This is a genomic window from Maribacter confluentis, assembly GCF_030505015.1.
Classification (GTDB): domain Bacteria; phylum Bacteroidota; class Bacteroidia; order Flavobacteriales; family Flavobacteriaceae; genus Maribacter; species Maribacter sedimenticola.
Map to the genome: position 1 here is coordinate 2,306,861 of NZ_JAUKUC010000001.1, position 57,671 is coordinate 2,364,531.

54 protein-coding genes (2 of these 54 running past the window's edge) are annotated in these 57,671 nt (G+C 37.9%); 21 read left to right on the plus strand and 33 right to left on the minus strand.

Annotated features, from left to right (window positions below; translation table 11 throughout):
* The 12 genes from Q2T41_RS10100 to Q2T41_RS10155 form a co-directional block, all read right to left on the minus strand.
* On the minus strand, window positions 1-926 hold the 5' portion of the coding sequence (locus Q2T41_RS10100; RefSeq protein WP_304435977.1) for a methionine aminotransferase. Its footprint begins 235 nt before the window's first position; the window shows 926 of its 1,161 coding nt (coding positions 1-926); its start codon is at window positions 924-926; its stop codon lies beyond the left edge, outside the window.
* Between the two features lie 83 nt (window positions 927-1,009).
* Window positions 1,010-1,555 carry a type 1 glutamine amidotransferase domain-containing protein gene (locus Q2T41_RS10105; protein WP_304435978.1) on the minus strand — a complete coding sequence of 182 codons (546 nt, stop codon included), beginning with the start codon at window positions 1,553-1,555 and terminating at the stop codon, window positions 1,010-1,012.
* A 133-nt stretch (window positions 1,556-1,688) separates the two neighbouring features.
* Window positions 1,689-2,171, minus strand: coding sequence for a very short patch repair endonuclease (locus Q2T41_RS10110; protein WP_304435979.1), 483 nt, complete (start codon window positions 2,169-2,171; stop codon window positions 1,689-1,691).
* A gap of 63 nt (window positions 2,172-2,234) precedes the next feature.
* Window positions 2,235-2,981 carry a succinate dehydrogenase/fumarate reductase iron-sulfur subunit gene (locus tag Q2T41_RS10115; protein ID WP_089258500.1) on the minus strand — a complete coding sequence of 249 codons (747 nt, stop codon included), beginning with the start codon at window positions 2,979-2,981 and terminating at the stop codon, window positions 2,235-2,237.
* A 65-nt stretch (window positions 2,982-3,046) separates the two neighbouring features.
* On the minus strand, window positions 3,047-5,062 hold the full coding sequence (locus Q2T41_RS10120; RefSeq protein ID WP_304435980.1) for a fumarate reductase/succinate dehydrogenase flavoprotein subunit: 2,016 nt from the start codon (window positions 5,060-5,062) through the stop codon (window positions 3,047-3,049).
* 12 nt (window positions 5,063-5,074) lie between these two features.
* Complete coding sequence (locus Q2T41_RS10125; protein WP_304435981.1) at window positions 5,075-5,752, minus strand: succinate dehydrogenase cytochrome b subunit; 678 nt, start codon at window positions 5,750-5,752, stop codon at window positions 5,075-5,077.
* A 165-nt stretch (window positions 5,753-5,917) separates the two neighbouring features.
* Window positions 5,918-6,352: a hypothetical protein gene (locus Q2T41_RS10130; protein ID WP_304435982.1), complete on the minus strand. Its 435-nt coding sequence runs from the start codon at window positions 6,350-6,352 to the stop codon at window positions 5,918-5,920.
* Window positions 6,353-6,439: 87 nt separating this feature from the next.
* Window positions 6,440-6,829: a DUF2721 domain-containing protein gene (locus tag Q2T41_RS10135; protein ID WP_304435983.1), complete on the minus strand. Its 390-nt coding sequence runs from the start codon at window positions 6,827-6,829 to the stop codon at window positions 6,440-6,442.
* A gap of 15 nt (window positions 6,830-6,844) precedes the next feature.
* On the minus strand, window positions 6,845-7,183 hold the full coding sequence (locus Q2T41_RS10140; RefSeq protein ID WP_089258510.1) for a cupin domain-containing protein: 339 nt from the start codon (window positions 7,181-7,183) through the stop codon (window positions 6,845-6,847).
* Between the two features lie 4 nt (window positions 7,184-7,187).
* Complete coding sequence (locus Q2T41_RS10145) at window positions 7,188-10,034, minus strand: VPS10 domain-containing protein (protein WP_304435984.1); 2,847 nt, start codon at window positions 10,032-10,034, stop codon at window positions 7,188-7,190.
* A gap of 79 nt (window positions 10,035-10,113) precedes the next feature.
* Window positions 10,114-11,856 (minus strand): M28 family peptidase, encoded by a 1,743-nt coding sequence (locus Q2T41_RS10150; protein WP_304435985.1) that lies wholly within the window; start codon window positions 11,854-11,856, stop codon window positions 10,114-10,116.
* The gene (locus Q2T41_RS10155; protein WP_304435986.1) at window positions 11,844-13,295 is read right to left on the minus strand and encodes a M20/M25/M40 family metallo-hydrolase; all 1,452 of its coding nucleotides are present in this window, start codon (window positions 13,293-13,295) and stop codon (window positions 11,844-11,846) included. Before Q2T41_RS10155 ends, Q2T41_RS10150 begins: the two co-directional genes overlap by 13 nt.
* Window positions 13,296-13,442: 147 nt before the next feature.
* On the opposite strand from Q2T41_RS10155, the gene Q2T41_RS10160 reads away from it, so the two are divergent.
* Window positions 13,443-14,735: an aminopeptidase P family protein gene (locus tag Q2T41_RS10160; protein ID WP_304435987.1), complete on the plus strand. Its 1,293-nt coding sequence runs from the start codon at window positions 13,443-13,445 to the stop codon at window positions 14,733-14,735.
* Window positions 14,736-14,744: 9 nt separating this feature from the next.
* On the plus strand, window positions 14,745-15,515 hold the full coding sequence (locus tag Q2T41_RS10165; RefSeq protein WP_304435988.1) for an exodeoxyribonuclease III: 771 nt from the start codon (window positions 14,745-14,747) through the stop codon (window positions 15,513-15,515).
* A gap of 9 nt (window positions 15,516-15,524) precedes the next feature.
* Here the strand turns inward: Q2T41_RS10165 and Q2T41_RS10170 are convergent, their stop codons facing one another.
* Window positions 15,525-16,802 (minus strand): branched-chain amino acid transport system II carrier protein, encoded by a 1,278-nt coding sequence (locus Q2T41_RS10170; RefSeq protein ID WP_304435989.1) that lies wholly within the window; start codon window positions 16,800-16,802, stop codon window positions 15,525-15,527.
* A gap of 251 nt (window positions 16,803-17,053) precedes the next feature.
* On the opposite strand from Q2T41_RS10170, the gene Q2T41_RS10175 reads away from it, so the two are divergent.
* Entirely contained in the window at window positions 17,054-17,272 is a 219-nt protein-coding gene (locus tag Q2T41_RS10175) for a DUF1660 family phage protein (RefSeq protein ID WP_089258524.1), read from the plus strand.
* A gap of 7 nt (window positions 17,273-17,279) precedes the next feature.
* Here Q2T41_RS10175 and thiL read toward each other — a convergent pair whose 3' ends face one another.
* Both thiL and Q2T41_RS10185 read right to left on the minus strand, forming a co-directional pair.
* On the minus strand, window positions 17,280-18,323 hold the full coding sequence (gene thiL / locus Q2T41_RS10180) for a thiamine-phosphate kinase (RefSeq protein ID WP_304435990.1): 1,044 nt from the start codon (window positions 18,321-18,323) through the stop codon (window positions 17,280-17,282).
* Window positions 18,324-18,423: 100 nt separating this feature from the next.
* Window positions 18,424-19,881: a Gfo/Idh/MocA family protein gene (locus Q2T41_RS10185; RefSeq protein ID WP_304435991.1), complete on the minus strand. Its 1,458-nt coding sequence runs from the start codon at window positions 19,879-19,881 to the stop codon at window positions 18,424-18,426.
* A gap of 139 nt (window positions 19,882-20,020) precedes the next feature.
* On the opposite strand from Q2T41_RS10185, the gene Q2T41_RS10190 reads away from it, so the two are divergent.
* The 13 genes from Q2T41_RS10190 (at window position 20,021) to Q2T41_RS10250 (ending at window position 32,294) form a co-directional block, all read left to right on the plus strand.
* Complete coding sequence (locus tag Q2T41_RS10190; RefSeq protein ID WP_304435992.1) at window positions 20,021-21,241, plus strand: choice-of-anchor B family protein; 1,221 nt, start codon at window positions 20,021-20,023, stop codon at window positions 21,239-21,241.
* 2 nt (window positions 21,242-21,243) lie between these two features.
* Window positions 21,244-22,587: a hypothetical protein gene (locus tag Q2T41_RS10195; protein WP_304435993.1), complete on the plus strand. Its 1,344-nt coding sequence runs from the start codon at window positions 21,244-21,246 to the stop codon at window positions 22,585-22,587.
* A gap of 124 nt (window positions 22,588-22,711) precedes the next feature.
* Window positions 22,712-23,041 carry a HesB/IscA family protein gene (locus tag Q2T41_RS10200; protein WP_089258534.1) on the plus strand — a complete coding sequence of 110 codons (330 nt, stop codon included), beginning with the start codon at window positions 22,712-22,714 and terminating at the stop codon, window positions 23,039-23,041.
* Window positions 23,042-23,375: 334 nt separating this feature from the next.
* The gene (gene sufB / locus Q2T41_RS10205; RefSeq protein ID WP_304435994.1) at window positions 23,376-24,821 is read left to right on the plus strand and encodes a Fe-S cluster assembly protein SufB; all 1,446 of its coding nucleotides are present in this window, start codon (window positions 23,376-23,378) and stop codon (window positions 24,819-24,821) included.
* Window positions 24,822-24,834: 13 nt separating this feature from the next.
* Window positions 24,835-25,707 (plus strand): N-acyl homoserine lactonase family protein, encoded by an 873-nt coding sequence (locus Q2T41_RS10210; protein WP_304435995.1) that lies wholly within the window; start codon window positions 24,835-24,837, stop codon window positions 25,705-25,707.
* Between the two features lie 6 nt (window positions 25,708-25,713).
* The gene (sufC, locus tag Q2T41_RS10215) at window positions 25,714-26,466 is read left to right on the plus strand and encodes a Fe-S cluster assembly ATPase SufC (RefSeq protein ID WP_304435996.1); all 753 of its coding nucleotides are present in this window, start codon (window positions 25,714-25,716) and stop codon (window positions 26,464-26,466) included.
* A gap of 76 nt (window positions 26,467-26,542) precedes the next feature.
* The gene (gene sufD, locus Q2T41_RS10220; RefSeq protein WP_304435997.1) at window positions 26,543-27,859 is read left to right on the plus strand and encodes a Fe-S cluster assembly protein SufD; all 1,317 of its coding nucleotides are present in this window, start codon (window positions 26,543-26,545) and stop codon (window positions 27,857-27,859) included.
* A gap of 121 nt (window positions 27,860-27,980) precedes the next feature.
* Window positions 27,981-28,601: an outer membrane beta-barrel protein gene (locus tag Q2T41_RS10225; protein ID WP_304435998.1), complete on the plus strand. Its 621-nt coding sequence runs from the start codon at window positions 27,981-27,983 to the stop codon at window positions 28,599-28,601.
* 91 nt (window positions 28,602-28,692) lie between these two features.
* The gene (locus Q2T41_RS10230) at window positions 28,693-29,907 is read left to right on the plus strand and encodes an aminotransferase class V-fold PLP-dependent enzyme (protein ID WP_304435999.1); all 1,215 of its coding nucleotides are present in this window, start codon (window positions 28,693-28,695) and stop codon (window positions 29,905-29,907) included.
* 73 nt (window positions 29,908-29,980) lie between these two features.
* The gene (locus Q2T41_RS10235; RefSeq protein ID WP_304436000.1) at window positions 29,981-30,406 is read left to right on the plus strand and encodes a SufE family protein; all 426 of its coding nucleotides are present in this window, start codon (window positions 29,981-29,983) and stop codon (window positions 30,404-30,406) included.
* A 5-nt stretch (window positions 30,407-30,411) separates the two neighbouring features.
* Window positions 30,412-30,744, plus strand: coding sequence for an SUF system Fe-S cluster assembly protein (locus tag Q2T41_RS10240; protein ID WP_089258548.1), 333 nt, complete (start codon window positions 30,412-30,414; stop codon window positions 30,742-30,744).
* Window positions 30,745-30,786: 42 nt separating this feature from the next.
* Window positions 30,787-31,293 carry a DUF2480 family protein gene (locus Q2T41_RS10245; protein WP_304436001.1) on the plus strand — a complete coding sequence of 169 codons (507 nt, stop codon included), beginning with the start codon at window positions 30,787-30,789 and terminating at the stop codon, window positions 31,291-31,293.
* A 71-nt stretch (window positions 31,294-31,364) separates the two neighbouring features.
* Window positions 31,365-32,294: a DUF3078 domain-containing protein gene (locus tag Q2T41_RS10250; RefSeq protein ID WP_089258552.1), complete on the plus strand. Its 930-nt coding sequence runs from the start codon at window positions 31,365-31,367 to the stop codon at window positions 32,292-32,294.
* 277 nt (window positions 32,295-32,571) lie between these two features.
* Here the strand turns inward: Q2T41_RS10250 and hflX are convergent, their stop codons facing one another.
* Window positions 32,572-33,783, minus strand: a complete 1,212-nt coding sequence (gene hflX, locus Q2T41_RS10255) for a GTPase HflX (RefSeq protein WP_304437428.1) — start codon at window positions 33,781-33,783, stop codon at window positions 32,572-32,574.
* Window positions 33,784-33,857: 74 nt separating this feature from the next.
* Here hflX and Q2T41_RS10260 point away from each other — a divergent pair, with 74 nt between their 5' ends.
* Together Q2T41_RS10260 and Q2T41_RS10265 are read left to right on the plus strand one after the other, a co-directional pair.
* Window positions 33,858-34,835, plus strand: a complete 978-nt coding sequence (locus Q2T41_RS10260; RefSeq protein ID WP_304436002.1) for an endonuclease/exonuclease/phosphatase family protein — start codon at window positions 33,858-33,860, stop codon at window positions 34,833-34,835.
* 159 nt (window positions 34,836-34,994) lie between these two features.
* Window positions 34,995-37,196, plus strand: a complete 2,202-nt coding sequence (locus Q2T41_RS10265) for a S8 family serine peptidase (RefSeq protein WP_304436003.1) — start codon at window positions 34,995-34,997, stop codon at window positions 37,194-37,196.
* A gap of 1 nt (window position 37,197) precedes the next feature.
* Here Q2T41_RS10265 and Q2T41_RS10270 read toward each other — a convergent pair whose 3' ends face one another.
* The 15 genes from Q2T41_RS10270 to hemA all read right to left on the minus strand — a co-directional run bounded on the left by Q2T41_RS10270 (window position 37,198) and on the right by hemA (window position 52,833).
* Entirely contained in the window at window positions 37,198-37,707 is a 510-nt protein-coding gene (locus Q2T41_RS10270) for a DUF3124 domain-containing protein (protein ID WP_304436004.1), read from the minus strand.
* Window positions 37,708-37,800: 93 nt separating this feature from the next.
* The gene (locus tag Q2T41_RS10275) at window positions 37,801-38,520 is read right to left on the minus strand and encodes a 3'-5' exonuclease (RefSeq protein ID WP_304436005.1); all 720 of its coding nucleotides are present in this window, start codon (window positions 38,518-38,520) and stop codon (window positions 37,801-37,803) included.
* A gap of 454 nt (window positions 38,521-38,974) precedes the next feature.
* The gene (locus Q2T41_RS10280) at window positions 38,975-40,789 is read right to left on the minus strand and encodes an Ig-like domain-containing protein (RefSeq protein ID WP_304436006.1); all 1,815 of its coding nucleotides are present in this window, start codon (window positions 40,787-40,789) and stop codon (window positions 38,975-38,977) included.
* A 375-nt stretch (window positions 40,790-41,164) separates the two neighbouring features.
* The gene (locus Q2T41_RS10285) at window positions 41,165-41,641 is read right to left on the minus strand and encodes a methylated-DNA--[protein]-cysteine S-methyltransferase (RefSeq protein ID WP_304436007.1); all 477 of its coding nucleotides are present in this window, start codon (window positions 41,639-41,641) and stop codon (window positions 41,165-41,167) included.
* Window positions 41,642-41,647: 6 nt separating this feature from the next.
* Window positions 41,648-42,778: a CNNM domain-containing protein gene (locus tag Q2T41_RS10290; protein WP_304436008.1), complete on the minus strand. Its 1,131-nt coding sequence runs from the start codon at window positions 42,776-42,778 to the stop codon at window positions 41,648-41,650.
* Between the two features lie 37 nt (window positions 42,779-42,815).
* Window positions 42,816-44,159, minus strand: a complete 1,344-nt coding sequence (locus Q2T41_RS10295) for a serine hydrolase domain-containing protein (RefSeq protein ID WP_304436009.1) — start codon at window positions 44,157-44,159, stop codon at window positions 42,816-42,818.
* A 15-nt stretch (window positions 44,160-44,174) separates the two neighbouring features.
* Entirely contained in the window at window positions 44,175-45,164 is a 990-nt protein-coding gene (gene hemB, locus Q2T41_RS10300) for a porphobilinogen synthase (protein WP_304436010.1), read from the minus strand.
* Between the two features lie 20 nt (window positions 45,165-45,184).
* Window positions 45,185-45,337 (minus strand): hypothetical protein, encoded by a 153-nt coding sequence (locus tag Q2T41_RS10305; RefSeq protein ID WP_304436011.1) that lies wholly within the window; start codon window positions 45,335-45,337, stop codon window positions 45,185-45,187.
* Between the two features lie 253 nt (window positions 45,338-45,590).
* Window positions 45,591-46,379 (minus strand): PhzF family phenazine biosynthesis protein, encoded by a 789-nt coding sequence (locus Q2T41_RS10310; protein WP_304436012.1) that lies wholly within the window; start codon window positions 46,377-46,379, stop codon window positions 45,591-45,593.
* A 9-nt stretch (window positions 46,380-46,388) separates the two neighbouring features.
* Window positions 46,389-47,333, minus strand: coding sequence for a DUF4421 family protein (locus tag Q2T41_RS10315; protein WP_304436013.1), 945 nt, complete (start codon window positions 47,331-47,333; stop codon window positions 46,389-46,391).
* The gene (hemF, locus tag Q2T41_RS10320; RefSeq protein ID WP_304436014.1) at window positions 47,324-48,226 is read right to left on the minus strand and encodes an oxygen-dependent coproporphyrinogen oxidase; all 903 of its coding nucleotides are present in this window, start codon (window positions 48,224-48,226) and stop codon (window positions 47,324-47,326) included. The genes Q2T41_RS10315 and hemF overlap by 10 nt, the downstream gene beginning before the upstream one ends.
* Window positions 48,216-48,758 (minus strand): GNAT family N-acetyltransferase, encoded by a 543-nt coding sequence (locus Q2T41_RS10325; RefSeq protein ID WP_304436015.1) that lies wholly within the window; start codon window positions 48,756-48,758, stop codon window positions 48,216-48,218. Before Q2T41_RS10325 ends, hemF begins: the two co-directional genes overlap by 11 nt.
* Window positions 48,759-48,800: 42 nt before the next feature.
* Window positions 48,801-49,832, minus strand: a complete 1,032-nt coding sequence (gene hemE / locus Q2T41_RS10330; protein ID WP_058104437.1) for a uroporphyrinogen decarboxylase — start codon at window positions 49,830-49,832, stop codon at window positions 48,801-48,803.
* Window positions 49,833-49,996: 164 nt separating this feature from the next.
* Complete coding sequence (gene hemC / locus Q2T41_RS10335) at window positions 49,997-51,580, minus strand: hydroxymethylbilane synthase (protein ID WP_304436016.1); 1,584 nt, start codon at window positions 51,578-51,580, stop codon at window positions 49,997-49,999.
* Complete coding sequence (gene hemA, locus Q2T41_RS10340; protein ID WP_089258586.1) at window positions 51,577-52,833, minus strand: glutamyl-tRNA reductase; 1,257 nt, start codon at window positions 52,831-52,833, stop codon at window positions 51,577-51,579. The genes hemC and hemA overlap by 4 nt, the downstream gene beginning before the upstream one ends.
* Window positions 52,834-53,025: 192 nt before the next feature.
* Between hemA and Q2T41_RS10345 the strand changes: the two genes are divergently transcribed.
* Window positions 53,026-53,916: a helix-turn-helix domain-containing protein gene (locus tag Q2T41_RS10345; protein ID WP_304436017.1), complete on the plus strand. Its 891-nt coding sequence runs from the start codon at window positions 53,026-53,028 to the stop codon at window positions 53,914-53,916.
* A gap of 7 nt (window positions 53,917-53,923) precedes the next feature.
* On the opposite strand, the gene Q2T41_RS10350 is transcribed toward Q2T41_RS10345, so the two are convergent.
* Together Q2T41_RS10350 and Q2T41_RS10355 are read right to left on the minus strand one after the other, a co-directional pair.
* Window positions 53,924-54,766 (minus strand): N-acetylmuramoyl-L-alanine amidase-like domain-containing protein, encoded by an 843-nt coding sequence (locus tag Q2T41_RS10350; protein ID WP_304436018.1) that lies wholly within the window; start codon window positions 54,764-54,766, stop codon window positions 53,924-53,926.
* Between the two features lie 9 nt (window positions 54,767-54,775).
* On the minus strand, window positions 54,776-55,846 hold the full coding sequence (locus tag Q2T41_RS10355) for a mechanosensitive ion channel family protein (RefSeq protein WP_304436019.1): 1,071 nt from the start codon (window positions 55,844-55,846) through the stop codon (window positions 54,776-54,778).
* Window positions 55,847-56,015: 169 nt separating this feature from the next.
* Between Q2T41_RS10355 and hemH the strand changes: the two genes are divergently transcribed.
* Window positions 56,016-57,059, plus strand: a complete 1,044-nt coding sequence (gene hemH, locus Q2T41_RS10360) for a ferrochelatase (protein WP_304436020.1) — start codon at window positions 56,016-56,018, stop codon at window positions 57,057-57,059.
* Window positions 57,060-57,091: 32 nt separating this feature from the next.
* Window positions 57,092-57,671, plus strand: partial view of a DUF3050 domain-containing protein gene (locus Q2T41_RS10365; RefSeq protein WP_304436021.1) — the 5' portion only. Its footprint extends 194 nt past the window's final position; the window shows 580 of its 774 coding nt (coding positions 1-580); its start codon is at window positions 57,092-57,094; its stop codon lies beyond the right edge, outside the window.

The window sequence follows — 57,671 nt, forward strand, 5'->3', positions numbered from 1 at the left end:
TTAGACGATTTTATCCCATCTAGAAAGAAATCACGTTTTTTCTGGTAAAAATCATTCAATTCTAAATAGTGCGATGCATTTTTTAGATAGGTTGCCATTGCGCGTTGTACTGGATGGTCAACACAAAAAACAGCAAATTGATGTACTTTTCTGAATTCAGCCATAAGGCTTTCCGGCGCAGCACAATACCCCATTTTCCATCCGGTAACATGAAAAGTTTTTCCAAAGGAAGCGCATACAAAGGTTCTATTTGCTAAACCCGGAAATTTTGAAGCACTTTCATGATCTGCCCCATCAAAAATAATATGTTCATAAACTTCATCACTTAATAAAATAACATTGGTCGGCTTTAAAATTGCTTCTAATTGTTCCATATCCATTTTTGACAAAATTGTACCACTGGGATTATGTGGAGTGTTGATGATGACCATTTTGGTCTTATCGGTTAATTGTTGCCGGAAAAGATGCCAATCTATTTTATAATCGGGAGCATTTAATTGAAGATATACGGGTATTCCACCATTTAACCTAATAGCAGGCTCGTAACAATCGTAAGCCGGCTTTATGACAATTACCTCATCACCTTTATGAATAAATGCCGTAATGGCCGTAAAGATAGCTTGAGTGGCCCCCACAGTAATAGTTATCTCACGTTCCGGACTATAGCTATGACCATGCAACTGTGCTATTTTTTCTGAGATCACTTCCCTAAGTCCATAATACCCTTGCATAGGGGCATATTGGTTATGACCATGTTGCATGGCATCATTTACCAAAGACATCAATGTCCGGTCCGCTTCAAAATTGGGAAATCCTTGGGACAGGTCTATTGCATTATACTTTCTGGCTAGATTTCCTACGGTCGTAAAAATTGTGGTTTCTACTTTAGGTAATTTAGGGTTGCCTATATGTGAACTATATTCCATGGTAGTAAATGTAAGAAATTCAAAAATGTACATAAAAAAGGCCCAACCTCAAGGTTGGGCCTTTTTTATTCCAATACCATGAATTATGCATGTTGCATTTCATGTTTTCCTTCTTTTATCTCCTCTATCAATTTAGAATTAAAAGCCGGCAAATCATCTGGATTTCTACTTGTTACAAAACCTTCATCAACAACAACCTTTTGGTCTACCCAATTGGCCCCTGCATTTACCAAGTCATCTTTAATGGAGTTAAAAGAGGTCATTTTGCGCCCTTTAACTACACCAGCACTGATTAAAGTCCATGGAGCATGACAGATTGCTGCTACAGGTTTTTTCAATTTAAAGAAGTCACGTACAAAACTTAAAGCTGTTTCTTCCCTTCTTAGCAAATCTGGATTGATTACTCCACCCGGTAAAACCAAGGCATTATAATCTTCGGCCCTCACTTCATTTAAAATTTTGTCTACGGTATAGCTATTGGACCAATTTCCGTCTGCCCATCCTTTTATCTCCCCTTTTTCCAAACTTACAATGTCTACCATAAAACCTTCATTTTCCATTGCTTCCTTTGGAGATTTTAATTCACTTTCCTCAAAACCATTTGTAGCTAAAATTGCTATCTTCTTCATAATATATATTGTTTTAATAGATTAATAATTTGTTTGATACCAAATTACAAATTATGAATGCCATGGTCCGTTAAGGCCTTATTAAATAAGGGTTGGGAAGGGTTAAACATATATTAAATGAACTTTAAAAAATTCATTTTGTGCTCCTTTGCTTCTCATTTAGATGCTCTATGACAATGGTAAGACACGAATTGAGATTTTTCTTTATCTCGGTTTCCCAAAACCTGAATACCGTAAACCCCAATTGTTTTAATTCTTGGTTTACTTCTTGATCTCGCTGCATATTTCGTTCTATTTTGGCAATCCAAAATTCACGATTGGTTTTAATGTTAGGCTTACGTTTCTCCCAATTCTTTCCATGCCAATATTCGCCATCAATGAAAATGACCGTTTTATATTTAGGCATGGCAATATCTGGTTTGCCAATTAATCTTTTATAGTCAATACGGTATCTGTACCCGGCTGCGTAAAGCGCTTTTCTAAAAGCAAGTTCAGGTAAGGTGTTCTTTCCACGTATTTTGCTCATAATCTTGGAGCGCTGTGGAGTAGTATAAAACCCAGATGCTTCATTGAACCTTGGTACGATAATACGTTTTTCGGGATACTTTTTGGACATTTTTAAAATTAAAAAATCCCGAACCAAAATGGCCGGGATTTATAAAACTTTATGATTACAAGATTAGTCCTTTACATTGGCCATTAAGTACTCACGGTTCATCCTGGCAATATTCTCCAATGAAATTCCTTTTGGGCATTCTATTTCGCAAGCTCCCGTATTGCTACAGTTTCCAAAGCCTTCCAGATCCATTTGTGCCACCATGTTTTTAACACGATCAACTGCCTCTATACGCCCTTGGGGCAATAATGCATATTGGGAAACCTTAGCACCAACAAACAACATTGCCGATGCATTTTTACAACTTGCTACACAAGCCCCACAACCAATACAGGTTGCTGCATCCATTGCTTCATCCGCTGCATGTTTGGATATTGGTATGGCATTTGCATCTTGGGTGTTTCCAGAGGTATTTACTGAAATATAACCTCCTGCATGTTGTATACGGTCAAAAGAGCTTCTATCTACCACCAAATCCTTAATCACCGGGAATGCCTTTGCCCTAAATGGTTCTATTGTAATCGTATCACCATCCTTGAACATACGCATATGTAACTGGCAAGTAGTTACGCCTCTATCCGGGCCATGTGCCTCACCGTTTATGAACATGGAACACATTCCACAGATACCTTCCCTACAATCATGGTCAAAAGCAACAGGCTCTTCACCTTTATTGATAAGTTGTTCATTTAAAACATCCATCATTTCTAGAAACGACATATGTTCTGAAATCTCTGTCACTTTATAATCGACCATTTTACCCTTGGTTTGGGCATTAGGTTGTCTCCAAATTTTTAATGTCAGATTCATATTTTAAGTATTGAGTAATGAGTATTAATCTCTGATGAACATCAGATCTAATAGCTCAATACTATTTATTTATAACTTCTTTGTTTTAATTCAATTTCATTGAATTCCAGTTGCTCCTTATGCAGGACTGCATCAGCAGGTTCCCCTTTATATTCCCAAGCGGAAACGAATGCGAAATCCACATCGTTACGTTTAGCCTCACCTGCTTGTTCGCCACCAATTTCTACGGACTCTTCCCTGAAGTGACCTCCACATGATTCTTCCCTTACCAATGCATCCTTGGCAAATAGCTCACCAAGTTCTAGGAAATCTGCAACACGGCCGGCCTTTTCAAGTTCTGCGTTCAATTCATTTGCATTTCCGGGAACACTCACGTTTTTATAAAAATCCTCACGTAGTGCCTTAATTTCAGCCATGGCTTCTTTTAATCCTTCCGCATTTCTAGACATACCACATTTATCCCACATGATCTTACCTAATTTCTTATGGTAGTAATCTACTGAGTGCAATCCTTTGTTTTTGATAAAGAAGTTTATTTTTTCCTTTACTTCTTTTTCCGCAGCATCAAATTCTGGGCTGTCCGTCGAAATTTTACCAGTTCTTATCTCATGCGATAAATAATCGCCTATTGTGTAGGGCAATACGAAATAACCATCGGCCAAACCTTGCATTAATGCAGAGGCGCCCAGTCTATTTGCTCCATGATCGGAGAAGTTTGCCTCTCCTATGCAATATAAGCCTTCTACTGTAGTCATTAAATTATAGTCTACCCATACACCGCCCATGGTATAATGTACCGCAGGATAAATCATCATTGGTGTCTTGTATGGATCTTGATCTACGATTTTCTCATACATTTGAAAAAGGTTGCCATATTTGGCCTTCACTATAGCAGCACCCAATTCATAGATTTTTTCTGCGGATGCATTTGTAATGTTATGGATTTTTGCCTGCTCTTTACCATAACGCTCGATCGCTGATGCAAAATCCAAATATACCGCCTCTCCTGTAGCATTTACACCATAACCGGCATCACAACGTTCTTTGGCAGCTCTTGAGGCTACATCACGGGGAACTAGGTTACCAAATGCAGGATAACGACGTTCCAAGTAATAATCCCTTTCGTCTTCGGATAAATCCGTTGGTTTTTTCTTGCCCTCGCGTATGGCCTTCACATCGTCCAAACTTTTTGGAACCCAAATACGACCATCGTTACGTAAAGATTCAGACATCAAAGTTAGTTTGGACTGATAATCTCCTGAACGTGGAATACAGGTAGGGTGAATTTGAGTATAGCAAGGGTTAGCGAAAAACGCTCCTTTTTTATGAATTTTCCAAGCAGCCGTAGCGTTTGACCCCATGGCATTGGTCGATAAAAAATAGACATTTCCATATCCACCGGATGCTATAACGACCGCATGTGCGGAATGGCGCTCAATTTCACCGGTAACCAGGTTACGGGCAATAATACCACGAGCCTTGCCGTCTACCTTTACAACATCCAGCATTTCATGACGGTTGAACGGGGTAATTTTACCTCGGGCAATCTGTCTGTTCATTGCAGAATAGGCACCCAATAGTAATTGTTGTCCGGTTTGTCCTTTGGCGTAAAAAGTTCTTGAAACCAATACACCACCAAAAGAGCGGTTATCTAAAAGGCCGCCATAATCACGTGCAAAGGGAACCCCTTGTGCAACACATTGGTCAATAATATTTGCGGAAACCTCGGCCAATCTATAAACATTGGCCTCTCTTGATCGGTAATCTCCACCTTTAACCGTGTCATAAAATAAGCGGTACGTAGAATCACCATCACCTTGATAATTTTTAGCCGCGTTGATTCCACCCTGAGCAGCAATGGAATGTGCTCTTCTAGGAGAATCCTGGTAACAGAATGTTTTTACGTTATACCCTAATTCCGCTAAAGTAGCTGAAGCTGAACCCCCGGCTAATCCTGTACCTACAACAATAACATCAATGTTTCTTTTGTTGGCAGGGTTCACCAAATTTATCTTGTTCTTATAATCGGTCCATTTCGTTTTCAACGGACCTTTAGGTACTTTTGAGTCTAATACAGACATAAGTAATAGGTATTAATGATTAAAATGATGAAAAAGTGCAATGAAAATAAATCCTAACGGAATTAAGATTGCGTAAGCTTTCCCAAACAGTTGTAGTTTTTCTTTTCTCATACTAGTAGCGCCCGCAGATTGAAATGCAGAACTAAAACCGTGCATAAGATGAAGCGAAAGGAAAATAAATGCCACTACATAGGCGCCTACCCTTAGTGGATTGACAAATTTATGCACCAGCTCTTCATAATAGCGAAATCCATCACCATCCCCAAGCAATCCAGACATATCGCCTTGAATATACTTAGTATTGATCTCAGGTATCCAGAAATCAATAAAATGCAATACCAAAAACGCCAATATAGCCAAACCGCTATAGATCATATTTCGGCTCATCCAAGATGAATTGGCCGCACCGTTGTTTTTTGCATATTTTTTTACCCGAGCACCCCTGTTTTTGGCTTCCAGTATAAAACCCATGACGAAGTGATACACAACACCAAAAATCAGAATTGGTTGCAATACATATTGAACGGCCCAAAACGTACCCATGAAATGTGATGCTTCGTTGAAAGCATCTGGACTGAAAACCGATAAAATATTAATTGCAAAATGCTGAAGTAGAAAAAACATTAAAAAGAAAGCAGAAAGTGCCATTGCGTACTTTCTACCAATCGAAGATTTAAAAAATCTGCCCATTAGTTGTTAATTTTATATGCGAATTTACATCACAAGCAAGTTATTAACAAGTTTTCAAAGGGTTTAGTATATCTATTTAGATTGATTTTAAAATCAATTTTATCGATGTTTAAGATTTGAATGTCCCAAGGGTCGTTCATACCAAAAAATGTTGAACAAAAAAGCTCATCCCTTATCTGGCCATAATGCCTTTTCAGAAATATTTTTTGCCCAAGTTGTGGCATGGTCCAAATTTTTAAATTGAACTAATGAATTTTTAAAAAACAGCTTTTCAAGTAAAATACTGGCAAAACTGCCCCTTGTTTGGCCCACTACCCCATAATGGGCCATCTTGGTCCTGTTCCTATAGAACATGACCCAATTAGAAGGTACAACATAATAACTGTTGATACGGTTGGCCACATATATAATAGGAATTTCCAAACCATAAATTTCTTCTGCCGCATGTACTATTTTTAAGGCATCTTTCCATTTAAAAAGTACTCCTTCGTTCATTTCGGAAATAATGATTCCTCCCGTAAAAAAATAGAAAACACCAAAATCAAATTCCCTAATTTCCCGTATGGAATTATATATATTATGCTCTTTTACACGCTTCATAAACAGAGGGCAAAAGGGTTAAATATATTGATATTTTATGATTGGTACATAGTAGTGCCTACAAATACATGAACGCAGTTAATTTTGTTATTTTTCCATATCCTTCAGTTGAATGGACAATGCCTTTGTAGACAATTGTACCTCAACAAAACTTAGTACTAAAGATGCGATCAATGAGAGCAGACTAATTCCAAAGACCACATTTGCCGCGATTTCTATATTGAAAAAAATAAGGGCCATGGTAATAACGGCCAGGAGAAAGCTAAATATTGCCGTGGCCTGCATATTTTTAATGATGGTCAATCTTTTTCGTAATTTTTTGACCTGTAGCCCAACCGATGCAGATGCGGTTTCTTGGTATTTTTTGTGTAATTGTCTTATAAGTGCCGCTATAGCCAAATACCTTGCATTATAGGCCAACATGGTCAATGAGATGGCAGGAAAGAGCAAAGCGGGTATACCTAATGTAAGTTCCATGTGTAAATATTCAAATTAATCCGTTGCTATTCCAAAATATACCCAACTTACATCTTCATTGAACGGATTGTTTTGCCCATGCATTTCACCAGGTTCTATGGTTATGCACATGCCCGGTCCCAATTCATATTCTTTTCCCGAAACGGTAAATATTGCCTTGCCGGATTGAATGTGGAATACCTCATACATAGTGTCGTGTTTATGAAGTTCTACACGTTGGCCAGACTTGAATGTTGCAGTTCCGTACATCATTAATTGTGGAATTTCATCCTTTCCTATCAAGGTGCGTTTTTTAATGTCCGGGTTATGGCTAACACCCAAATCAGGAAGGGTATTCCAATCAACTAATTTCATGTTATTATTCTATATCAAAATTAACCTCACCTGTGCTTGCGTCACCTTTAAGTATAATGGTATAAGTGCCTTTGGGCAAATAAGTTTTGCCATCATCTGCTTGCTTTAGTTCGGTTTTGTGTTTTTTCAAATAATTCAATTTTCCGATCTTGGAAAAGGCCAGATCATAGGACAATACATTTAAACCTTTGTCCGCGACAATTTCCGTTTCGCTAACGGTTACCCCATCGGATGATTTAATTGTTGCGCGATAAACATCATCTGTTCCAGAATAGAAGGTAATGTCCTGACCAGGTGTATTCGGTTTTGACCAAGTGCTCCAAGAATTACCCCATCTTCTAGAATGTTTAATATTTTCGACATTAAAAAGGTGTAATTTTTTGTTTAATACATCCGGGGTCATTTTTTCTATGGACGCAATATCTGCTTTGTAGATACTTCTACCATGGGTGCCCACCAATAAATGTTTCTCCTTGGGTTGAATGACAAGGTCATGTACGGCAACATAGGGCATACCATTATGAAATGAATTCCACGTTGCGCCTTGGTCCAATGAAAGATATAGGCCATTATCTGTGCCTATAAACAATAGGTTTTCGTTCTCGGGATCTTCTACCAATACATTTACGGGGGCGTTGGGAACGCCATTGGCAATGCTTTTCCAAGTGGCTCCCTTGTCTTCACTAACGTAGATATAGGCCGTAAAATCATCTGACCGATATCCGTTCAACGTAGCGTAAACCCTATTTTGATTATGTTTTGATGCTACAACTCTACTAACCCATAAATTTTGAGGCAAAGACTTGGAAACGACCGTCCAACTACCACCACCATTGTCACTTCTTTGAATTAATCCATCATCGCTTCCAGTATATAAAAGCCCAAATTTAAAAGGAGATTCACTAATGGTCGTTAAAGTGCCAAAGGCAACATTACCTTTTTTGCCGCCCTTGGTCAAATCTCCCGAAATGGTTTCCCAATCATCACCTTGGTTTAATGACCTATGTAATTTATTACCGCCCAGATATACTATATCCTGGTTGTGTGCAGAAAGTAGGATAGGGGACTGCCAGTTGAACCTGTAAGGACTTTCCCCCAATTCATGTTTGGGCTGTATATATGTGTTCTTGTTTGTTTCTAGGTTTATTCTAAAATAATTCCCGAATTGATATCCCGTATAAACAATATTGGCATTTCTATTGTCTATTTCTACCTGCATGCCGTCACCGCCCATAATTGATTTCCAGGGGTACTGACCTTCTTGGTGCCATGAAGTGTTTTCCTCGGCATTATGAGGGCCCATCCATACTCCATTATCCTGTAAGCCACCATACACGTTATAAGGTTCTTCTTGGTCTACCGCTATGGCATAAAATTGACCAACGGAGGGCGTATTATTTTTGATCCAATGTGCGCCATCATCATAAGTGGTATTGACCCCACCGTCATTTCCATTGATCAAATGCCCTTTTAATTTAGGATTTATCCATAGTGCATGATGGTCAGAATGAACATTGTCCCCATTTATAGAGGTGTAGGTTTTTCCGCCATCCTTAGATGCAATGATAGGAACTCCGGATAAGTAAATAGCATCTACGTTATTTGGGTCTACTGATATTTGGGCAAAATAATAACCATAACTATAGAAAAGGTCATCTATATAATCCTCGTTCTGTTTTTTCCACGTTTTACCGGCATCATTACTTTTATAAACTTCTGCACCTATAACCGGTGTATCAAAAAGCATTGCATTCGCATCTTCCAGATACAAAGCCAAGTCAGATGGTTTAACGGCGTTGCTGCGTACCATCTGCTTTACGTTGGCCGCCCTATATTTTTCATGAAAGTTGTTCGTTTTTAAAAATTCGTTCAAGTCTTTATCGTTCAAGTTCAAGAATTGATCTTTGGAAAGCGTTTTGAAATCTTCTTTTGTTAATCCTTCCTGCTTTGCTTTTTTCTCTTTGGTACTATTTCTTCTAAATTGATTGTCGTGGACGGCATAAACCGTATTTTCATCATATACGGCCAGTCCTATTCTTCCTACTCCATTACCTGTTGGAAAACCACTATCAGGTGTTGAAACCTTTTTCCAAGTAGCACCGGCATCCGTACTTTTGTAAATACCGGAGCCATCCCCATTTCCTATGAAATCCCATGCTTTTCTATCTTTCTGCCAAGCAGCTGCATATTGAATATTAAAGTTGTTTGGCGCGTAGGCGATATCAATGACACCTGTATCATTATTAATGAATAAGGTTTTTTGCCATGTTTTGCCTCCATCACTTGTTTTATATATTCCACGTTCTTCGTTTGGGGAATAAAGATGCCCGGCAACGCCAACAATAACCTCATTTTCATTATCAGGATTCACCAAAATTCTACCAATATGATGGGAATCTTCCAGACCCATATGCTGCCATGTTTTACCATGGTCCGTAGATTTCAGAATACCAATACCGGCATAAGAAGAACGGGAAGCATTATTTTCTCCTGTTCCCGCATAAATGGTACCACTGGCCCAATGCACGGCAATATCCCCTAAATTTTGGGTTTGCGTGCCGTCCATAACCGGGGTAAACGAAGTACCGTTATTGTTGGTATACCATAAACCACCAGATGCATAGGCTACATAATACTCTGTTGGGTTGTCTTCGTTCACGGCTAAATCTACAACACGGCCGCTCATTATTGTAGGACCTATATTCTTTAGGGAAACGTGTTTCACCAAAGAATTTTCATCCATTATTTTTTTTTGTGAAAGTGCTTCTACAACATTACTGGATGGCGTAGGCTGTATTTGGGCTGTGGCAATGGAAACCCCTGCTAGGAGTAGAAAACAAACTTTTTTCATGTTATAGATGTTCTATTGTGATGGTAAGGTAAGAATTTGTTTATAGCTTGACAATTGGTGTGCAATATGGTTGTTCTGATTACTTTACTAATTGTTTTTTCTTCTCTTCATATTTTTTCTCAATTTTTGCTTTAGCACCGTTAAGTTGTTTTTTAGTCAAGGAAGTATTGCTTAAAACATTTTGGGTAGAAAGCAGGGCCGCTAAATACCAATCTTTCCACGCGGTTAAAATTGATAGTTGTTCGGCAGGGTTTCCCCCTTTTTCAATTGCGGATACACTCAAATCATATTCATTCTGTAAACGTAGAAGGGCTTTTTTTTCTAAAGTAGCAATTTGCTCCAAAGCAAAACCAGATTCAGCATTCACCAATTTTAAACCACTGACCAAGGCTGCCGTACCTACATTTTTTAAGGTTTTTTGGGATACCTTGTCAATACGATCATTGTCCGTATGATAAAATTGATCCGTAAAGTGCCATAGCAATAGCCCAGGAATGTTGGCATTTAAAAATGGTTTATGGTCACTTCCTCCTTCAAAAGGATTGGTTTCTACTACCCAATTTGCAAATTTCCCCTGTTCCTTAAAAGTGGTTATGATAAAGTCATTAAGGTAATGGGGCCGCATTTCCTCCATGCTCAATACTTCGCCGCCCCATTCACTATGTTTATCGTTTCCGCGGGTCCATATTGCACTGGGATCGGGCATTTTTTCAATTAAGAAGGTGCCTCCCGTAACGGTCGTGTTTTCACCAACCATATCCAAGCTTATTCCCCATTTTATGCCTTTTGCTCGATCGGGATTTTCTTCAATATACCTTCGGGTAGAAATAATTTCATCTCCCCATAGGAAGGTCATAGTTCTTTGTAACTCTATTTTGCCTTCGGAAACCAATTTTGCGGCTATCATGGCCATTTCTAATTGGGCGCCAACTCCTGTTGCGTTATCGTTTGCGCCGGGTTCTTGAATATGTGCACTATATACCAAACGTTCGTTGGGCAAAGTACTACCTTTAATATCCGCTACAATGGTTAGTTCTTCGGAAGGGTATTTTTTGGTCTGTATATGTGCTACAACTTTAGCAGTTCCTTTTGTAAGTTTGGCAACCAGTTTCTCTTTTGCTTCATAGGATAAAGCAATGCCCCAAAAATCAGGATCACTTTGAGAAGGTAGACTTCTAAACTGAATGGAAGTAGTGTTTTTCTCTGGTTGTAAATAGCTTGGATTGTCATACGTGAGCATACCCAAGGCGCCTTTTTTTATGGCAGTTTTATACAATTGCCGTCCGTTCATTTCCGCAAAAACCACTTTGTTTTTTAGGGAAACCGATGCTAGGTCGTGCATGGATTTTATCCAGACCACTTCTGCACTTATACCTTCCTTGGGCGTAGAGGCAGAATGTAAATAGGTCATGTTTCGATTTGTATCCGATTGTAACAAGGGTGTATCCTCTCCTACAATGTGTAATGAAGCGCTTATGGGTTCCCAAGTCTGGTGATCCATTGGCCGTCTTTCAATTCTGTACGTTAATCGATCACCTTCTTCAGCATTTTCCTCTAAGACATACCCTGCGGCCTGTAAGCTATCTGCTAACAAATAAATAGTATTGTTGAAGCCGGTGTTTCCTACCACGCGCCAGTAATCTTCTACATAATCCGTTGTGGCAAATGCGGTCTTTCCGGTAAAATGTTGTCTTACCAGACCATAATAATCAATAGATTTTTCTTGAATATCTTGGGCGCATCCGCTTAAAAGGGTACCATAGAGCACCAGCAACAGTAAACCTTGTTTCATGCTAATTTTACGCAATGTTATTCTTCCCATTTCCATTCATTGCCAATGATCAATTTCTCCTTAAGATTATTTTTGATCATAAACTCCTTGGTCGTTTCACTATCCATTTTTGTAGCGGGTAATTGTTCTGCATCTGCAAGTGCGTAAAGCATCATGGTTCCAAAACGGGCGGTATTTTGCATATGGTCCTCATTGACCAAATTAAAATCGTCACAATCAGAATGGTAACAACCATATATGGAACGGTCTAAATTACTATGTACGGATAAAATGGGTACCCCTTCTAACATAAAGGGTTGGTGGTCACTATGAAGACCGGAACGGTTAGAGAATGTGTTCTGATAAATGGTGTCCTGCTGTTGAATGGCTGTTCCCAGATCTTTAAAGAATTGTTTGTTATCCAATTTTCCGCCAGCATTCATACCAATTGGGTTACCGGACATATCCAAGTTCATCATATATTTAATGTTCTCAATGGTGTTGTTTTCAATAGCCTGTTCCACTAAATATTTAGATCCAAGTAGACCCTGCTCTTCTCCCATGAACATTACAAATTTCACGGTTCTTTTAGGATGGAGATCATTAGCCTTGAATGCCCTTGCAATATCCAATACTGCAAATGAACCTATACCATTATCGATGGCGCCAGTAGCCAGATCCCAAGAATCCAAATGACCACCAATTACAATTTCTTCCTGCGGAATTTCTGTACCCGGTAAGGTAGCTACAACATTTCTTGCTTTAATGACATCACTGGTATTGGTCATATCTATTTTAGCGGTCGCTTTTTTGGATTTCAAAGTTTCCTTTAAAGCCATGCCGTCCTCCTTGCCAATACACACTGCAGGAATTGGTATCAATTCTCCAGTAACCGATGCGGTACCGGTCAAAAGAACACCATTATCAACCTGATTAATGATAATTATGCCAATAGCTCCGTATTTTATGGCCAAAGCGGTTTTTTCACTTCGGTGTAAATTGGTCAAACCCTCTTCACTATCCGGTAAAATAGAAATATAGACTAAGGAAATTTTACCTTTCACCGCATCTGGATTTGCGGCGTAATCTGCTTCCAAACCATTGCCCATATCAACAATATCGCCTGTTACATGGGATTCTATAGGAGCATGGCCCAAAGTAACTACCTTAACATCCTCATCATTGATTTGTAAAGAAACCTCTCCTCTTGCCCATGCCTCTACTTCAAAAGTTTGATAAACCACGTCCTCAAAACCGTATTCCTTGAACTTGTTATATGTATATTCTTCTGCCTTGGCACCATTTGTAGAACCTGTTAGGCGATGTCCTATAGTTTCAGAGGCTTCCTTTAAGGTGCTGTAACCTTTTGAGTTTGACTTAATTTCAGCATCTATCCTTGCAAATAATTCTGCTTGGGATTCTTCTTTTTTGGTTTCTGAACACGCTTGTAGACATAGCGCACCAATCAATAGGAAAGCAATTTTTTTCATGAGTTGTTTGTATTTGGTTGAAGTGTACAAGTTAGCCAATTTGTTGCTAAGAAAGTGGGGTTATGATCTTGTTAATTTTATAATTATATGCCCTATTTTCTAAGGAAACACCACATATTGTGTAATTTTATGTCAAAATTTAAATACATGAAATACGATCAAATTCCCAATTCCCTTTTTATAAAGAACCGCAAAAAGTTTATGGACCGTATGCAGCCTAAAAGCATAGCCGTTTTTAATTCCAATGATATTTATCCTATAGGAGCGGATAGCGTTTTACCTTTTGAACAGCATAGGGATATATTTTACCTGTCCGGAGCCGATCAAGAAGAAACCATTCTTGTTTTGTTCCCGGATGCCATCAACAAAAAGCATCGGGAAATACTTTTTGTTCGTGAAACCAATGAACATATTGCTATTTGGGAAGGTGCAAAATTGACCAAGGAAAAGGCGACCGAGGTATCAGGCATAGAAACCATATGTTGGTTGCAAGAGTTTGACAAGATATTCTTTGACCTAATGACCGAGGCGGAAACAATATATTTTAATACGAATGAACATTACAGACAAGCGGTAGAAACACAAACGCGTGAGGACCGCTTTATAGAAAAATGTAAGCAAGAATACCCTGCGCACAAAGTTGCAAAGAGTAATCCTATCCTTCAGGAAATAAGAGGAATAAAAGAACCTGAAGAATTAGAACTTATGCAAACCGCCTGTAACATTACAGAAAAAGGTTTCCGTAGATTACTTGGCTTCGTAAAACCAGGGGTCATGGAATATGAAATTGAAGCGGAATTGGTGCATGAATTTATAAGTAACCGCTCTAAAGGTTTTGCCTATCCACCTATTATTGCCTCTGGAAACAATGCTAATGTGCTGCACTATTTGGAGAACAATAAGCCCTGTAAGGACGGTGATTTAATTTTAATGGACGTAGCCGCGGAATATGCCAATTATTCAAGTGACTTAACTAGAACCATACCGGTAAACGGTAAATTTACGAAACGCCAAAAAGAGGTTTATAACGCTGTATTACGAGTTAAAAATGAGGCAACAAAAATGCTGGTTCCCGGGACATTATGGGCAGAATATCATAAGGAATGTGGAAAGATCATGACTTCTGAATTATTAGGTCTAGGTCTTTTGGACAAGGCCGATGTACAAAATGAAAATCCGGAATGGCCTGCATATAAAAAATACTTTATGCATGGTACCAGTCACCATATAGGGTTGAATACACATGATTATGGTGCTTTAAAAACACCCATGAAGGCCAATATGGTATTTACGGTAGAGCCGGGTATTTACATACCTGCGGAAAATATGGGTATACGTTTGGAGGATGATGTGGTTATTCAGGAAAAAGGGGAGCCTTTTAATCTAATGGCGAATATTCCAATTAACGCCGATGAAATTGAGGAGTTGATGAACGCTTAAAACTATACAATGAAATTAGTATCATGGAATGTAAACGGTATTAGAGCTGCCGTTAAAAAGGACTTTGAGAATGTTATAGCAGAATTTGATGCAGATGTTTTCTGTATCCAAGAAACTAAGGCTCAAGATGATCAAGTAGTAGAAGCTTTAAAGAATATTCAGGACTACAAACTTTATACAAACAGTGCAGAAAGAAAAGGATATTCCGGTACCGGTATTTTGACCAAAAGCACACCTGTTTCATTTTCTGGTAAAATGGGAATTGAGGTCCATGATTTGGAAGGGAGAATTTCACATACGGAGTTTGATGAATTTCATTTGGTCAACGTTTATATCCCTAATAGTGGAAACGGCCTAAAAAGATTGGATTACAGGGCAGAGTGGGATAAAGATTTTACCAACTACCTTAAAGGACTTTCATCGACCAAACCTTTAATCATTACAGGAGATTTTAATGTGGCACATACCGCAAACGATTTGGCAAACCCAAAAAGCAATTACAATAAAACATCTGGGTTTACCCAAGTGGAAATAGACGGATTTGACCATATGTTGAAAGAACTCAATCTAGTGGATAGTTTTAGAAAATTGCATCCTACCACGTTTAATAAGTATACCTTTTGGAGTATGCGCGGTGGTGCAAGAGGGAGAAATGTTGGTTGGCGCTTAGACTATTTTTTAGTCAGCGAATCTATTTGGGACAAAGTGAAATCTGCAGAGATACATGATCAGATTTTGGGTAGTGACCATTGTCCTATTAGTTTGGAAATAGAGTTTTAGAAATTCGCTTTAATTTGTATTTGTTCTGGCTAAAATATTGGTCAGGACAAATACCAAAAGTGCTGGCAAAACCCAGCCCAAACTATATTGCTGCAGGGGAATCCATGAAAATGTATCTGCTGCTGGTGCTAATGCACTTATACTACCCAAGAAATCAGGTATACTAAATAGGATAGTGGTAACCGCCACCATTTTGAAGACCAAAGGTGTAGCATATTTATCAGGGAATATATTTAAAAGAATTAGGATTATGGTCAATGGATAAATGAACATTAATGAGGGTACGGCAACCGCAATGATATACCCAACGTTAAACTGACCCATGAGCACCCCCAACACACTACCAATAATTGCCATAAGGATATAAGCCGTTTTAGATTCCTTAAACCTTGATGCTACATAATCTGCCGTGCCGGTCACTATACCTACCGCTGTGGTAAAGCACGCCAAACCAACCAATATACTCAAGAACAAATTGCCAATATTCCCCAAACTCTGTTTTGCAAGGCCAGATAAGATTTCTGTCCTAGTGGTCTCCACGTTAAAAACCGTATGTGACAATGCCCCGGAAAGAATTAAACCCATATAAATCAAGAACAGCGATAAACCGGCAAACCAGGCAGCGTTCATAATCAATGTTTTCTTTTCATCATACCTTGCATCAACATATTTTAGATTGATAGATATGATAATGACCCCACCAACGACTACGGCGCCAATGGCATCAAAGGTTTGGTAGCCTTCCAAAATACCGTTGGTAAAGGGGCTTTCAATTGTTGTGCTTCCAAATTCAAACGGAAATGAAAAAACCGTTATTCCAATGACCAATAGCAAGATAATGATTATTGCAGGGGTTAAAATCTTGCCCAGTATGTTCAAAATTTTGGAACGGTTTAAAGCAAATAGTAAGACCAGGCCAAAATAAATACTACTGGTATACCAAGAAGAAATTTCCCAATAGGGCTGTATAGCCATTTCGTGTGTAACGGAAGCTGTTCTGGGACTAGGGAGGGCTATCGCAATTGCATAAATGAAAAATGCATAGATCAAGCTGAACAAAGGTGACACCTTATTGCCAAAATCTATAAGTGTTCCCTGTAATTTTGCATGTGCCAAAATACCTAATACGGGTATCACTACGGCAGATAATCCAAAACCTATAGTTACTATGAGCCATTGATTTCCAGAATTAAAGCCCAATAATGGGGGTAAAATTAGGTTGCCCGCCCCAAAAAAAAGGGAGAATAGGGCAAAGGCGGTTACAAGGGTTTCCTTCTTTTTAAACATAGATGCAATTTAAGTGAAAGTTTATTAAATAACAGACCTGCCAAGGATTTTGATGATTCAAGACACCAAAAAAAAGAAGGTTGACAACAGGATAGGTCAGACTCACAACAAATAGTGGTACAGTTCTTTAATATACAGTACATTAACATTAAGAAATTAAACTTATGTCAATTTCTTACTAGTAAACCTAATTATAAACCGCATATTTTAGATTACCCAGATTGTAACCTTTGCACCAAAAAACCTACAGCATGAAAAAATTATTCTGCAACATTTTCGGCCATCATTACTCCATTTCTAAAAAAGTAACCTCCCACATTAAAGAGTACAAGTGTATTCATTGCCAAAAACAAGTTACTACAGATGTAAGTGGCAACCTTTCTAGTTTAACTCCAGAATTACAGGATATCAATAGGACATTAGAGCGTATTTACCAAAGAAGGCATACCGCTACACAACAAGTAGCATAGCATTATTTTACGCAAAAGAGTTCCAGCCCTGAGCGGTCAATGGAATTTTTGTATTATTCCTGGAAATTAAGAAAGCACCTTCATTTTCTCCCGTAGTATGCCCCACAACGGTAAAATTAGGATTGCCCTTTATTTTTGGGAATTCTTTTTGGTCTATGGTAAACAGCAATTCATAATCTTCGCCTCCACTTAAGGCTACCAAGGTACTATCCATTTTAAATTCCTCACAGGCAGATATTACAGTTGGGTCAAGTGGAATCTTATCTTCATATAAATCTATACCTAGGCCACTACTTTTGCTTAAATGCAATATTTCAGATGATAGTCCGTCGCTAATATCGATCATGCTGGTAGGATGAACCTTTAATTTTTTAAGGAGATCTGGAATATCTTTTCGTGCTTCAGGCTTTAACTGCCGTTCAACAATATAAGAATAGGGCTCTAGATCGGGTTGGCTATTGGGGTTTACCTTAAATACTTCTTTTTCCCGTTCTAAGACCTGTAGTCCCATATAGGCTGCACCTAAATCTCCCGTTACGACCAAAAGGTCATTAGGTTTGGCACCGGAGCGGTAGGCAAGGCTAGATTCTTCCGCTTCTCCTATGGCCGTTACACTAATGAGCAACCCTGTCTTTGAAGACGTGGTATCCCCGCCCACTAGATCTACATTGTACATTTTACAGGCCGTGGCAATACCGGAATATAATTCTTCCAGGGCTTCTAAAGGAAATCTATTGGACACCGCAATGGATACGGTTATTTGTGTAGCCGTTGCGTTCATTGCATAGATATCGGATAAATTTACCATGACCGCTTTATACCCTAAATGTTTTAATGGCATATAGCTGAGGTCAAAATGCACACCTTCAATTAATAGATCGGTACTGATCACCGTTTTTTTGTCCTTGAAATCTAACACGGTAGCATCATCGCCTATACCCTTAATGGTTGACTTCCGGGAAATCTTGAAATCCTTGGTAAGATGTTCAATTAAGCCAAATTCCCCTAATTTTTCCAGTGATGTTCTTTCTTGGTCTTTGTTTTCTAGCATGCTGCAAATTTAAGAAGTAAATACAAGATAAAAACCAAAAATAACCGGGGCATTTGTGCCCCGGTTCATTATTAAAATCAATTAGATGCAAATTAACGGTCTAGCCTAAGGAGTACCCTTCCCTATAGGTTCTTTTTACATATTTATTGGCCGGTTCAAAATTGGTGATCTTCATATTTGCTGCATCCCACTGTAAGCGTTTTCTGCCATAATATTGCTTGCCTCCGCCCCAAAAGCTTTGGTTTTCCACGGTAGGGTCTACTTCAAAGTATGATTTCAATGCTAAATTACCAATTAAAATACTTTCCGTAAACGGACCGGCATAGTCAAAGGAGGAGCTGGTTTCTGCATTGCCATACCCTGCCATACATGCATTTACCCATTGTAAATAATGGCCTTCCGGTACACGGGCAATGGTTTGCTCTACTTCAAACTGTTCGTTGAGACTTAATGGCAATAACCTTGGGTTGGCACCATAACAATCTGCCATTAGTTTTCCTTTAGTACCTATAAATAGCACGCCGCCATCCCAATTTCCTAAGGCTTCATCATCCCCTAGTTCCTCTGGGCGCTCAGGAAGAAGTCCGCCATCCATCCAAGTAACCTTTATTTTGCCTTTGCCATCGGTTCTTGGATAGCTAAGATGGATTTTACTGGAATTCGGAAAACTTTTTGGATAATCCTTGTATTCAAAATTCCCTTTGAACGAATCCGATACACTGCACTCTACGGTATCCGGATAAAGAATAGGTAAAATTCTATAAACGGGGTCCATGATATGGCATGCCATATCACCTAAGGCACCCGTTCCAAAATCCGACCACCCTCTCCAATCAAACGGTAAATACGCATCATTATAATCGCGCATTGCCGCAGTGCCAAGCCAAAGGTCCCAGTTTAGACCTTTAGGTATCCTATCTTTTTTGGTAGGTGTCTGCAACGCTTGGGGCCAAATTGCCCTATTGGTCCAACATTTTACGGTATGGACATCACCTATAATACCTGTATCGTAAATCTCCTTCATTTTACGGACCCCATCTCCAGAACCGCCCTGGTTTCCCATTTGGGTTACCACTTTGAATTTTTTTGCAGCTTCGGTAAGCATTCTGGCTTCCCAAATATCATGGGTCAACGGTTTTTGAACATATACATGCTTGCCCATTGCCATTGCTTGGTATGCTGCCACCGCATGGTTATGGTCTGGCGTAGAAACGGAAACGGCATCAATATTACTGCTTTCCTTCTCTAACATTTCCCTAAAATCATTATAGTAACTGGCCTTGGGAAAAGCTTCTCTGGATTTAACGGCCTGTCTATCATCTACATCGCATAATGATACAATATTGACATTTGGACTTTCTGCAAACGAAGCAATATCACTTTGTCCTTTGCCACCTGCGCCAATACCGGCTATATTCAGTTTATCACTTGGCGCAATAAACCCCGTTCCGCCCAATACATGTCTAGGGACGATCATAAATCCGGCTGCGGCCATACCGGTGTTTTTCATGAATTTTCTGCGCGAACTTTTTTTAATGTGTGTCTTTTTGTTTGACATAAGGTAAACTTGTTTTATTGATAGTTGATTTGATCATCAAGATAATTTAATTATGGCAATAATATGGACCTCAATTCAGTTTTATGATTTTTCATAAAATGCAATTAGTATCTTTAAGTATTGATTTTAAATTAATTGCATGAAAAAGGTTCTTTATCTTTTAACATTTTTTGGGATTTTTGGGTGCTCTTCTGATAATGATTCTATTCAGAATAATGTACCCGATGTTGTTACTTCTGTATCCATGCCTTGTGAAAACGGTATGGCAGGAATATACCCTTGTAATGGGTATGATTTTTTGGCCAATATTAGCTTGGAAACGATGCAGGCGGCTTCGGGCAATGATATTTGGGGGTGGACAGATATTGAGACAGGAAAGGAATACGCAATTATGGGTTTGGATAATGGTACAGCTTTTATAGATATTACGGATGCCGAAAACCCAACTTTTCTGGGAAAATTGCCCACTGCTACCAGTGCAAGTTCTTGGAGAGATGTAAAGGTTTATGGAGATTATGCCTACATCGTTGCCGAAGCCGATAATCATGGTGTTCAAGTGTTCGACCTTAAAAAACTTAGGGGAGTAAATAATCTTCCCTTAACGTTTATTGCAGATGGTAATTATACCGGTATTGGTAATGCTCATAATATTGTAATCAATCCCTCCTCTGGATTTGCCTATCCTGTGGGTACAGATAGGGACGATGACTACAATGGTGGCGTACATTTTCTTGATCTTCAAAATCCAATTGCCCCTCTGGCGGCCGGTGGGTGGGGTGTTAACGGGTATACTCATGATGCACAGGTCATTACGTACAGTGGTCCAGATACTGACTATCAAGGTGCGGAACTATTTGTTGGGGCTAATGAAGATCAAGTTGTTATAGTAGATATTAGTAATAAAAATTCCCCTTTGACATTGGCTACTTTGCCTTACCCAAATATTGGTTATACCCACCAAGGGTGGTTTACAGATGACCAGCGGTATTTTATTTTAGGAGATGAATTGGATGAAATCCGTCAAGGTTTTAACACCAGAACTTTGATTTTTGATATGGCGGACTTGGAAAATCCTGTTTTGCACCACACCTATTTAGGTCCTACAAGTGCTATAGACCATAATGGATATGTTTTGGGGAACGAATTTTTTCTAGCTAATTACACTGCCGGAGTCCGTGTGTTGAACATAACCAATATAGGGGACAAGGTAATTACTGAAGAGGCTTTTTTTGATACCTACCCGGCAAATGATAACACCCAGTTTTCTGGTGTGTGGAGTGTTTATCCCTATTTTGAAAGTGGAAATGTTATTGTCAGTGATATTGATGGCGGAATATTTATCATTAAAAAATCTGATTGAATATGCGTAAAACGGCACTTATAATCTCTATTATGCTTTATTTTTCTTGCGCAAAGGAAGAAGCGGAAGTAACGTTCAATACTTTGGAATCTTCGTTCAAGGGAGAATTGGAATGGGTTAGAAATTTTGGCGGTAGTAGTGTTGAAAGTGCTCAGGCCATTATAAAGACCAATGATGGCGGCTTTGCAATTATTGGATATACAGGCAGTATAAATGGTGATATTGATACCAAAACCATTGAAGAAAATGATTATTGGCTCTTAAAGTTTGACCGCGATGCAAATTTACAATGGAACAAAACCTATGGGGGCAGCAAAGATGATATTGGGCAAAGTTTGGCACAGACCAGTGATGGCGGGTTTATTTTAACCGGTTATGCAATGAGCAGTGACGGCGACGCCACTAATAATGAAGGATTTCATGACAATTGGATCGTGAAGTTGAATGCACAGGGCAATTTGGAGTGGGAAAGTAGTTACGGCTTTTCTGGACATGACCATTCCTACGATATTCTTGAGGCATCTCAGGGAGGGTATTTTTTCACAGGATTTTTGGATATTACATCGGCACGTGCAGACGGTAATATTGAAAAAGGCAATACCTTAACGAGTCATGGTGTAGGTGAATTTTGGGGCACCAAGATAGATGAAGAGGGCAGTGTGCAATGGCGCGGTTATTTTGGAGGAACCAACAATGATCGTGCGCATAGTGTGGTACAGGCAAATGACGGTGGTTTTGTCATGGCCGGTTTTACCGAAAGTGACGATTATGATATTAGCAGCACCAATGGTAGCTATGATTTTTGGGTCGTAAAGGTAGATGCGTTTGGTAACCTGGTCTGGGAACAATCTTTTGGTGGGGAAGGTATTGAGGTTTCCTATGATATTGCCAAAACTACGGATGGCGGTTTTGTGGTCGTAGGCAATACGTTTAGTACTAATGGCGATATTTTAAATAACCACGGTGAATCTGATATGTGGATGATCAAATTGGATGAAAATGGCAATTTGGAATGGGAGCAGACCTATGGTGGCAGCAAGTTTGATCTGGCACAGGCGGTCGTAGAAAGTATGGATGGCGGATTTTTAATTGCCGGAAACACTAAAAGCAATGATTATGATGCCTCTAACAATATGGGGGAAAATGATATTTGGTTGGTAAAGACCAACCAAACCGGTAATCTTGTTTGGCAGCAATCTTATGGCGGTTCCGGACTTGATTTTGGTTTTGACCTAATGGAAAACCCAGATGGGAGCGTTTTCGTTGTGGGGGAATCATCAAGTGCCGATTTTAACCCCCTTATCCTTAAAGGTAAATCAGACCTGATCCTTTTAAAAATCAAATAAAACACACCAGATATTCTTATAGGATTCTCCTATGTTGATATACGTTATAATAATGTTAGGTTCTATGGAAAAAACCTACTTATGACGTATATTTGTAAACTATTTAGATTAAATCCAGTTAATTATGATTCAGGTATCAGAAACGGCTAAAAGGAAAGTCATCAACCTTATGACAGAGGAAGGTTTTGACGCGACCAAGGATTATGTGCGTGTGGGTGTTAAGAGCGGCGGATGTAGTGGATTGTCTTATGAATTGAATTTTGATAATAAAAAAGATGAAGCTGATAAGGTTTTTGAAGATAACGATGTACGTATCATTGTAGATAAAAAAAGTTTTTTATACTTAGTAGGTACAGTATTGGAATATTCTGGTGGACTTAACGGTAAGGGTTTCGTCTTTAACAATCCCAATGCACAAAGAACATGTGGTTGTGGTGAAAGTTTTTCATTATAGTATAAAGTAAAACGAGAAAAAGGAAATAGGCAAAGGTTGTTATGTATAGTTCTTTTGAAAATTTAGAAGTATACAAATTATCAAAAGCGTTTATAGGGGATATCTTTAAATTGCTTGACAGTCAGCCTTATATGTTGCTTAGGGATTTTCCAACTAGTTGTAGAATCCTTTTTATATAATGGATTAAACAGGATATTTTGAAAAAAGAGAATTAATAGAGTATAGAGAACAAATTGCGATAATTTCAAAGCAGCTAGCAAACTATATTAAATATGTTAAGAAGAGATATGGTTAGTTTTAACTCGTCAACTTTTAACTTATTAACTATGAATATATGGCATATACAGAAGAAGAATTAAAGAAAGAATTGGAAACCAAAGAGTATGAATATGGTTTCTACACCGATATAGAATCTGAAACGTTTCCAAATGGTTTGAGCGAAGAAATCGTTATTGCCATATCCAAGAAAAAGGAGGAGCCGGAATGGATGACGCTTTGGCGTTTAGAGGCTTTTAAATATTGGAAGGAAATGGCTGAGCCAGAATGGGCAAATGTACATTATACAAAACCCGATTTTCAGGCAATTTCATATTATTCCGCCCCTAAAAAGGCAGATCCCAACAAAACTTTGGATGATGTTGATCCGGAATTGTTGGAGATGTACAAGAAACTTGGGATTTCTGTAGACGAACAAAAGAAACTACAGAATGTTGCGGTAGACATTGTTATGGATTCGGTTTCGGTTGCCACCACGTTTAAAAAGACCTTGGCGGAAAAAGGAATTATATTCTGCTCCATATCGGAAGCCATTAAGGAACACCCTGAACTGGTAAAAAAATACATTGGTTCTGTAGTGCCAAAAAGAGATAATTTTTATGCGGCTTTGAACTCCGCTGTTTTTTCTGATGGTAGTTTCTGTTACATTCCTAAAGGCGTTCGCTGTCCAATGGAACTTTCTACCTATTTTAGAATCAACCAAGCAGGTACCGGCCAATTTGAACGTACATTGGTCATTGCAGATGAAGATAGTTATGTAAGTTACTTAGAAGGGTGTACTGCACCATCTAGAGATGAAAACCAACTACATGCCGCCGTGGTAGAATTAATTGCCTTGGACGGTGCGGAAATAAAATATTCTACGGTTCAAAATTGGTTCCCGGGAGGCAAGGACGGTAAAGGAGGGGTCTATAATTTTGTGACCAAAAGAGCATTGTGTGAGAAAAACGCCAAAGTTTCATGGACACAGGTAGAAACAGGATCTGCCGTTACCTGGAAATATCCTTCCTGTATCTTAAAAGGAGATAATTCCATAGGGGAATTTTATTCTATTGCTGTAACCAATAATTACCAACAGGCAGATACAGGTACCAAAATGGTCCATATTGGAAAGAACACCAAAAGTACCATTATCTCTAAAGGTATTTCTGCCGGAAAATCTCAAAACAGTTATCGTGGGTTGGTACAGGTGAATAGCCGAGCGGAAGGTGCGCGTAATTTTTCGCAGTGCGATTCCCTTTTAATGGGCAATGAATGTGGGGCACACACATTCCCTTATATTGAGGCCAAGAATAAATCGGCAATGATAGAGCACGAGGCCACAACCAGTAAGATTGGTGAGGACCAAATATTTTATTGCAACCAAAGAGGTATTGATACGGAAAAAGCAATAGCGTTGATCGTAAATGGGTTCAGTAAAGAAGTGTTGAATAAGTTACCAATGGAATTTGCCGTGGAGGCTCAAAAACTTTTGGAAATTAGTTTAGAAGGATCTGTTGGATAAAGTAAATACACTAATGAGAAATTTTTTAATCATCATAGTTCTGATTTTCGCATTTAGCTGCAAAGAAAATAAGAACGAAACTAAAGCTGAAATCACTTCACAAGAAGTAGTAAAGCCAGAGGTGAAATTGTACACTTTTAATGGTGGTACTGTTATGGTCAATAACCTGGAATTATTTTCTCAGGACACCACCTATCATGGCCAGACCAAGGAATTTGCAGACCCGTTCTATGTTATTAGCCATCCTAAAGGTAATCTCATGTGGGATGCAGGACTTCCTGAAAGTTTAATCGCTATGGACGAACCGTACACGGACCCAAGCGGCGCATTTACGGTAAGTAGAAAAGACTCTATAGTTAATCAACTAAAACGTATTGGCATGGTGCCAACGGATATTGATTTTATAGCCTTGTCCCATACCCATTTTGATCATAGTGGGCATGCCAATGTCCTTAAAGAGGCTACATGGTTGGTGCAACAAAGTGAATATGATTTTATCACAAGTGAGGAAACCCAAAAGAACAATGCAGATATTTATAATGCGATCAAGGATTTGACCAAGACAAAACCGCTTACTGGTGACTATGACGTTTTTGGTGACGGTACCGTTGTCATTAAATCTATGCCAGGACATACCCCGGGACATCAGGTTTTGTATTTGGACCTTCCTGAAAGCGGCCCTTTACTATTAACCGGCGATCTGTATCATTTGTATGAAAATAGAACACATAGAAGAGTACCTATTTTTAATTATGATGTTGAGGAAACATTAAATAGCATGTCCAGTTTTGAAGCTTTGGCAAAGGAGAACAATGCCAAAGTATACATGCAACATTCAAAAGAAGATTTTAATAAAATGCCTAAGGCACCAGAATATTTAAAGTAACATATTATGTTGAAAATTACAAACTTACACGCTAGTGTGGAGGATAAGGAAATACTAAAAGGAATAAACTTGGAAGTTAAGGCGGGTGAGGTACATGCTATTATGGGTCCTAATGGCTCAGGTAAAAGTACCTTGGCATCCGTAATTGCGGGTAAAGAGGATTTTGAGGTAACGGAAGGTGCCATAGAATTAAATGGAGAGGACTTGGAAGACGTGTCGCCAGAAGAAAGAGCCCATAAAGGTGTTTTTCTTTCTTTTCAATATCCGGTAGAAATTCCTGGAGTATCCGTAACCAATTTCATGAAAACGGCCATTAACGAATCCCGTAAGGCTAGAGGTCTTGAAGATATGCCTGCAAAGGAGATGTTGAAGTTGATCAGGGAAAAATCGGAATTATTGGAAATAGACCGTAAATTCTTGTCGCGTAGTTTAAATGAAGGTTTTTCTGGCGGTGAGAAAAAAAGAAACGAAATTTTTCAAATGGCCATGCTAGAACCTAAAGTGGCTATTTTGGATGAAACGGATTCCGGTCTTGATATCGATGCATTGCGTATCGTTTCCAACGGGGTGAATAAATTAAAGAGTAAGGATAATGCGGTTATTCTAATTACGCACTACCAACGTCTGTTGGAATATATTGTTCCAGATTTTGTACATGTTTTGCACAACGGTAAAATTGTTAAATCAGGTGGTAAGGAATTGGCCTTGGAGCTTGAAGAAAAAGGGTACGACTGGTTAAAGCAAGAAACAGCGGTTTAAAAAATTAGTACTAAGTACAAAGTACTTAGTATAGAGTCCTTATTACGTTGTACAAAGGACTTAATACTAAAGATATATGGATTTAAAAGATAAATTGATTTCTTCTTTTATGGCGTTTGAGAACAACGTGGACGTGGAGCATCCGGTACATGAGGTTCGTATGGCCGCCATAAAGAATTTTGAGGAAAAAGGATTTCCTTCAAAAAAGGAAGAGGCTTGGAAGTATACATCGTTGAACAGTATACAGAAAATAGATTTCAGTATTTTTCCAAAACAGGAAAATACTATAGAGTATAAGGACGTTAAGCGTTATTTTCTACATGAGATAGATTCTTATAAAATAGTATTCGTTGACGGTATTTATAGTTCTTACCTTTCTGAAACTACACATGACGGAGTAGACATCTGTTTAATGAGTTCCGCGTTGACAAAGCCAATGTATAAGCCCGTTATTGATGTTTATTTCAATAAAATAGCCTCTAAGGACGAATCTTTGACCTCCTTGAATACGGCATTTAGCCGTGAGGGTGCCTATATATACATTCCAAAGAACAAAATGCCGAAAAAACCTATTGAGATATTACATTTCTCAACAGGTAACGAGGCTTCTTTAATGTTGCAACCTAGAAATTTGGTGGTGGTTGAAGAAAATGCCGAGGTTCAAATTATAGAACGGCACCAGAGTTTGACCTCCAACGACATCCTTACCAATGCGGTAACGGAAATATATGCAGATAAGAACGCTATTGTAGATTTTTATAAGATACAGAATGATGCTGCCAATGCATCGTTGATAGATAACACTTATATTGATCAAAAGGATAAGAGCGTCGTAAAGGTTCATACATTTTCCTTTGGTGGAAAAATGACACGTAACAACCTTAACTTTTTTCAAAATGGGGAGTATATAGACTCTACTATGAAGGGAATTACCATCTTGGGTGAAAAACAACATGTAGACCATCATACCTTAGTGCACCATATTGAGCCTAATTGTGAGAGTCACCAAGATTATAAAGGTATTTACGGGGATAGTTCAACCGGAGTCTTCAATGGTAAGATTATTGTGGATAAAATTGCCCAAAAAACCAATGCTTTTCAGCAAAACAATAATATTTTAATTAGTGATAAGGCCAGTATCAATACAAAGCCACAATTGGAGATTTTCGCTGATGATGTAAAATGTTCCCATGGGTGTACTATAGGACAGTTAGATGAAGATGCATTGTTTTACCTGCAGTCAAGAGGTATTCCACAAAAAGAAGCACGTGCATTGTTAATGTATGCTTTTGCTAATAATGTTCTTACTTCTGTTCGTATTCCTGAGCTAAAAACTAGAATAAATAAATTGATAGCGAAGAAGCTAGGGGTGAACCTTGGGTTCGATTTGTAGAGACATTCATTATTTTATTCAATAATATTAACGGTTCGTTAGGTCATTCTTAACGAACCGTTGTGTTTTCCTACATATTTTTTAGGTTAGTTTGGTCGTATCAATATAAATCCAACTTAATATGAAAGAATCTTTACTTGTAATGTTTTTGGTAATGTTTACATATTGTGTTAGTGCGCAAAACAAGGAATGGAGTGTAGAAGCTAATTACCCCGTCAATGTTTCTGAAAATGATGGAGATATCGAATTAAACGGTATAATTGATCTGGGAATAAAATACCGGTTTATGGATTTAGGTGCTGTTCAATTAGGAGCTGGCCTAAATACTGCTTTGTTAAGGAACGAAGATAATTTTATTTACGGTGGTCCAGGATTTGAGAATCGAGAATTTAATTACCAAGCAAAGCAAATATTGGTTCAGCCAAAACTATTTGCGGAATTGGCTATTCCAGGATTGGCAAGACTAAAACCTCAAATAGCTCTGGGATATACGGTTGCGGTAGACGATTATTATTATAATGACGGGGGTAATGTAGAGGCGGACTATTCAAATACGAATGGGGGTTTAAATTTAAATTTGGGGATTTCCTATGACCTTTCCAGTCGCTTTTTTATACAAGTGCAATATGATTATCTGAACGTACATAAGAAAGGGGAGGAAACTAGGAACGATCAAACATATTCTTATGATTTCAAAGAAAAAATAGGTTTGTTAAAAGCTGGTTTAGGATTCCGATTTTAAAATGAAATAGTGAGACTTTAATACAAAAGGAGCGGTACAATACCCAATATGTTTTCATTATCGGGTATCTTTGTATATAAGAAGATTGGCTATGTTAGATATTAAAAAAATAAGGGAAGATTTCCCAATTCTTAAGCGTGAGGTAAATGGCAAACCGTTGGTCTATTTGGATAATGCCGCTACATCGCAAACCCCGCAACAGGTTATAGACACCATTGTAGATTATTATCAAAACTACAATGCAAATATACATCGTGGGGTGCATACGCTTTCACAAGAGGCTACCGATAAATATGAGCAGGCAAGATTAAAGATTCAAAAACATTTTAATGCGGCCAAGTCATATGAAATCATATTTACTTCAGGTACAACACATAGTATTAACCTTGTGGCAAATGGATTTTCGTCTTTAATAAAAAAAGGGGATGAGATATTGGTATCCGCAATGGAGCACCATTCCAATATTGTTCCATGGCAGATGTTATGTGAACGTACCGGAGCCATTTTAAAAGTAATTCCAATGAATCAAGAAGGGGAATTGCGAATGGATGTTTATAACGAATTACTTTCAGATAAAACTAAACTGGTTTTTTGTAACCATATTTCTAATGCCTTGGGAACTATTAATCCTATTAAGGAAATAATAGATAGGGCCCATAGTGTTGGTGCTGCGGTATTGATAGATGGTGCGCAGGCCACACCTCATTTAGTGCCGGATGTACAGGCTTTGGATGTCGATTTTTACACGTGTTCCGCGCATAAGATCTGTGGACCAACAGGGGTTGGCATGTTATATGGCAAGGAAGAATGGTTAAATAAATTACCCCCATACCAAGGAGGTGGTGAAATGATTGCAGAAGTCACTTTTGAAAAAACTACCTATGCGGATTTACCCCATAAGTTTGAAGCAGGTACGCCTAATATATGTGGTGGTATAGCTTTTGGTGCGGCATTAGATTACATGAATGCTATAGGCTTTGATGAAATCGCAAATTATGAGCATGAGCTTTTGGAATATGCTACGCAAGAATTAGAAAAGATAGACGGACTAAAAATATACGGTACGGCTAAGGACAAAACTTCTGTAATATCATTCAATATAGAACATATTCACCCTTATGATATGGGAAGTATTTTAGATAAACTGGGTATTGCGGTGCGTACAGGTCACCATTGTGCACAGCCAATAATGGATTTTTATAAAATACCGGGAACGGTTCGTGCAAGCTTTGCCTTTTATAATACTAGAGAAGAAGTTGATGTACTGGTTGCAGGGGTGTTAAAGGCTAAAAGCATGTTGTTGTAGAACAATAACTTATAGAGTGTCATAACTGTTGAAACTCATCATTTGTTATCGTATTTTTGTAGAAAATTAAGCAATGGAGATTAAAGAGATACAAGAAGAAATTATCGATGAATTTTCCATGTTCGATGATTGGATGCAGCGCTATGAGTATATGATAGAATTGGGTAAATCCCTTCCATTGATCAAAGAGGAGTACAAAACCGAGGATAATATCATTAAAGGGTGCCAGAGCAAGGTATGGGTGCATGCAGAGCTAGAGGGCAATAAGTTGGTTTTTACTGCAGATAGCGATGCTATTATTACAAAAGGTATCATAGCTATCTTGATCAGGGCCTTCAGCAATCAAAAGCCGCAGGATATTTTAGATGCCGATACCCAGTTCATAGATGAAATTGGTTTAAAGGAACATTTGTCTCCCACTAGGGCCAACGGCTTGGTAAGTATGATCAAGCAGTTAAAATTATATGCAGTGGCATATCAAACACAAATTGAAGAATAGAAATTATGAGTGAAGAAAATATAGCGGAGGGTAGTGCGGAATTAGGTGAAAAAATAGTAAGGATTTTAAAGACTATTTATGATCCGGAAATTCCTGTGGACATTTATGAATTAGGTTTAATTTATGATGTTTTGGTCAATGAGGACAACGAGGTTAAGATTTTGATGACCTTGACTTCGCCCAATTGTCCCGTAGCGGAATCCTTGCCTGCAGAAGTAGAGGAAAAAGTAAAATCATTGGATGCCATTAAGGACGCCGAGGTAGAAATCACTTTTGATCCACCTTGGACACAGGATTTAATGAGTGAAGAAGCCAAGTTGGAATTAGGGTTGCTTTAATTCTAACAGGCGGTAAGGATTAAGGTATAAAACAAGCGGGGTATGCAAGAGGAAATTGTGAACAGAGTAGCGCAGAGCAAACTCATTACCTTTAATTTAGAGGATTATTATCCTGTTGGCAATAGAATGGTACTGGATATCAAAGATTGGCTATATGAAGGTTTTATTCTAAAGGAAAAGGAGTTTAGGGCACATGTAGCACAGCATGATTGGTCCCAATACAACAATGCTTACGTTGCTATGCACTGTTCTACAGACGCTATAGTTCCTGGCTGGGCATATTTGCTATTGTCCATGAATTTAAGTCCGTTTGCTAAAAAAATTGTTCAAGGTAGCCTGGTAGATTTGGAGACACTGTTATATCAATCTATTCTTGATACCATAGATTTTACGGAGTTTCAGGATAAATCGGTAATCATTAAGGGCTGTACCAAAAAAGCTGTACCACCTAATGCATATATAATTCTTGCCGCCAAACTACAGCCGGTAGCAAAATCGGTCATGTATGGCGAGGCATGTTCTGCCGTGCCCTTATACAAAAGAAAATAACAAATTCCTATTTAGAGATTTTGTTTACAATACTTACCTTTGCGCCACTATAAACTATAAACATTAATATCATGAAGAAGATTGTTTTAACTCTAGCTTGTGCTTTGGTAGCAAGTATTGGTTTTTCACAGACCGAAGAGGAACTTAAGGCGCAAATAGGACCAAAAAAAGATTCTATAGCGGCAATTCAGGGCAGAGTGGATGCCTTACAAGGGCAAATAGATAAATTACCAGGATGGAAAAAAGGTGCTTTCGGAACTATTGGTGCCAATATCAGCAGCTTTAATAACTGGTATGGCCAAGGCACTCCAGACTTGTCTTCAGGTAATATTGGAGTAACCATGAACGCATTTGCGAATTTGACCGAAGAAAAATTCTTTTGGAGAAATTCTGGAAACATTAACTTGGGCTGGGTAAAGTTTGACGATAAGAACGATCCAACCGATGACGATAGCTTTAAGCAAGGTACAGATGTATTCAACATTACATCGCTTTACGGAAGAAAATTAAGCGAGAAATTCGCCATTTCAGGTTTAGGGGAGTACAGAACTACCATTTTGAACAATTTTAATGATCCTGGATACTTGGATTTAGGTGTTGGTGCTACATGGACTCCTATTGCAGACCTAGTAGTTGTTATCCACCCATTGAACTACAACTTTGTATTCAGTGAAAACGATGCGGTTTTTGAGTCTTCTTTAGGTGCCAAAATCGTTGCCGATTATACAAAGAAAATAGGAGCGGTTAATTTTAAATCTAACCTTTCTATGTTCCAAAGCTATAAGAGTGGAGACCTTTCTAACTTAACTTGGATCAATTCATTTGGTTACACCTTATGGAACGGTATAGGACTAGGTTTTGAATTTGGACTACGTGATAATAAGCAAGAAGCATTAAACTATGCGTTGACAGGTCCTAACCCTGTAGCAGGCGCTACATTTGACAATGTGGACAACAAATTACAAACTTACTTCTTAGTAGGTTTGAACTATGCTTTCTAAGAATTACGGATATATATAAGTATAACAATGAAAAAGCCCTCTTTAAAGAGGGCTTTTTTAGGTTAAGTAATTATCGTAAAATTTGGGATTTTACTTTTAGTTTTAAATAAGTTAAATATCGATTTGGGGTCAACACTTATACTTAAACACAAGGTAAAATTAGACCAATACTTTAGTTGTCGATAATTTATGTTGTGAACCAACTTTAATCTGTGGTGAAATTTATCAATGGTTTAATTTCATCGATGAACTGCACTTTTCATATTATAATTGGCATTTAGTACTCATCTAAATGCTCAGGGTACAAAAAGTTGTTGTAAGGAAAACGGGTAACATGAATGTCCCTGACTTCATTATAGACCCTTTTCCTGAACTCATCCAAGTTCTCTTTGTTCAGCGCAGATATGAACAGGGCACGATCCCCAACTTTTTCCATCCAGGTATTTTTCCAATCTGCAATGGTAAAATGCTTTCCGGTGCGTTCCGTAATAAGATCATCCTCATCTATGGTTTCATGCTCATACTGATCGATTTTATTGAACACCATAATGGTTTTCTTCTCTGAACTTTTAATTTCTGAAAGGATTTTGTTTACGGATTCTATATGTTCCTCAAATTGAGGATGCGAAATATCCACCACATGTAAAAGCAAATCGGCTTCCCTAACCTCATCCAATGTGCTTTTAAAGCTTTCCACTAGTTGTGTAGGTAATTTTCTAATGAATCCTACCGTATCGCTCAGTAAAAACGGTAAATTGCCTATGACTACCTTTCTTACCGTGGTATCTAATGTGGCAAACAATTTGTTCTCCGCAAACACATCACTTTTGCTAATGACATTCATTAAGGTAGATTTGCCTACGTTGGTGTATCCTACAAGGGCAACCCGCACTAAAGCACCACGGTTACCCCTTTGGGTCTCCATTTGACGATCGATCTTGCTAAGTTTCTTTTTCAACAGGGTTATACGGTCCCTAACGATACGCCTATCCGTCTCAATTTCCGTTTCACCGGGTCCACGCATACCTATACCACCTTTTTGTCGTTCAAGGTGTGTCCACAGTCCTGTTAGTCTTGGCAAAAGGTATTCATATTGCGCCAATTCTACCTGTGTACGAGCATAGCTTGTTTGTGCCCTTTGTGCAAAAATATCCAAGATCAAACTCGTACGGTCAATGATTTTACAACGTAATTGTTTTTCAATATTACGCTGTTGACCTGGGGTAAGTTCGTCATCAAAAATGACAGAACCTATTTCATGTTCATCAACATATTTTTCTATCTCTTCCATTTTACCCGTTCCAATCAAAGTTTTAGGATTGGGAACATCCATACGTTGGGTAAAACGTTTATAAACTTCACCACCTGCAGTATAGGTAAGAAATTCCAGTTCATCTAGATATTCCTTTACCTTTTCCTCATTTTGGTCTTTATTGATTATCCCAATAAGGACCGCTTTTTCATAATCTGTTATCTTCTTTTCTATCATAATAGTGTAAAGTGCAAAATTAAGCATTTAGCTATAAGCCATTTCGTATTTTTATTGATTCAATAAAAAGTTACATGCGCATTCCCTTTTTTAAGAAAAAATCTAAAAAGCAACAATATACCGTGGCATTCTACAATGTAGAAAATCTATTTGATCCACGACGAAATTCTAAGATATTGGATAGCGATTATACCCCAAATGGAGTAAAAAAATGGACATTGGAACGCTACCAGCGTAAATTGAGAAAATTAGCGAAGACCATGGTCAATATTGGCGATGATGGCCATCCTTATCCACCGGCTATTTTAGGTTTGGCAGAGGCAGAGAATAACCAAGTACTTAAAGATTTAGTGGATACTGATCCCTTGTATGACTTAGGATATGGTTTTGTGCATTTTGATTCTCCAGATGAACGGGGTATAGACACGGCATTGATCTATAGAAAAAAATTTTTTAACGTACTCCATGCGGAACCACTTGCCCTATTGGTAGATAATGCCGGCGGAATCAGGGACACTACAAGGGATATTCTGTATATAAAGGGGGAGTTCAATAATGAGTTAATGCATATTTTCATTAATCATTGGCCTTCCAGACGTGAGGGAGATGTTGCCACAGCTTATAAGAGAATAGCTGCCGCAGAAGAAATAATTGCGCGTATGGAAATCATTAAACAAACAGAGCAAGACCCTAATGTCATTGTAATGGGTGATTTCAATGATGATCCATCATCAGAAAGTGTACAAGTGCTTAAAAATAAAGGTGGACTCTTCAATCCTATGGAAAGTTTGCATATACCTAATAGTCAAGGGACTTCTATTTATAACATGAAATGGAATCTATTTGATCAAATATTAATTTCCAGTTCATTCTTTAATTATGGGAAGGGCACGCATAGTTTTGATAACGCCGGTATCTATAACCATAAATCGTTAATGGAAAAGAAAGGGAAATTTAAAGGTACTCCATATAGAACTTTTGTGTCCCATAAATATATGGGAGGGTATAGTGATCATTTTCCGGTTTATGCAATGTTTACCTTCAATACTTGAATATTTAATTGAAAGAAAATACCTACACATCGAAAAATTGAAGTTTCACAACAACTTACCTATATTATAAAGGCATTTCGTCGAATAAATTCCATCAATCGAGGGTGGTAGTAAAAGGATTATATATTTGTAGTCCAAATCTTACATTACTATCAACCTATGAATGTCAATTCGCAAACCTACCACAGTTTTACCATACTCATTGTATGCTGTGCCATAATGTGGGGTGTGCAGATTGTAAGCGCCCAAACTGTGGATCAGCGTTTAAAGATAACAGCTGGTACCAATATTAGTAGTTTAAATAATTTCAAGTCCACCTTAAAATACGAATATGAAGCCAACACAGTGCTTTTGCACAAATTGGCAGAAAAAAATAATTGGAAATTAACGGATACTTTGGCCAATGGTCAAAAAGTTGCCTTACAGGAAATAGGTGATGACGGCAGTCCATTATATTATGAGACTTTTGCAGACGAGGCAGGTCTAGTATCTAGGGCTACCACATTGAATACGAACGGTCTTTTAGGATTAAATCTGGACGGAGAAAATTTAGAAGTAGGTGTTTGGGACTCTGGTATTGCCTTAAGCGACCATGTGGAATATACATCAAGAATACATGTTGGGGATGAAGGTGCTGAGGTTGATAAACATGCTACCCTCGTCACAGGAAGTATTATCTCAACAGGTATTAAAAGGGAAGCAAAAGGGGTTGCCAATAAGGCAAAGGTGATAAGCCATGATTGGAGCAGGGATAAAATTGAGGTTGCCGAAGCAGCGGCCAATGGTATGTTATTGTCCAATCATTCCTATGGAATAATGGCGGATCGGGTACCGGATTGGTATTTTGGAGCCTATACCAAAGTGGCACAGGATTGGGACAAGATTATGTTCAATGCTCCTTATTATTTAATGGTTTCAGCAGCTGGAAACGCCCAAAAAAGTAATGATAATGCTTCACCATTATTTGGTCAGGACAATGATGGCTATGATGTATTGTTGGGTTTTACCTTAGCCAAAAATGGTATTACCGTTGCAGGGGCAAATTCAGAAATAGACAAACATGGCAATTTGAAAAAAGCCACTGTATCCGCATATAGTAGTTTTGGTCCCGTGGATGATGGTAGAATAAAGCCTGATCTTGCCGGTAACGGTTCTTCTATTCTTTCAACGGATTCCTATAGTACTACGAGTTATAATTTATCCTCAGGAACTTCTATGGCCACACCTGGTGTTACCGGATCTTTGTTACTGTTACAACAGTATCACGAAGAGCTGTATGGTTCCTATATGCGTGCAGCTACTTTAAAAGGCTTGGCATTACATACAGCGGATGATGTTGACGCGCCAGGGCCGGATTATAAAATGGGCTGGGGTGTCATGAACGCTAAAAAAGCTGCGGAGCTTTTATTCAATAAAGATTATAATAGTTATATAACAGAAGAAACATTAGCGAACAATACCGTTTTTTCAATGGAAATACAGGCAATGGAAGGGGAGACCCTTAGTGCTTCTATCTCTTGGACTGATATGGCCTCAACTTTTGTCAACAAAGGAGAGCTGAACAATACCATGAAAGCCCTTGTCAATGATTTGGACATTAAAATTACCAAGGATGGAAAAACGTTTTTACCGTGGAAACTTAATCCGGGTGAAGCTAGCAGTAATGCTACCAATGGCGATAATGCTGTGGACCCATTTGAACGAATAGATATCCCTAACGCCCTTGGTAATTATACCATTACCATTACCCATAAAGGAAAACTGCAAAATGAATTTCAGGAATTTTCCTTAATTCTTAGTGGTGTTCAAATGAATGCTTGTAGTGTGGAGGCACCACAGGAAATTGAAATTGACACCGTAGATGAGGCTAGTTTATATTTGACATGGGAGCAGAATAACGATGCCCTATACGAAGTGCAGTATAGAGAAACAAACCAACAAGAATGGATTACAGAATATGTAAATGAAAATAGTTTTGCTTGGGATGGATTGAATTTAGAGCACACCTATACCTTAAGAATTAAATCGTTCTGTTCACAAAATGTTGCTTCTGAATATGGTTATGCCATAACATTCACCTTTAAAGGGGCAGAAACCGTTTTGGAAAGCTTCAATACATTGAACATTGCACCAGAGCTTTCATTCAATGTATTTCCTAACCCTGCATTTAATGCAATTCAATTAAATGTAAACACTACCGATACTACTATGTATAGGATTGTTAGTACCAGTGGTGTAGAATTAAAAATGGGCAAGGTTCCCAATTCTAGGATAGACGTATCCGATCTACCACCGGGTTTATATGTTTTGCAGGTTCAGGATTTTGGACTTAAAAAGAGTGCCAAATTCTATAAGTATTAATTTATTTAATTCGTCTGGATTGTGTTGTAAACGATAATCCTTGTTGACCAACGGTAGAATTCATTACCCCTTCAAATAAAGGTTCCGGGCATTCTTTTGGCGCATGCCATTCAAATATAAAATTTGAGCCTGTGCCACCTTCAACATCCATCTCATCAATAATGATTTCTACGGTTTCCAAAGGAGCCAAATATATAGGATGGTTAAAGTAATTTCTCAACGAAGTACCATGGGTGTCAAAATACTCGGCTTTTGTCAAGTATATGGTGTCAACATCGCTGGTATTACGTAAACTTACCATAGCGGTTAAATTATGGGTCTTATGTTCAGAACTGCTATAAATTTGGGAGTAAATGGACAAGTATGATTTTCCATGCTCTAAAGAATCCATAGTATTTATGGTTGCCTTTCTCTTTGTCCAGTTTTCAGGATTTATAGAGCTTATTTCCTTTTCTTGCACACAACTTGCTACTAAGACAATTACTGAGAATAATAAGATGCACTTTTTCATAAATAAGTCGCTTTTAAAACAATGATGGTACAAACAAAATTACATCATTAGTCATGTATTTATATCGTTAGATGCTTTTTTAACTCAAAACTATTATTTGGCTACTTTCTTTACTTCATCATCTTTTAAAATTGCTTGATTTCTTAGTCGTAGATAAACTTGGGCAGTGGTCAGTACATCTAGTTCACAATAGGTAATTATACGTTTTAAATCGTTTTGTTGATAATAGACCACACGTACCATACTGCCATCAATATCTTCTTTTGGTGAAGGTATGCCCAGTACATGCGCCATTAATTTCAATGAAGTATAATGCTTGTAATCTCCAAATTTCCAAAGTTCCATGGTGTCTAAATGTGGAATTTCCCATGGCTTTTTTCCAAATAAATCTAGTTTTTCCGGTAACGCTATTCCGTGAATAATCATTCTACGGGCAATATAGGGGAAATCGAATTCCTTACCGTTATGGGCGCATAAAACATGCTTAGTGTGATTAAAATGTTCGTCCAATAAATTTTTGAAGTCTAGCAGTAATTTATTTTCTTCTCCGTGAAATGTAGTAATCCTAAAATTTCTTGTATCGCCTTGAAATGTAAAATAGCCAACGGAAATACAGATGATTTTACCAAATTCCGCCCAAATACCGGCGCGTTCGTAAAATTCCTCTGGGGTTGTTTCGTCTTTTCTTTGGTACTGGGATTTATGGGCCCAAAGTTCTTTGGTAATGTCATCTAACTGATCAAATGAACTTTTTTCAGGTACGGTCTCAATATCTAAAAATAAGATATTTTCAAGATGTATTTTATCGGGCATAGAAAGGTAAGATACTAATAAGTAAGAAATTATGGTAATTTCGTTGTTGTCTTACTTACAATAGCTGTTTTAATTCTTAGATAGACTCTCCCATTTAATTGATATGAAATGGCAAACCGACCAATCAGTCTGTTTTTTACTGGTAGATGGAGTTGAAATTTGTAGAAAGTAACAACGGAAATATCACAACCATCGGTAAAATACAAGAAATGTAATGTTGAATGGGTGTTTTAAATGTTGAACAAACCAAGCGGTTTGTTTTTTTAATGCAAAAATGAGTTGGTTTAGGATTGTTACCGGTGTTTTTGGTTTGTTTATTTGAATTAGAGCTAAATTAGAGTTTAAAACTCCCAAATGATATTTAAGGGTATGTAAATACTGTTTGGGTATAATATACCTATATTCAAACAGGCCATAGGTATATCATTTTATTTGTTATACAGCAAATTCTTAATTAGAGTTGAATGATTTCTATTCCTGTATTTATAGCGTTTTCGGATGCCTTACTTAAGGAAATTATTTTATCTCTATCTCGAATAATAAAAATTGGAAATCCTTTCGTTAAAAATTCATCATCTCTGGTTAAAGAGGGGTAATGCCCTATCTGTATTGACTTTCTGTTGCTTGTTGCAGCATAAATGATTGTACCATCATCACTAAATGCAAAATCTGAAAACCGTAAAGTACCATGTTGAAGCTGACCCTTATATTCCATAGAACTATTTGCTAAATATACCGCACCATCTTCTGATGTTATTAAATATGTTCCATCATTAGAAACTCTGAAAATTCTTGGGTTTAAGGGGTAATCACCATGATATTGGTCATCTTCATGTATTTCTATTTCTCCGGTACTACCAATTTTAAAATATTCCATGTCAACCGGACTAACAGTTGTTGAAATGGAAATTACCTCATTTTTGCCAGGTATCATTCTTAACCTATCTCTTTCATGATCTCCATTTCCGTCAATATGTATTCCGCTTTCTCTAGAGTAGGTACGTATAGGTTGCTCCCACCATGGTGAAGGTTCAACAGATGCTATCACATGTCCTAATCCGTTTGTTACTACACTTGCAGTCTTTAATCCTGTGTTTATAGATGTTGTTAAACTAAGATTATCTGCATTGTAAACATAAATATATCCATTATCACTTGGGGTATAAATCTCAACACCATACCCATTATCTCCAATATCACTATAACCTATAGTTCCTTGCAGATTTGTTTCATTGACTACCTCTAAGTTTATGTAATCAAATTTTATCAATTTTTGACCAGCTTGGTCTATAAGGTAAATGTAATCTTCCGTTGGATGCTTTAGCATATCATATGGCTCAAAATTGAATACGTGCCCACCTGGTGTATCAACTGTCTCTTGATTACTATTTCTAGAATTGTTTTCATTGTTTGTAACCTTTATGAAATAACATGCTTGAAATTCCAAAGGAGGAAGTTCATCGGTAAAGTTTAATGTTTCCTTTTCGGATATGGTTCCTAACAATTCCGGATTAATTTCAGAACAATTTCCGTTCGATCTATAGATTTCATATTTTAAAAAATCTGAATTTGGATATTCCGTCCATTCTAAAAGAACTTTCCCTTCATTTTTAATGGGCTCTAATAACGTTATTGTACTTGGGGATAGCGTGCTTACTTCAAATGATGCACTTGAACTATAGCCGTCAGAATCTTCTGCAGTTATGGTAATTTGGTGTATGCCTCTAGATAGCGTGTTCGTGGTAAATGTGGCATTTCCATTTATATCTGGAGAATTGGTATTTAATTCTCCATCTACATTACTTTCCCAAATAACCTTTAGGTCTTGGTTAGGGGTTTCATTATCTATAATGTCTGCACTGAATGTAATATCTTCTCCTTCTGAATATTCGGTCGATGTTGCTGGCAAGACTATTTGAATTACCGGAGCAAGCCCTTCGTTTATGCCCGGTATTATGTTTATGGTTGTTTCAGATAATTCACTTGTTTGAATATTGACTACCGATTTTCCTGATCCTACATTCTCTAAACTTGCAAATACCTCATAACTGCCCTTTTCTAAATCTGTTAGCAGCACACTTCCAAAATCATCAGTAGTTCCCTGCTTAGATGGGGGGTTGGTATATACCACTGCATTACCAACTGGTTGGTTACCGTTTAAAACTACACGGACATTTAAATCGCCGGCGGTAGTTGCTTCACTATCGTCTTTAATACAACCTACAAAGGCAATTATGATAAGTAGAAATAGAAAGCTTATTTTTTTCATGTATTGATATTTGATTCGGTTTTTAGAACGTAATTATAAAAGAATAGTTGTGTAGGATTTTGGTAAACTTGGCAATAATTTTAAAACATAATTTTGGATAATATATTCAGAAGTATACGAAACTAGTTTTGATCTCTTTTACGGGAAACCATAATGGTACTACTTTTTAATTTTAAAGAGGTAGCTATAAAATGGGTGCAATATTACCCAACCGAACCGCTGGTCTATTTTTAAGGGTGAAAATAGAATGGTGAGGTTTACATTGTAGGATAGCCATGGTAATAGTATCGACCAAATGCACCTACTGTTTCGTTTAAAGGAAAATATGGGCACGTAACAACAAGCGGTCTGTTTTTTAGGGTTTTAGAAGCGTGTTCAGAACAAACTTTGTTGTTTATGAGGACTTTCATGTTCCAAAAGCCATTTTTTCCTATGTAGGCCCCCAGCATATCCCGTAAGTGCTCCATCACTACCAATGACCCTATGGCAAGGCACTACGATCCATAACGGATTTCTACCATTGGCAGAGCCTACCGCTCTTATTGCCTTGGTATCACCCAAAAGTTTTGAAAGTTGAAGATAGGATACGGTTCTGCCATATGGAATTTTTTCAAGCGCTGACCATACCTTTCTTTGAAATTCCGTACCCTGCGGATTAAGTTTCAAGGAAAATTCCGTGCGGGTACCTTCAAAATATTCATTTAATTGGTATACGGCATCCTCCAAGGTTTCAGGAATAATATCTGTAAGAGGTTCTTCTGAATTTAGGATTACGATAGAGGATATCCCTTCTACATCACCTATAATCTTGGCAATGCCCAAAGGTGTAGATATGTAGGCGGTATCTTCCATTAAATGCTATTTTTTATCGGGGCTCTCTGCAGGTTTTTCAATAACGCCAGATTCCTTGGCCCTTACCTCCCAATTCTTACGGGCCAAGGCCTGTAAATCTGCAATGTTATCGCTCTCATCCATAATTTCAAGCCCCAATAGGGTCTCAATGAGGTCTTCCATGGTCACCAGTCCGCTTACAGATCCATATTCATCTACTACCAGGGCAATGGCTTCCCGTTTTTGGATAAGGGTCTCAAACAAAGTAGGTATAGGAGTACTTCTACGAGTGACCAAGATTTCACGTTTTATTTCCTTTAATGGAATATCACCATTTTGATTGATCATTTCCTCCAAAATATTATCCTTGAGGACAAAGCCGGTAATGTTGTCCATCTTTTCTGTGTAGACCGGAATCCGTGAAAAACGAAGTTTTGGGTTATCCTTGAAAAAATCTGCTATGGATTTTTCATCGGAGGCAATTTTCATAACAGCTCTGGGGGTCATAATATCTTTCACGAGAATATCCTCAAAACGCAACAAGTTTTTTATAATCGTAGATTCCGATTTTTCAAAAACACCTTCCTTATGGGCCATATCTGTCATGGCATGGAAATCTTCCCTACTTAAAACACTACCATGATGTTTGCCGCCGCCAACCATTTTGGTAAATAATCTTAAAAGCCATAGCAGGCCGGTGTATTGTAGACCTACAACCATGATTTTTAGGGTCTTTGCAGAAAAATTGGCCAATTGTTTCCAATAGGTTGCACCTATAGTTTTAGGAATAATTTCAGATGCTACTAATATAAGTATGGTCATAATGGTAGATACCACCCCTACCATGAGGTCCTCCGTGAACTCTACTCCAAAAATTGATCTGCTTTGGTCGCCATATAAATCCGCATACGCCGCTTTGGCCTGTACACCTACCAAAATGGCACCTACCGTATGTGCTATGGTATTTATGGTGAGTATGGCAATTAAAGGTTGATCTACATCTTTCTTTAATTGCTCCAAAGTTTTTGCATAGGTCTTTCCTTCTTTGAGCTTTACGTTAATGAACGTTGGTGTTATACTCAATAGTACCGCTTCTAGAATTGAACATAGAAAGGAAAAGAAAATTGAAATTAATGCGTAGAATATTAATAGTCCCATACGGTTGTTTTAAACGTCTAATATATCAATAAATATGCTAAGGTGTGCGCTGTAAAACGTTATCAAATGCCTTATAAAATACTTGCTGTACGGCAGGTCTAATATTTAGGTCATAAATATTCCTGTTTTCCCTAGTTGGGTATACCCTGTTGGATAAAAATATATAAATCAGTTCATGCTCAGGATCCGCCCATACAAACGTACCCGTAAAGCCGCTATGGCCAAAACTACCTTGGTCTACTTCTGGTGCCGGATAAGCGTTTTGAAGGGTATAATCCTCATTGTTTAAATAAGGTTTGTCAAAGCCAAGGCCACGCCTATTTCCATTTTCGAGATATTGAACCTTAATAAATTCATTAACCGTATTTTCCGAGATATATCTTTTTCCTGCATAGATTCCTTTTTGAAGAAAAAGCTGCATAATGATCGCCAAATCATCTGCGGTGCCAAAAAGTCCCGCATTACCGGAAATGCCACCTAATAACGATGCATTTTCATCATGTACCCAACCCTTGGTCAGTGTATGCCTATATAGAGTATCAATTTCAGTGGGAACAATATTGTTGGAAAAATTTTTGTTCTTTGGCAAAAAACCAAACGTATGCATACCGAGCGGGCCATAAAATTCTGTTTGTAGATAATCATTGAACGATTTATCCGTAAGTTGTTCGATCAACTCTGGAAATAGTAAAAATGCCAGACCGGAATAGGTATAAATTTTTTCTTCCGATACCTTTGAGCGGTTGATCATACGATACATCTTCCTATTAAAATTATTCCTTACATAAATATGGTCATATGCTTTGTTTTGGAATTTTATTTTAGGGGAATTTCTTAAAAACCTCTTTTTAAACTTACCGTTATTTTTTAATGTGGTGTTTAAAAATACAATGTACGGTTGAAGGCCTGCCTGATGCGCCAGGATCTCCCTTAGGGTAATGTGCCGTTTGTCTTTTCTTCGTTTCCAAGGTTTCCAATAATTACTGAACGGCTGGTCCAAATTCAATTTACCATCATCTACCAATTTCATAATTGCCGGTAAGGGTCCTAAAATTTTAGTGACGGATGCTAAATCATAGAGGTCATCCACTTGAACAGGTTGAACGCTATCATAGGTGTGATGTCCATATGTTTTATGAAAAATAATATTACCATTTTTGGACACAAGAACTTGGGCGCCAGGAAACGATTGGTTTTTTATACCATTTGTTATAATACTATCTACTTGATTATGAATGTATAAAGAGTCTAGTTTATAATGTGCTAGTGATGATTGTTGTAAAGTGGATGCGGCCGGTAATCTTAATAGCGTAGATAATGAATCTTGGGCAGCAAGGGTCTGAAAAAATAAACTTATCAGTATTATAATTATATTTTTCATTGTTTTATCTAATACTTATCCTAAAATGCGTATTGCATCTTTGGCAAAATAGCTTGCAATAATATTGGCTCCAGCTCTTTTGATGGCGGTTAATTGTTCCATAACCACAGCATCATGATTTAACCAACCTTTTTCTGCGGCTGCTTTTACCATGGCATATTCACCGGAAACTTGGTATACGGCAACGGGAACATCAACTTCATCTTTAATTTCACGAACAATATCCAAATAGCACAATCCTGGTTTCACCATAACTATATCCGCACCTTCGTCAATATCTAGCTGAGTTTCGCGAATAGCTTCAAACCGATTCGCATAATCCATTTGATAGGTCTTTTTATCCTTAGGTACATTTTTAATATCTACGGGAGCGGAATCCAATGCGTCTCTAAACGGACCGTAAAAGGAACTGGCATACTTAGCACTGTACGCCATAATACCGGTATTTAAAAAACCTTCGTCTTCCAAGGCTTCACGAATACTTATTATACGGCCATCCATCATATCGCTCGGCGCAACAAAATCGGCACCCGCTTTGGCGTGCGATACACTCATTTCCGCAAGGACCTCTACACTTTCATCGTTTAAAATTTGACCATCTGCTACAATTCCGTCGTGGCCATATGAAGAATAAGGATCTAAGGCAACATCCGTCATCACCAATATTTCAGGACAGGCATCTTTTACCGTTTTAATGGCCAATTGCATTAATCCGTATTCATTTAAGGCCTCAGAACCTTTGTTATCCTTTAAGCTATCAGGAACTTTAACAAATAACAACACCGAATGTAAACCCATTTTCCAAAGTTCTTTTACCTCTTTGGTCAAATTATCTAAACTGAGTCGGTAATAATTGGGCATTGATGGTATTTCTTCCTTAATACCCTTACCCTCCACTACAAACAACGGTACTAAAAAATCGCTCGGTGAAATAATGGTTTCACGAACCAAGCTGCGTATAGCTTCTGAACTTCTTAATCTTCTGGGGCGTATAAGTGGGTACATAATTCTATTTTTTGTTTCCTTTATTTCTTAGATTCTTGACTTTTTTTAATGATGCTCTTTAACCGTGCTTTTCTTAGCGCAGCTTCCTTCTTCAATTTGTTCTTCTTTCTATCCATGAGCTTGGCATGCTTAGCTTTGTTCAATGTGTTTTTGGCCTTGCCTTTTTTTGCCATATTCGAATATTTAAATTCAAATGCTCAATCGCTTTAATGCTAAGGTTATTATGCAATAAACGTGCATCTCCTGAAGTTTTACAAAAATAGGGGAATTTGAAGAATAGCTACAGTGGTTATTACTTATTTTTATGGGCTTAGCGGCTAAATTAATGTTGATATACCTGAGTGTAACCTACCAATAAAAAATATCTGGTATAGTTAAAGTATAATTTTTTGAGATGCTTTTCAGGAATATTAAATTTTATAAAGCCTATACTTCTATTTCACCCACCAAATAACAAACCCCGTTACCGGATATTTTTACTCGGTCTCCATGATATTCGCATTGTATATCGCCGCCACGCTCAGACAATTGTTTGGCGGTCAATAATGTCTTGTTTAATTTTTTGGACCAATATGGAGTTAAGGTGGTATGTGCAGATCCGGTTACAGGATCTTCCGCTATACCGCATTGCGGAGCAAAAAAGCGTGATACAAAATCTACTTCATTGCCTTTTGCAGTTATAATGACACCTCTACAATCCAATTGGTTCAACAAATGAAAATTAGGTTGCATGGCTTCTATTTCCTTCTGGGTTTCATAAATAAGCATATAATCGGTTTTGCCTTTAATAATTTCTAACGGCTTTTTTCCAATTGCTTTTGTAATATGTGGTTGTTCTGAAACAGCTATAAAATCATCGGTAGGGAAGTCCATAGTTAGTAGTCCCGAGTTGTTTTTTTGCACCAATAATTCTCCAGTTCTTAGAGAAATAAACCGTAGAGTATTTTCTTTAAAACCATAGTAATTGTATAGGACAAAGGCTGTTGCCAACGTGGCATGACCACAAAGATCAACTTCAACTTCTGGGGTAAACCAGCGTAGCTCATAATAATCATCCTTGGCAACGGCAAAAGCAGTTTCGGCTAAATTATTTTCAGCAGCTATCTTTTGCATCACCTGATTATCCAACCATTGTTCAAGAATGCAAACCGCTGCCGGATTACCGCTATATAATGCTGTGGTAAATGCATCGATCTGGTATATTTTCTGTTTCATGTCTATGTGCTAATCCCAACCAAATTTACGATTTATCTCATTGGCTTTATCAATCCATTTTTTAGGTGCATCAAACCTATATCCAACGTAGAATTCCAAAAAACTGATGGAATCGTCCAGAATTAAATTTTCTACGGAAGAATGGGTCAATAACTGTGTATTCATATTTACCCCGGTAAAGAATGATGTGCTGTTATAACCTCCTGAGAGTCTGAATATCAGTTGGGCAAGTCCGGTTAACGAAGTTTCGCCAGCAGACTTGGATAGATTAAAACCCAAACCACCAATACCACCAGCCGAGACTATATAATTTTCATTGAAAACCCAATTATAGTAATATCCTGGCCCAACCGCAAATTTAAATGAATGTTCTAATTGATCGTCCAAGAAAGGATCTTCCAGTTTAAATTTTGTATAGTAATAACTAGCGCCTGGAATAAAGCTTCCGGCGCTTTCAGTTTGCCATTCATTTTGAAAACCAATGGCCCGAAAGGAAAAGTCCGGATTAAAAATATAGTTTGTACTTCCTCCTATCTTTAAGGTCTTAAGATCGTCTACGGGCAAGGTAATATCCTGTGTGCGGACGAAAAAACCTTTTTGCTTATAAAAATCTATGGTCTGCATGACGTGATCAAAAAACATTCTGGCATTTAGCGTAATTAATTTTGAATCGCCATTATCCTTGTTCTCGGATAAAAAATTGGGAGCATAGCCTAAGTTTAGTTCTAGCGCCCGAAATGACACGGACAAGCCTAAATAGCTTTTGTCATTGGGAATAAACTCTGTTTTGTTCCTGGTTATTTTATCCCTTAGAATAAAACTATTGGACGTGGTCTGTAAATTTACCCTAGTTGTAATTTTGTCCGGGAAGGATAAAATTTTGGAACTGGTTTGGCTTAATAATAGTTGGGAAAAAAGAAGTATGCCTATTGTCGATACAAACTTTAAATCCATTCCTTAGGCTGCTTTAATATAGTTATTAACCGTTCTTCTTCACTATTTTTTTCTGGTTGGTGATCATAGCGCCATTGTACATGTGGTGGCAAGCTCATTAAGATGCTTTCTATACGCCCATTGGTTCTTAGTCCGAATAACGTACCCTTATCATGTACTAGATTAAATTCAACATATCTACCGCGTCTAATTTCTTGCCAATCTCTTTGATGCTGGCTGTATTCAAGGTCTTTACGTTTAATGACAATTGGTATATAACTGTTTAAAAAGCTGTCTCCGACCTCGGTGACAAAATCGTACCAGTTTTGCATGTCCATGTCCTCTCTGGCCTTACAATAATCAAAAAATAGTCCGCCTATTCCTCTTGCCTCATTTCTATGGGTGTTCCAAAAATACTCATCGCACCTTTTTTTATAGGTCTCATAAAATGTTGGCTGATGTTTGTCGCATGCAGTTTTGCACACTTGGTGAAAATGAACGGCATCTTCATCAAAAAGGTAATACGGAGTCAGATCCTGACCACCACCAAACCATTGATCTACAATTTCACCTTGCTCATCATACAATTCAAAATAACGCCAATTGGCATGAACGGTAGGCACCATAGGATTTTTTGGGTGCAAGACCAAGCTTAATCCGCATGCAAAGAAATTACCTTCCTTCACTTTAAAATATGCTTTCATGCTATCGGGCAATTCCCCATGAACGCCAGAAATATTTACGCCTCCTTTTTCAAACACTGCCCCATTTTCTATAACACGGGTTCTACCACCGCCACCTTCCGGGCGTTTCCAGATATCTTCTTGAAAAGTAGCTTTACCGTCTACTTCTTCTAATTTCGCGGTTATCGTATCTTGAAGTTGTTGTATGTATGCGTAAAATTTATCTTTCATTTTCTAAAACGTAAAGTTCCATATCTAACGGTTCTTCGTTAGGTGGGATAAAGGATTTTTTTAAGGTTTCTTTCCAAAGATAACCACATTTTTCTGCGACCCTAATACTACCAATATTCGTTTTGTGTACAAGAATCTGTAGCGTATAGATATTCGACAATTGTAATGCCCATTTAGAAATGGTTTCTACCGCAATAGTGGTGTAACCTTTATTGGCTTGGTTATAATCTATGCAATAGGCTAATTCTGCTTCATTTTTAGCAAGATCTATAGCTTTTACATACACCAGCCCTATTATTTTACGGTTTTGAGGCTCTTTTAGGGTGAATAGATATTCCTTGTGTTTAATAAACTCGCTGACTTTCTTTTCAACAAAGAGCTTGGACAAGGTAGGATTTAAATTCGACGCAAGTGTACTAGGGAAAAATCTACTTAAGTGATTTTCGTTTGCACAGCAAAAATCACATAATCGCCACCCGTCTCGCTCCGATATAGGGTTAATTTCGAAATTTTGTAGTTGAAAAGAATTCATGTTGCTACTGTAATTTCGGCTATATGTTACAAATGATTGGAATTAAGCCGGCTTATATTCTTTTACGGCGTCAATAAAGGCTTTTGCGTTTTCTACTGGAACATTGGGTAAAATGCCGTGCCCTAAATTAACCACATAGCTATCCTTACCAAACTCGTTGATCATTTGGTGAACCATTTTCTTGATTTCTGCCGGTGGAGAAAGCAATCTGGCAGGATCAAAATTTCCTTGAAGGGTAATTTTGCCGCCACTTAAATAACGTGCGTTTCTTGCTGAACAAGTCCAGTCCACACCCAATGCAGATGCACCTGATTTTGCCATATCGCCCAAAGCGAACCAACATCCCTTACCAAAAACAATGACCGGAGCCTCGTCTTTTAAAGCATCTATAATCTGCTGAATGTACTGCCAAGAAAATTCTTGATAATCCGTTGGTGATAACATGCCGCCCCAAGAATCAAATACCTGTACTGCATTTACACCAGCAGCTACTTTAGCCTTTAAATAGGCAATGGTGGTATCTGTAATTTTTTGAAGCAATTCATGTGCAACAACGGGCTGTGTAAAACACAATTCTTTAGCCTTGTCGAACGTTTTGCTGCCTTGACCTTGTACGCAATAGCATAAAATAGTCCAAGGGGAACCTGCAAAACCGATCAAGGGAACTTCATCGTTCAGCTTTTCTTTGGTAGCTTTTATAGCTTCCATTACATACCCTAAGGTTTCGTGAACATCTGGAACAATAACGCTATCCAAATCTTTCTGATTACGAATAGGATTCGGTAAATACGGACCAAAATTAGGTTTCATCTCCACATGAATGTTCATGGCCTGTGGTATCACTAAAATGTCACTAAAAAGAATAGCGGCATCCATACCATATCTACGAATAGGTTGTACCGTAATTTCAGATGCTAATTCAGGAGTCTGACATCTTGTGAAGAAATCATATTTTTCCTTGATTGCCATAAACTCAGGTAAATATCTACCCGCTTGGCGCATCATCCAAACTGGTGGTCTTTCTACAGTCTCACCTTTTAATGCTTTTAGAAATAGGTCGTTTTTTAAGCTCATATTCTTTTAATAGCTTTTAGCTGCTAGCCTTTGGCTTTTAGCTATTTTTTATTTTACTAATTAGACCATGGATCATTTTAGATTCTATTGAAATCAATTCAAAAATTGACCACAAGTCTCTTATTCTATTGCAACTATGTTAACAGACAACAGCTAAAGGCAATTTATTGATCCGGGTAATCTCCATTGACCAATTCAATAACACTTTCTACCGTTGGTATTTTGGCAACTTTAACTTCAGTGAAATGTTCCCTGGCCGCTTTTGCAGTGGTTTCGCCTATGCAATACGCCACCTTATCTGCTGAGTTTTCCTTTAAATAACTGTCAACGTTAGACGGACTAAAGAACATGATGCCTTTTACGGATTCTGGTATGGACTTCCCGGATAATTTTGTTCTATATGCTTCAATGGCATTGACCGTAATATTGTTTTCCTCTAAAATAACAGGCAATTCTTCCAAGCTAAGATTTCCGTGAAAATAGGTAACTTCTGTACCATCAATAAATTCCACTAGGTGATTGGCCAAGTCTTTCGCACTGTTTTCATAATGCGTTATTTTACCAAACTTATTTTTTATAAATCGTCTTGTTTTTCTACCTACACAATAGATATTCTCAAAGTTTAAACCGGACACATCTCTACTTGCCAATACAGCTTCAACCGCATTTTTGCTGGTAAAGACTACATTCTTGTGCTCCTTTTTAAGAACAATCGGAGAAATACGATTAAAATTGATTTTTATGAAATCATCTGAATCCGCATTTACAGAAATATTAAGGCTAAGTTGCTGTTGAGGTGTAAGTTTCTTTGTAGAAAAAATGTTAACCTCGGTTCCGGCACTTGCCAATTCCGTCATTAAACGTCTACCACCTCTGGCCAAAATGGTCTTGGCACAATCTATACCTAAATTTTGGTGTTTGCCAAGTGGTGCGGTTAATTCGGTTTCCAGCTTTTTGCTGCCATCAACATTTAATAATACCCCTTTAAGCGTAACAATATTTTCTTTGTTGATATAGGATAGTGCCCCTATGGGTGCGCTACAACCCCCTTCCAATTCCCTAAGAAATTCCCTTTCCAAGGTAACACAGATATCGGTTTCCTCATGGTTCAGTTGTGCACATGCTTCACGAACTTCTTCATCATCCTCCATGGCTACTACCATAATTGCTCCTTGGGCAGGTGCGGGCAACATCCAAGTTAGTCCTATGGTATTCTCTGGCTCCAAACCAATACGCTCCAAGCCTGCAGCGGCAAAAATGGCACCGTTCCATTCATTGTTGTACAGCTTTTCTAAACGGCTGTTAACATTGCCCCTTAAATCTACAACGGTGTGTGTAGGGTATCTGTTAAGCCATTGTGCCTGTCTACGTAAACTACCGGTAGCGATAACGGCATCACGTGCGCCCAAAAACTCTTCATTGTCCTTAAATGCCATGATATCCATGTAATTGCCACGTTTTAGAACGGCGGCCTTTACGATCCCTTGCGGTAGGGCAGTGGGTACATCTTTCATGGAGTGTACGGCAATATCAATATCGCCATTGATCATGGCAATATCCAATGTTTTGGTGAACACCCCCGTAATTCCTAATTCGTACAAGGGCTTATCCAAAATTAAATCTCCCGTAGATTTTACAGGAACTAATTTTACGGTATGTCCTAATGCTTGTAGTTGGTCTTTTACGGTATTTGCCTGCCATAGCGCTAACTCGCTATCGCGTGTGCCTAATCGTATTACTTTACTCATTTCTCGTCCAATTCTAATTGAAAAACTTTTTGGATAAATTCTAAACTTGAATTGGAATCTACCGAGTCATCCTTAAGATGATTTGCAAATTGTTTGGTTATTTTTTGAATGATTCTATTGGTTACGACATCTGCCTGATCTGCATTAAAATTGACCGTTTTTTTAGATTGATAGTCAAGTTCCTCATCTTTCATGGTCTTCAGCTTCTTCTTTAACGCTTTAATGACCGGAGCAAATTTTCTGGTTTCCAACCATTGGTTGAAATCGTGCATTACTTCTTCATTGATCGCTTCTGCTTCTGGAATGAACTGCTTTCTACGTTCCAAGGTTTCATCTGTCATTTGAGACAAATGATCTAAATGAATAACAGTGACATTATCCATGGAGGAGATGGCATCGTCCACATTTTTTGGAACGGATAAATCTAAAATCAATAATGGTTTTTTGGTATATATCAGTTCTTTGGTAATCGTAGGTTTTTGTGCCCCTGTGGCCACGACCAGAATATCCGATTTTCTAATTTCTGATTGTAGATCCCCATAATCCTTGACCATAAGGTTAAACTTACCGGCAATTTTCTCAGCTTTGCCTTTGGTTCTATTGATCAAGGTGATGTGCGGATTTTTAGTGTGCTTTATTAAATTTTCACACGTATTGCGACCAATTTTACCTGTTCCAAAGAGTAAGATGTTCTTTTCCGAAACATGCTTTACGTTCTTAAGTATGTACTGAACAGAGGCGAAAGCGACCGAGGTTGCCCCAGAAGAAATTTCCGTTTCGTTCTTTATACGCTTGCTGGCCTGTATGATGTTGTTGCACAACCGTTCTATGAACGGATTGGCAATGCCCAGCTCCTTGGAACGCTTAAAACTTTGCTTTAGCTGACTTATTATTTCAAAGTCACCAAGAATTTGGCTGTCCAACCCTGTGCCCACTCTAAACAAATGATTAATGGCATCCTTGTTCTTATATACATATGCAACTTCTTGAAAAGCCTCTACCGTACCATTGGAATGGTCGCAAAGTAATTTGATAAGTTGAAAGGGGTGTTGGGCAAAACCGTGCAGTTCCGTTCTATTGCAGGTAGATGTGGCCAATAAGCCATCTATACCCTGTTTTTTAGCTTCAATGAGTAATTTTTTTACAGCTACTTCATCTAGGCTAAATTTACCACGGGCTTCGGCATCGGCCTTTTTATAGTTAAGACCAATGGTATAAAAGGAGTTATGTTTAGAAATATGATAGTCCTTCATAAAGCGGATACAAAAGTATAGTCATCAATCGGATAAAAATAACGCTAGCGGTACAATTAGTAACGGATGCAGAATTTTTGGTCAAAAAATGATATTTATCAGTTAAATAGCTATAATTTTATACTGTTGAAGCCTTAATCATAATTTTTTATTTAGATGCTTTCTAAATAGATAATATATTTTTTTAGTACGATGAAAGAAAAAAATAACGCTCAAAGGTCATATGATGAAGTATTGATAGAAGATGGTTTGTATGTTCTTAAATTTCAGAATGAAGAGGATGTAAGTGTAGCCTATTCAAGGGAAATAAGTAAACGGTTCATACAGTTTCATTTTTGTCTAAGAGGATGTGGTACCTTTTCATTCAACCAGGGCAGTTACAGTTTAAGCGTTACCGAGGAAAATTCCTTGCTGCTATACAATACGCAATTAGACCTTCCGCTAGATTTACGATTGGATTCAAAATCCGCCATGGTATCGGTGGTAATGACCCTACGGAAATTTCATTCGCTCTTTACGGCAGAGGCAGATTATATTCCTTTTTTAAGTACGGACAATAAAGAGAAAAAATATTATGCACAGGAACCTTTTTCACCTTCAATAGCCGTAATTCTTAGTCAAATTATCAATTACAACCTGCACCCATCTATAAAGGCCTTGTACGTAAAGGGTAAAATTTATGAATTGATCGCACTATATTTTAATAAAAGCCCAAATGCGGATATTGAGCAGTGCCCGTATCTTGCGGATGAGGAAAATGTAAAGAAGATTAAAAAGGCAAAGGAAATTATATTGGCGAATATGGCAGAACCACCCACATTGGCGGAACTTGCCAGTGAAATAGGATTGAGCCTAAAACGATTAAAAGAAGGGTTCAAACAAATTTACGGGGATTCTGTTTATAGCTTTTTATTTGACCATAAAATGGAGTATGCCAAACGGTTATTGGAAACGGGTCAATATAATGTAAACGAAATAGGCTTAAAAGTGGGCTATAGTACGGCTAGTCATTTTATAGCAGCTTTTAAAAAGAAATACAATACTACCCCAAAAAAGTATTTAAAGGCTTTAGTAGGTAATTAAATAGATGCTAATTGGGCCTAGCGACCATAATACCGGTATTATTTTTAATCCCTTTTACATAGTCTGCCAGCGGTTTTTTGGAAATTTCGACCTGCATGGTACCCGTAGAAGCATGTAATAGGTGAATTCTACCATCTGTATCCCTTGTAGCAATACCTGTATGGGTGACATCCAGACCATTAATTGAAGTAGCAAAAGCAATGATATCACCAGATTGTATCAAATGTTCGTTCTCAGCTATTTTATCTTGTGCTAGCACACAAATAGCCTGATTGTTTAAAAAATTTTCCGAGTCCTTAATTTTTGAGAAATTAGTGTTATCTGCCAAAAACGGATATAGATCTCTGTGGGTACTCATAAAGTTGATGTCCTTGGTAATTTCTTCACCGCCAATTTCACCGGTAATATCTTTAATAAGTCCTTTTTCAGCATTGTTGGCAATCCATTCAGAAAAATAATGAAGGCGTGATGCATACCCGTCTAAAGCCCCATTTTTATAACGGATGGTTTCCAGATTTTTTAAATACGCCTCAAAAGAATTCTCTTGTTGCTTAAGCAACATGGAAAATGCCAATACATTTTCTACAAAGGTAGTACAATCCAGACCTTGTAGGTTTACGACTAAGGTTTCCGTATCACCAATTTCCAATGTTTTGGCTACATATGGTGTTTTCATAAATGTTTTGCCAACGCTAACCATGGTTGCGCCAAAATCACCTTGAAACAATTCGTCTATTTCAACTAGTTTATTCTCAACGGCTGCTCTGTCTTCTGGAGAGCAGGTGATTTGTTGGCATATTCCACTAGGAATTATGGTAAATATAAATAGGATGGACAGTAACTTTTTCATGCAGTAAACTTATAAATTATTGTCTTTTGTTTCACCTTGCTCCACTTGAATTCTTGTACGTACAATACTCTCAGGATAATTTTCCTGTAAAAAGGTAATGAGCTTTTCACGTACAAGCACCCTTAAATCCCACGCCGTAGATGAATCCTTGGCACTCATTAGGGCCCTTATTTCCACACAGCTTTGCTTGCTATCCGTAACTTGCAGTACGTTGACTTCCTTGTCCCATAAGGGTGTGCTCTCAAGAATTTTTGTCAATTCTTTCCTAAGTTCATCAAAAGGCACCTTGTAGTCCGTATATAAAAAGACCGTTCCTAAAATATCAGATGAGGTCTTGGTCCAGTTTTGAAATGGCTTCTCTATAAAATATGGTGTAGGTACGATCAACCTTCTTTTGTCCCAAATCTTTACAACTACATAGGTCAGGGTAATTTCCTCTATACGGCCCCATTCACCTTCAACAATTACCACATCATCCATTTTAATGGGTTGTGCAATAGCTATTTGAATACCGGCCAAAACGGTACCGATCATTTTTTGGGCAGAAAAACCTATTATAATACCCGCAACCCCTGCAGAGGCAAAAATACTGACCCCCAGCTCACGTATACTCTCAAAACTCATGAGCACGGCACCAATGGCCAAAATGATTATTGTAAAAATAAAAATACGTTCAAGAATATTAAATTGTGTATAGATCTTGCGTGCCTTGAGGTTATTTTCTGCCCGTACATCATAATTACTGATGATGACTTTTTTGACCATTTTCAATAAGTTGAGCATGAGCCATGTAATAGAAAAAATGAACAGGACCGTACTGGCTTTTTTAAACCAATACCCATGTTCCTCAAGTTGTAATAAGGTACGCAATGATTCTGACCGTATTAGAATGGAAATGAAGGTAAAAAATATAGGCCAGCTAATTTTTCTAAAGGTACCTTCAGGTAACAGGTATTTAGGGTCTTTGCCAAATTTTCGCAAGAAATGTGAGATTAGCCAATAGGCCACCAATATAGCAATGAGCGATGCAAGGAACAGATAGAAATCATTTTTAGGAATTGTATCAAATATCGTATTCATATCAATCTTGTCTCTTTTCTGTAGGTAACATACTAATTTTTAATAGCACTAAAAATTATTTAAGGAGATATTGGCAGGCTTTATATGGGTATAGAAAAACTATTGCCTAAAATTAAAATATCATCGATCATCAAGTGTTATTTTTGCATTCAAATATAAAACGTAAGCTATGAAAGGAGTTTTATTGGTCAATTTAGGTTCACCGGATAGTCCTACCCCAAAAGATGTTAAGCCATATTTAGATGAATTTTTAATGGATGAGCGCGTCATAGATGCCCCTAAATGGTTGCGTACTATTTTGGTTAGAGGTATAATTTTACAGACCAGACCAAAAAAATCTGCAGAGGCCTATGCCAAAATATGGTGGGAAGAAGGGTCTCCTTTAATAGTGCTTTCAGAACGATTTACCAATAAATTAAAACAACATACACAAATGCCCGTTGCTTTGGGAATGCGATATGGAACAATGACCATAAAAAGTGCGCTGCAAGAGCTGAAGGATAAAGGCGTGGACGATGTGCTTTTGGTACCGTTATATCCCCACTATGCCATGTCAAGCTTTGAAACTGTCGTGGTAAAGGTGTTGGAAGATCAACAAAAGTTTTTTCCACAAATGTCCGTGACCACGTTACCGGCATTTTATAAAAATCCCGATTATATCCAAGCGCTATCGGAAAGTATCAAAGAAGGGTTGCAGGATTTTGATTATGATCACATATTATTTTCCTATCATGGTATACCAGAGCGCCATATTCGTAAAAGCGATCCAACAAATTACCATTGCAAGATAGATGGTAGTTGCTGTAAAATCAATTCCGTAGCGCACAATACCTGTTATAGGCATCAGGTCTATGATACTACCGAGATGGTCAAAGCTTATTTAGGATTGCCCGAAGAGCAGGTGAGTTCCTCGTTCCAATCCAGATTGGCGGGCGACCCTTGGCTAAAACCTTATACCGATTATGAATTTGAACGATTGGCAAAGGAAGGTAAAAAGCGCTTGGCGGTTATAACACCTGCATTTGTAAGCGATTGTTTAGAGACTTTGGAGGAAATTGCCATGGAAGGCAAGGAGCAGTTTCTTGAAGCCGGAGGGGAAAATTATAAGCATATACCCTGTATGAACGATAATGATGCTTGGGTACAGGTTATGGCAAAATGGGTGAACGAGTGGGAGCGTACCGGTCTTTTGGACGTTACACCAAGTACATAAATATAAAATTTAATTCTTAGAATATCACTGCTATGAAAATGGAAGAAATAGAATCTGCATTAGTACCGTTAAAAGAACAATTAAGGCAACACGAGCTATATACAGAATTAACATCCATAGCCGATGTCCGTATTTTTATGGAGAACCATGTATATGCCGTTTGGGACTTTATGTCTTTATTAAAGGGACTTCAAAATCAATTGACATGTACCACCATACCTTGGAAACCGGTAGAAAATACCAATACAGCAAGGTTTATCAATGAAATAGTTGCCGAAGAGGAAAGTGATCAAAATGAAAAGGGACAATATAAAAGTCACTTTGAAATGTATACCGATGCCATGGAGGAGGTAGGTGCCAATACCTTATCTATTCGTGAGTTTTTGGAACAGGTATCAGGTATGGAACGCATTGAGGAAACAATAGATGCATTGCAAGAGTCCCATGCCGTCAAAGACTTTTTGCAATTTACATTCCATGTCTTGAAAACCAATGAATCGCACAAAATTGCGGCCGCATTTACTTTTGGTAGGGAAGAATTGATACCGGATATGTTTTTAAAAATTATAGATCGCGCGGGAGAAGAAGCTTATCCTAAGTTGGGTTATTATC

What these genes read in the sequence shown, in the direction of transcription:
- Q2T41_RS10185 (WP_304435991.1), bottom strand. Translation starts at nt 19,881, where the DNA reads ATGTCAAACAAAAAGACACACATTAAAAAAAGTTCGCGCAGAAAATTC.
- Q2T41_RS10295 (WP_304436009.1), bottom strand. Translation starts at nt 44,159, where the DNA reads ATGAAAAATATAATTATAATACTGATAAGTTTATTTTTTCAGACCCTT.
- hemC (WP_304436016.1), bottom strand. Translation starts at nt 51,580, where the DNA reads ATGAGTAAAGTAATACGATTAGGCACACGCGATAGCGAGTTAGCGCTA.
- hemH (WP_304436020.1), top strand. Translation starts at nt 56,016, where the DNA reads ATGAAAGGAGTTTTATTGGTCAATTTAGGTTCACCGGATAGTCCTACC.
- Q2T41_RS10305 (WP_304436011.1), bottom strand. Translation starts at nt 45,337, where the DNA reads ATGGCAAAAAAAGGCAAGGCCAAAAACACATTGAACAAAGCTAAGCAT.
- Q2T41_RS10175 (WP_089258524.1), top strand. Translation starts at nt 17,054, where the DNA reads ATGAAAAAATTATTCTGCAACATTTTCGGCCATCATTACTCCATTTCT.
- Q2T41_RS10110 (WP_304435979.1), bottom strand. Translation starts at nt 2,171, where the DNA reads ATGTCCAAAAAGTATCCCGAAAAACGTATTATCGTACCAAGGTTCAAT.
- Q2T41_RS10350 (WP_304436018.1), bottom strand. Translation starts at nt 54,766, where the DNA reads ATGAAAAAGTTACTGTCCATCCTATTTATATTTACCATAATTCCTAGT.
- hemE (WP_058104437.1), bottom strand. Translation starts at nt 49,832, where the DNA reads ATGAGCTTAAAAAACGACCTATTTCTAAAAGCATTAAAAGGTGAGACT.
- Q2T41_RS10150 (WP_304435985.1), bottom strand. Translation starts at nt 11,856, where the DNA reads ATGGGAAGAATAACATTGCGTAAAATTAGCATGAAACAAGGTTTACTG.
- Q2T41_RS10230 (WP_304435999.1), top strand. Translation starts at nt 28,693, where the DNA reads ATGTTAGATATTAAAAAAATAAGGGAAGATTTCCCAATTCTTAAGCGT.
- Q2T41_RS10170 (WP_304435989.1), bottom strand. Translation starts at nt 16,802, where the DNA reads ATGTTTAAAAAGAAGGAAACCCTTGTAACCGCCTTTGCCCTATTCTCC.
- Q2T41_RS10270 (WP_304436004.1), bottom strand. Translation starts at nt 37,707, where the DNA reads ATGAAAAAGTGCATCTTATTATTCTCAGTAATTGTCTTAGTAGCAAGT.
- Q2T41_RS10260 (WP_304436002.1), top strand. Translation starts at nt 33,858, where the DNA reads ATGCGCATTCCCTTTTTTAAGAAAAAATCTAAAAAGCAACAATATACC.
- hemF (WP_304436014.1), bottom strand. Translation starts at nt 48,226, where the DNA reads ATGAAAGATAAATTTTACGCATACATACAACAACTTCAAGATACGATA.
- Q2T41_RS10250 (WP_089258552.1), top strand. Translation starts at nt 31,365, where the DNA reads ATGAAGAAGATTGTTTTAACTCTAGCTTGTGCTTTGGTAGCAAGTATT.
- Q2T41_RS10290 (WP_304436008.1), bottom strand. Translation starts at nt 42,778, where the DNA reads ATGGGACTATTAATATTCTACGCATTAATTTCAATTTTCTTTTCCTTT.
- Q2T41_RS10310 (WP_304436012.1), bottom strand. Translation starts at nt 46,379, where the DNA reads ATGAAACAGAAAATATACCAGATCGATGCATTTACCACAGCATTATAT.
- Q2T41_RS10315 (WP_304436013.1), bottom strand. Translation starts at nt 47,333, where the DNA reads ATGGATTTAAAGTTTGTATCGACAATAGGCATACTTCTTTTTTCCCAA.
- Q2T41_RS10200 (WP_089258534.1), top strand. Translation starts at nt 22,712, where the DNA reads ATGATTCAGGTATCAGAAACGGCTAAAAGGAAAGTCATCAACCTTATG.
- Q2T41_RS10325 (WP_304436015.1), bottom strand. Translation starts at nt 48,758, where the DNA reads ATGAATTCTTTTCAACTACAAAATTTCGAAATTAACCCTATATCGGAG.
- Q2T41_RS10160 (WP_304435987.1), top strand. Translation starts at nt 13,443, where the DNA reads ATGAAATACGATCAAATTCCCAATTCCCTTTTTATAAAGAACCGCAAA.
- Q2T41_RS10195 (WP_304435993.1), top strand. Translation starts at nt 21,244, where the DNA reads ATGCGTAAAACGGCACTTATAATCTCTATTATGCTTTATTTTTCTTGC.
- Q2T41_RS10145 (WP_304435984.1), bottom strand. Translation starts at nt 10,034, where the DNA reads ATGAAAAAAGTTTGTTTTCTACTCCTAGCAGGGGTTTCCATTGCCACA.
- hflX (WP_304437428.1), bottom strand. Translation starts at nt 33,783, where the DNA reads ATGATAGAAAAGAAGATAACAGATTATGAAAAAGCGGTCCTTATTGGG.
- Q2T41_RS10210 (WP_304435995.1), top strand. Translation starts at nt 24,835, where the DNA reads ATGAGAAATTTTTTAATCATCATAGTTCTGATTTTCGCATTTAGCTGC.
- Q2T41_RS10285 (WP_304436007.1), bottom strand. Translation starts at nt 41,641, where the DNA reads ATGGAAGATACCGCCTACATATCTACACCTTTGGGCATTGCCAAGATT.
- sufD (WP_304435997.1), top strand. Translation starts at nt 26,543, where the DNA reads ATGGATTTAAAAGATAAATTGATTTCTTCTTTTATGGCGTTTGAGAAC.
- Q2T41_RS10130 (WP_304435982.1), bottom strand. Translation starts at nt 6,352, where the DNA reads ATGAAGCGTGTAAAAGAGCATAATATATATAATTCCATACGGGAAATT.
- thiL (WP_304435990.1), bottom strand. Translation starts at nt 18,323, where the DNA reads ATGCTAGAAAACAAAGACCAAGAAAGAACATCACTGGAAAAATTAGGG.
- Q2T41_RS10125 (WP_304435981.1), bottom strand. Translation starts at nt 5,752, where the DNA reads ATGGGCAGATTTTTTAAATCTTCGATTGGTAGAAAGTACGCAATGGCA.
- Q2T41_RS10235 (WP_304436000.1), top strand. Translation starts at nt 29,981, where the DNA reads ATGGAGATTAAAGAGATACAAGAAGAAATTATCGATGAATTTTCCATG.
- Q2T41_RS10140 (WP_089258510.1), bottom strand. Translation starts at nt 7,183, where the DNA reads ATGAAATTAGTTGATTGGAATACCCTTCCTGATTTGGGTGTTAGCCAT.
- sufB (WP_304435994.1), top strand. Translation starts at nt 23,376, where the DNA reads ATGGCATATACAGAAGAAGAATTAAAGAAAGAATTGGAAACCAAAGAG.
- Q2T41_RS10265 (WP_304436003.1), top strand. Translation starts at nt 34,995, where the DNA reads ATGAATGTCAATTCGCAAACCTACCACAGTTTTACCATACTCATTGTA.
- Q2T41_RS10275 (WP_304436005.1), bottom strand. Translation starts at nt 38,520, where the DNA reads ATGCCCGATAAAATACATCTTGAAAATATCTTATTTTTAGATATTGAG.
- Q2T41_RS10240 (WP_089258548.1), top strand. Translation starts at nt 30,412, where the DNA reads ATGAGTGAAGAAAATATAGCGGAGGGTAGTGCGGAATTAGGTGAAAAA.
- Q2T41_RS10105 (WP_304435978.1), bottom strand. Translation starts at nt 1,555, where the DNA reads ATGAAGAAGATAGCAATTTTAGCTACAAATGGTTTTGAGGAAAGTGAA.
- Q2T41_RS10225 (WP_304435998.1), top strand. Translation starts at nt 27,981, where the DNA reads ATGAAAGAATCTTTACTTGTAATGTTTTTGGTAATGTTTACATATTGT.
- Q2T41_RS10190 (WP_304435992.1), top strand. Translation starts at nt 20,021, where the DNA reads ATGAAAAAGGTTCTTTATCTTTTAACATTTTTTGGGATTTTTGGGTGC.
- Q2T41_RS10245 (WP_304436001.1), top strand. Translation starts at nt 30,787, where the DNA reads ATGCAAGAGGAAATTGTGAACAGAGTAGCGCAGAGCAAACTCATTACC.
- sufC (WP_304435996.1), top strand. Translation starts at nt 25,714, where the DNA reads ATGTTGAAAATTACAAACTTACACGCTAGTGTGGAGGATAAGGAAATA.
- hemA (WP_089258586.1), bottom strand. Translation starts at nt 52,833, where the DNA reads ATGAAGGACTATCATATTTCTAAACATAACTCCTTTTATACCATTGGT.
- Q2T41_RS10165 (WP_304435988.1), top strand. Translation starts at nt 14,745, where the DNA reads ATGAAATTAGTATCATGGAATGTAAACGGTATTAGAGCTGCCGTTAAA.
- hemB (WP_304436010.1), bottom strand. Translation starts at nt 45,164, where the DNA reads ATGTACCCACTTATACGCCCCAGAAGATTAAGAAGTTCAGAAGCTATA.
- Q2T41_RS10135 (WP_304435983.1), bottom strand. Translation starts at nt 6,829, where the DNA reads ATGGAACTTACATTAGGTATACCCGCTTTGCTCTTTCCTGCCATCTCA.
- Q2T41_RS10155 (WP_304435986.1), bottom strand. Translation starts at nt 13,295, where the DNA reads ATGAAAAAAATTGCTTTCCTATTGATTGGTGCGCTATGTCTACAAGCG.
- Q2T41_RS10355 (WP_304436019.1), bottom strand. Translation starts at nt 55,846, where the DNA reads ATGAATACGATATTTGATACAATTCCTAAAAATGATTTCTATCTGTTC.
- Q2T41_RS10120 (WP_304435980.1), bottom strand. Translation starts at nt 5,062, where the DNA reads ATGTCTGTATTAGACTCAAAAGTACCTAAAGGTCCGTTGAAAACGAAA.
- Q2T41_RS10345 (WP_304436017.1), top strand. Translation starts at nt 53,026, where the DNA reads ATGAAAGAAAAAAATAACGCTCAAAGGTCATATGATGAAGTATTGATA.
- Q2T41_RS10115 (WP_089258500.1), bottom strand. Translation starts at nt 2,981, where the DNA reads ATGAATCTGACATTAAAAATTTGGAGACAACCTAATGCCCAAACCAAG.
- Q2T41_RS10280 (WP_304436006.1), bottom strand. Translation starts at nt 40,789, where the DNA reads ATGAAAAAAATAAGCTTTCTATTTCTACTTATCATAATTGCCTTTGTA.